A 57,416-nucleotide genomic window follows, 5' to 3' on the forward strand; every position below is an offset into this window, starting at 1 on the left:
CGGCGGATCCAAATGATCTATCAGATGGCCGATACGGCGATGAATCCGCGCCAAACGGTGCGCGACATCGTGGGCCGGCCGCTCTCCTTCTACTTCGGAATGCATGGCGCCAAGAAGACCGAGCGGGTGAAGGAACTGCTCGATCAGATCGAAATGGGCACCCGCTTCCTCGATCGTTATCCGGCCGAGCTTTCCGGCGGACAGAAGCAGCGCGTCGCGATCGCCCGGGCGCTTGCCGCCCAACCGGAACTCATCCTTTGCGACGAGCCGACCTCGGCGCTCGATCCGCTGGTGGCGGAGGGCATTCTGAACCTGCTTCTGAAGCTGCAGGAGGAAACCGCCGTTTCCTACGTCTTCATCACCCATGACATCGCGATCGTCCGGGCAATCGCCGACAGCGTCGCCGTAATGCATCGCGGCCGGCTGGTGCGCTTCGGTCCGAAGTCTAAGGTCCTTTCGCCGCCCTTCGACGACTATACCGATCTGCTTTTGAAGTCGGTTCCCGAAATGGAAATCGGCTGGCTGGAAAAGGTCCTGCAGACGCGACGGATGGAGAGCGCCGGCAATTGAATGCGCGTGGCGGCCGCCACGCGCACTCGTCAGTATTCTGCGGGAATGGTCAGCACTTCGGCCTCCGGCGTCTCCAGGAAGCGCCGGACCGCAGAAGGCAGATGCCGCGACCCGAAAGGAAGCAACCCGCAGCGCGAAAGCATCTGGCGCTTGTCCGGATCCAGCCCGATATGCCGCCAGATCATCCGCGAGGCGTAGGGCAGGTTTTCCTTGCGCCACGAGACCCCCATCGTGGTGCCGCGCAGATAGACCCGCTGGTGCACCTCGAAGGGCATCAGGATCGTCTGCGCCAGCATCGACGCCTGCCCCACGGTGCGCTCGGCTATGAAGATGCGGTTTCGCCAGAAGGTGACGAGGCCGACATATTTCGAGAACTGTTCGATCTCGTTCGCCTTGTCGCGAATGCGCTCGATCGATTTCACCCGAATCGAGCCGCCTTCCTCATAGATATGCGCGCAGGAACAGACCACGAAGCCGGGCCAGGAGAGCGAAAGGTGATAGGTCTGGTAGTAGCCGAAATGGTGGCGAAGGGCTGCGGCATCGCCCGGGAACCCTTCGAGGAGCTGACCCGCTTCCAGCCGGTGCCGCTCGGGGCGGGTCATGCGCGCCTCGAACAGCTTGGGTGAGAGCGAAAAATCCTCGGCCGCAAGTCCGAAGAACGCGGCAATCCGTTGCACGTTGTGCGCCGAGGGGTGCGCCTCACCGTTGATGTAGCGGTTGAACTGTTGCCGGTTGATGCCGATCTCGCGGCAGATCTGGGAGATCGAGCGCCGCGTTGCACAGGCAAAACGCAGGTTTGTTACGAATGTGTCGTCCGGCTGCAAGTGCTCCACCCCTCGAATTTCAGTCAGCGTAAACTAGCGAAAATTCGCGTCAAGTCGCGAAATTGTCTGGGGCCTGCCAGGCGTTAGGTTTCTCTCGAACAAGACACACAAGGGGAACTGGAAATGACCGAATTCACGAAGCGTCCCGATGGCCTCATCGTACCGGCCGGCATCAACCGGCGCAGCTTCCTCGCAGGCACGGCGGCGCTCGGCCTCGCCGCCGGCATCGGGAGCTCCATCGGCTTGGGCGAGGCACGGGCGCAGGAGCCCAAACGCGGCGGCCACCTGAAGCTCGGCCTCGACGGCGGAGCGACGACCGATTCGCTCGATCCGGCAACCTATAGCGGTTCGGTATCTTTCGTGATCGGCCATCTCTGGGGCGACACGCTGGTCGAGTCCCATCCCGAGACCGGCGCTCCGCTGCCTGCGATCGCCTCCTCCTGGGAGTCGTCGGCGGATGCTTCGGTCTGGACGTTCAAGATCCGGAACGACATTGCTTTCCACGACGGCAAGAAACTCACCGTCGCAGACGTGATCGCAACGTTGAAGCGGCATTCCGACGAAGGCTCCAAGTCGGGAGCGCTCGGGCTGATGCGGTCCGTCAAGACGATCGAGGAAAAAGCCGGCGACCTCGTCCTGACGCTGACGGAAGGCAATGCGGACCTGCCCCTCCTGCTGACCGACTATCATCTCATCATCCAGCCCGGCGGCGGCGTCGACAACCCCGCCTCGCCGATCGGCACCGGCCCCTACAAGCTGGCAAGCTACGAGGCCGGCATCCGGGCAACCTTCGAGAAGAACACCGCCGACTGGCGTTCGGACCGCGGCTATGTCGACAGCGTCGAGATCATCGTCATGAACGACAACACGGCCCGCATTGCGGCACTTTCCTCCGGGCAGGTGCATTTCATCAACGGCGTCGATCCGAAGACCGTGCCGCTGCTGAAGCGTGCGCCCCGCGTCGAGATCCTGCAGACCTCGGGCAAGGGCTTCTACAGCTTCCTCATGCATTGCGACACGGCCCCCTTCGACAACAACGACCTGAGGCTCGCGCTGAAATATGCCATAGATCGGCAGGCTATTCTCGATCGCGTGCTCGGCGGCTATGGCACGCTCGGCAACGATTATCCGGTCAACGAAAACTACGCGCTGGCACCTGAAGGCATCGAGCAGCGCGCCTACGACCCCGACAAGGCCGCCTTCCACTACAAGAAGTCCGGCCATGATCGGCCGATCCTGCTGCGCACCTCCGATGCCGCCTTCCCGGGTGCGGTCGATGCTTCCGTCCTCTTCCAGGAAAGCGCCCGCAAGGCCGGGATCGAAATCGAAGTACGCCGGGAGCCGGAAGACGGCTACTGGACCAATGTCTGGAATGTCCAGCCGTTCTGCGCTTCCTACTGGGGCGGCCGCCCGACGCAGGATTCCCGTTATTCCACGTCCTATCTGTCGAGTGCGGAATGGAACGACACGCGGTTCAAGCGGGAGGACTTCGACAAGCTTCTCCTGCAGGCGCGCTCCGAACTTGACGAAGCCAAGCGCAAGGAGCTCTACCACACCATGGCACTCATGGTGCGGGACGAAGGCGGTCTCATCCTGCCCGTCTTCAACGATTATGTGAACGCCGCCTCCGCTTCGCTGAAAGGCTTCGTGCACGACATCGGCAACGACCTTTCCAACGGCTACGTCGGAAGCCGCGTCTGGTTCGACAGCTAAAGTGCAATGAGCAGGCGCAGGTGGTTTTCCGCCTGCGCCTCGCATCTCAACAGTCACGCACCGATCGGAGGCAGCCAACATGGTCGAGCGCAATTTCACCGTCATCGAAAACGAATGGATAACCCTCAAGGACGGGACCCGGCTCGCCGCGCGCATCTGGATGCCCGAGGGCACCGAGCAGAAGCCGGTGCCGGCCGTCTTGGAATACCTGCCCTACCGCAAGCGCGACGGAACCTGTGCACGCGACGAATCCACCTACCCTGCCTTCGCTGCCGCCGGGATTGCCGGCGTTCGCGTCGACATCCGCGGCTCGGGCGAGTCCGAGGGCGTGATCGACGGCGAATATACGCCGCGTGAACTCTCCGACGGCTGCGAGATCATCGAATGGATTGCGGCACAGCCCTGGTCGAACGGCAAGGTCGGGATGATGGGCATCTCCTGGGGCGGCTTCAACTGTCTGCAGGTGGCGGCACTCAAGCCCCCGGCTCTCAAGGCGGTGATCTCGATCGCCTCGACCGTCGACCGCTACAATGACGACATCCACTACAAGAACGGCTGCCATCTCTCGGCTCAACTCTCCTGGGCGGCAACCATGCTCGCCTATCAGTCTCGATCGCCCGATCCGGAACTCGTCGGCGAGCGCTGGCGGGAGATGTGGCTGGAGCGCCTCGAGAACGAGCCCTTCTTCCTGGAGGAATGGCTGGAGCACCAGCGCCGCGACGATTTCTGGCGGCATGGCTCGATCTCGGAGGATTTCGACGGCTTTCCGATCCCGGCGCTGGTGATCGCCGGATGGGCGGACGGCTACCGCAACACGCCGATCAAGGCGGTCGAGGGGCTCGGCGGCAAGGCCAAGGCGCTCATCGGTCCCTGGGTCCACAAATATCCGCATTTCGCCTGGCCGAAGCCGCGGGCAGACTTTCTCGGAGAGGCGATCCGCTGGTGGAACCGCTGGCTTCGCGACGAAAAGAACGATGCCGAGCAATTGCCGCAGATGCGCGCCTATATGCTCGACGGCCCGAGGCCTGCGGTCAGGCGCAATGAAGACCCGGGCCGCTGGATCGCCAAGGATGTCTGGAGCACGCCGGAAATGCGGACCTTCGCGGTTTCGAGCGAGGGAGGCCTGGCGGCCGGTTCCCCGTCCCGGCGCGGGATCGGCGATGTTTACCTGCGTTCGCCGCTCGATACCGGCACCGCTGCCGGTGAGTATTTCACGCTCAAGCCCGACGCCGAGATGCCCGGCGACCAGCGCATCGACGATGCGGGCTCGCTCACTTTCGACACGCGCCCGCTGCTCGAGGCGGAGGACTATCTCGGCCAGCCGGTGCTCGACCTCGAGCTTTCCTGCAGTGCCGAAACCGCCAATCTCGTCGCGCGTATCGTCGATGTCCATCCGGACGGAACGGCAACCCGCGTCGCCTTCGGCGTCCTCAACCTGGCGCACCGCAACGGCAATGCCAGGCCGGTGCCATTGGAGAAGAACCGCAAGACGCGCGTCACGCTGGTGCTCGATGCCTGCGGCTATCGCTTCCGCGCCGGTCACCGCATACGCCTGTCGCTGTCGACCTCCTATTGGCCGATCATCCTGCCGTCGCCGACCGATCCGGGCGTCACGATCGATACGGCCAGCGTCTCGCTTTCCCTGCCGCTTCTCGGCGACCACCGCGAGATCGTCGTGCCGCAGCCGGCCAATCCCGACCCGTTGCCGCACTATATCGAGCATTCGCCGTCCGAAACGCGCCGCACCGTCGAACGCGACATGACCAAGGGCCTGACGCATTATCGGATCTACGAGAATACCGGCCTCGTCGAGCATCCCGGCACGGGCAATGCGACGCAGGACATCCGCGAAGAAACCTGGACGATCGCGCCGGACGATCCACACTCGATGACGGGCGCTTCGACCTGGACGTGTATTGCGCGGCGTGGGCAGCAATCGCTGAAGACCGTCTCGACCTCCCGCCTCGGCTGTACGCAAAGCGAGTGGATCACCTCCGCCAGGGTCGAGGCTTTCGAGGGAGAGACGAAGATCTTCGAGAAGAGCTTCGAGAAGCGGATCCGGCGGGATTTCATGTGAGGCTCGGCGCGACTGCCCCTCGTCCCGCTACCCGCGACCTGTCGGGGGGAGTGATTCCAGGGCAATTTCATCGGGCGCTCGCGTTTCCGTGGCTGAGCGCCCGCAACACTTGGACGGCTCTTTCTGCATCTGCTGCGGGCACGAAAATGTGGTCGTGGTAATAGGCCGCCACCACATTGGCGCTGATGCCTGCCTGCGTCAGGGCGCCGGAAACCGCCGCCGTCAGCCCAACGGCTTCGAGTGCGGAATGGACACCGAGCGTAATCAGCCGCAGCACCGGCCCATAGGAAAGTCCCGCCGCCTCGGCACGGGCCTGCTCGAGGATGAGCGTCATCCCCTCACTCTCGCGAAAGGTTCCGATCGGCTCAAGCGCGAACCAGGCCGCAGCACGACTTTCAACCGTGCAATAGACATATTCGCCGTCATGTAGCACCGGCTCAATTTCTGCAAGCAGCCGCTGGAGATCGGTCTCGCCGCTCATCGCCGACTCAAGCCGTGCCGGTCAATCGTGCCACAGCTTGCACGAGACGGACGAAGCCGTCCCGCGCACCGGGGCTCATGTGGCGCGCTCGAAGCCAGGAATGCACCATCTGCGGCTCTTCCTGGTAGGTGACGTCCACGCCGGCCTGGGCGAGCCGGGCTGCATAGGCGCGCGCATCATCCCGCAGCGGATCGAAATGGGCTCCAGTGATATAAGCCGGGGGAAGCCCGGACAGGTCCGCGGCCTTCAGCGGGTGCGCAAACGGCTCATCCGCCGGCGCTTTCAGCACCTCGCGGTAATAGTCGACGTCGGCGGTGGAAAGCAGCGGCGCCTCGGCCATCTCGATATAGGAGCCGCGCGTCAGATCGCCGCCGAGGCCGGGATAGATCAGAACCTGGCCGACGATGCCGGCGAGCCCCTCAGCCTTCGCTTTCAGTACGATTCCGGCTGACAGGTTGCCGCCGGCGCTGTCGCCGGCGACGACGAGCGGACGCCCATCGGCAAGAAGCGCTTCGAGCACGTCATAGCAGTCTTCGAAGGCTGCGGGCCATAGATGTTCGGGGGCAAGGCGATAGTCTACCGACACCAGCTCGACCCGTGCACCATGGGCAAGCTCGGCGCAGATCGCATCATGGCTCTCAAGCGAGCCGACGACGAAGCCGCCGCCATGGATATAGAGAACGCGCGTCTCGCTCGCGACCTCTGCCGGACGGTAGTACCGCACCGGAATTCGTCCCGCCAGTCGCCCGTCCCGCCGGGTCAGCCCTTCGGGAGACGGCGCGTCGAATTCGGCGCAGAGTGCATCGTACCATTGCCGTTGCTGCTCGACGGAGGCATTGACCGCATCGGCGGGATAGAACGCCTCGCAACGTTGGTGAAAGGCGCGAATCCCCGCTTCTGTCGGCATTGGCTTTGTCGTTTTCGAATCCATCCCATTCCCCCCTCGCCGCACCTTAGAGTCAGTTTGGCAACTTTGACAACGAGGATGTTGTAGGCGGCGGCCGGCATCCCTTCCGGCGCGATGCGAGAGCGCCGGAAGCCTTGAGCAGGCTGAAATCCCTGCGGCTGCTTGGCGTCAAGGCGGTGCCGATCCGTTCGTTCGGCTCGCTGTCAACCAGCGATGCCGGGATAGCGTGCCAGATGCTGAAAAAGCCGCGCCACCGCCTCAGCGCCGGGGTCGATGTGTCCTTCGAGCTGTCTGGCATTGATATAGGCCGCGCGACCGGCTTTCGCGCGGGTAAGCGTGGCGGTGAAGTTCGCGCCTTCGCGCGCGGCGGCGGCGGCGGCGGCAATACCCTGGCCGAGCGCGTCCAATGCGGGCGCGAGTGCGTCGACCATCGTACGATCGCCGATCCTGGCACCGCCGATCTCCTGCATTCGGGCAAGCCCCGCCCGCAGCGCCTCGCGAATCGGCAGACCGCTCGACGCGCCATCCCCGGCAGCGGCGAAGAAGATCGCGAGCAGCACACCGGAGGAGCCGCCCATCGTCTGGCTGAGTTCCTGGCCGATGGCGCGCAGGAGCTGAGTATGATCCGACAGCGGCAGGCGGTCGACGGCGTTGATCAGCGCGCGGGCCGCGCCTGCCAATGTCGAGCCGGTATCGCCGTCACCGGATTTGGCATCGAGCGCATTGAGATCCTGCTCGGCGGCGACCAGCACGTCGCAGCAGCCGATCAGGAAAGCGCGCGTCGCCGCATGGTTTGACGGGATCGGCATGATCGGCGTCAGGCCGTCCGGCAGAGCCGCGACGGCAACCGGCCGGACATCGCAAACGCCCGGCCAGGCGGGGATCGGCACGGGAGCCTTCAGGAGCTCCAGTTCGGCGGCATCAGCCGGGAAGACGGAGATGGAAAAACCCTGCATGTCGAGCGAGGTCATCAGCGGAGCCGGGCCGATGGCATGGGTAATCTTCGCGCCGACGGCCGAGCCGAGGAGATCATGCGCCAGAACCGACATTTCGAGCACCGACGTGCCGCCGAGATTGTTGATCAGCGCGACATGCGGCCCCTCAGCCATCACCGCAGCCAGCCGCTCCACCATGGTGGCGACCGAAGCGCGCGCGCCGGCGAAATCGATCTGCTCGACGCCTGCCTCGCCATGGATGCCGAGGCCGAGTTCGGCCTTGCCTTCGGGAATACGATCCTCCTTCGGGGAGCCCGGCACGCGGCAGGTATCGAGCGACATACCGATGGAGCGCGTTCCCGCGATGACACGCCTTGCTGCGGCCGTCACGGTGTCGAGGTCCGCGCCCTGCTCGGCGAGCGCCCCCGCGATCTTGTGTACGAAGAGCGTGCCGGCGACGCCGCGGGCCTGCGGCAGATCGGGAAGCGCTATATCGTCGCCGACGATCACCATCGAGACATTGAGGCCGTAGGCGCGCGCCCGCTCGGCTGCGAGGCCGAAGTTCAACCGGTCGCCGGTATAATTCTTGACGACGAGCAGACATCCGGCCGGCCCCGTCACGGCGAGGATACCGGCAAGCACGGCGTCCACGCCGGGCGAGGCGAAGACATCGCCGCAGACGGCCGCCGTCAGCATACCCTTGCCGACGAAACCGACATGGGCTGGCTCGTGGCCCGAGCCGCCGCCCGAGACGATCGCGACCCTGGACTTGTCCCAATCGCTGCGCTTGACGACCCGGATATGCGGATAGCCGTCGAGGCGGGTAAGGGCACCGCCCGAAAGAGCCAGCACGCCATCGATCGCCTCTGTGACGACGTCTTCGCGCTTGTTGATGAATTGCGCCATAAAAATCTCCTTAAGCTAAACGCATGCCCGCCGCGTCGAAATAGAGCGGCTGCGACGGTCGGATCCGAATGGTCTCGCCGCCCTTCAGCGGCGTGTGGGCGTCGGTGACGGTGATGAGGTCATGCCGCTTGAAAGTGAGGTGCAGGCGTGTCTGGTCGCCGAGATGCTCGACCCGCTTGACCAGCGCCTCCTCCCCGTCACCTTGCACAATGTGTTCCGGGCGAAGGCCGATGCTCTTTGCGCCCGCCGGAGCGCCGGCGAAGAGATCGGCCGGCAGCACGTTGATGCGCGGCTGGCCGAGACGGGTGGCGGCATAGACGCTGACGGGCTCTTCATAGACGGCCCGCGGCGAACCGAACTGCACCAGTCGCCCCTCGTTGAGCACGCCGACATGGGTCGCCATGGTCATCGCCTCGATCTGGTCATGGGTGACGTAGATGAGTGTCGCGCCTGACTTCGCCTGGATGCGCTTCAATTCGATGCGCAGGTCCGCTCTGAGCTTCGCATCGAGCGAACTCAGCGGCTCGTCCATCAGGAAGATATCCGGATTGCGGACTAGGGCGCGGCCGATGGAGACGCGCTGCATCTCGCCGCCGGAAAGCGCGGTCGCCTTGTTCTCCAGCTTGTGGGCGATCTGCAAGACCTCGGCAACCTCCTTCACCTTCCTGTCGATCTCCGCCTGTGGCGTCTTCAGGAGCGGCGACTTCAGGGGAAACTCTAGGTTCTGGCGGACCGTGAGATGTGGATAGAGCGAATATTGCTGGAAGACCATCGCGACATTGCGCTCGGCTGGCGACAGCCCCTTCATGGCGCGGCCGCCGATGAAGACCTCGCCGCTGTCGGGGGCATCGAGACCGGAGACCATGCGCAGCGTCGTTGTCTTGCCCGCGCCGCTCGGGCCAAGCAGCACGACGAAGGAGCCGTCCGGCACCCGGAGCGAGACATCGCCGAGCGCGAGCGTGCCGCCGAACCGCTTCGTCACATTTTCAAGGACGACCTCAGCCATGACCCAGCACTCCCTCATTGGCCTCGGAGACGAGCGCATTGCCTTTATCAGCATCGAAAAGCGAAAGGGTGCGCGTATCGAAATCGAGCCCGACCATCTCCTCCTCCCGCACCTTGCAGCTTGAGGAAATGCGCGCCTTCAGATCGCCATGACCGGTCGAAACTGTCACGATCTGCGTCGTGCCGAGATATTCGACGGCGCTGACGCGCCCGCGGTAGGCGGCATCGTCGCGGAATTTCACATGCTCCGGCCGCACGCCGAGCGTGAGGCGGCCGGCGCGGCCCTCCCGCGCGGCCGGCACTTTCATCTTCACGCCGCCGAGATCGACGCTGTCGCCGCCGATGCCGATCATGCCGTCGAAATCGAGGAAATTCATGGAAGGCGAGCCGATGAACTGGGCGACGAATTTCGTCGCCGGCCAGTCGTAGATCTGCTGCGGCCGACCGAACTGCTCGATGACGCCATGGTTCATGACGACGATCTTGTCGCCCATCTGCATAGCCTCGAGCTGGTCGTGCGTGACATAGACGGTGGTGGCGCCCATGCGGTCGTGCAGCGCGCGCAGTTCCTCCGCCATGTGCTCGCGGAACTCCGCGTCGAGCGCGCCGAGCGGCTCGTCCATGAAGAAGGCCTTGGGGCGGCGCACGATGGCGCGGCCGAGCGCAACGCGCTGACGATCGCCGCCTGAGAGCCCGCCGACGGGCTTGTCGAGGATATGCTCGATCTTGAGGATGCGGGCGACCTCGGCAACGCGCGTCGCTACCTCCTCGCGCTTCATGCCCTGGCTGACCAGGGGATAGGAGATGTTCTTGCGCACGTTCATATGCGGGTAGAGCGCGAACATCTGGAAGACGAAGGCGATGTCGCGCTGGCTGGCCGGCTTCATGCCGACCTCCTCTCCGTCGATGAATATCTCGCCCGAGGTCGGCAATTCGAGGCCGGCCATCATGCGCAATGTCGTCGTCTTGCCGCAGCCGGAGGGGCCGAGCAGCATGAAGAACTCGCCATCCTCGATGGTGAAGGTGGAGGAACGCACGGCGGTAAAGGCGCCGAACTCCTTGCGCACATTCTGGATCCTGATTTGCGCCATCGGCCTACTCCGGGAAATGGCTGACGATGATGAACATCACCGTGCCCAGCAGGGTTATGACGAAGGACCAGGAATAGAGCGCAAGCGCGAAGGGCTGCATCAGCATGACGACACCCGCCGCGATCAGCACCGAGGCCAGCATTTCCCAGGCGCTGCGCCTGAAATGCCGGAGGCCGTTGAGAAATCGTGTCATTTGCGGACTGCTCCGAAGGTGAGGCCGCGCAGGAGATGTTTGCGCAGGAGGATGGTGAACACCATGACCGGCACGAGGAAGAGCGTGGCTCCGGCGGCGACGGCAGGCCAATCCTGGCCGCTGACGCCGATGATGGTGGGAATGAAGGGCGGCGCCGTCTGGGCGTTGCCGGATGTCAACAGCACCGCGAAGGCATATTCGTTCCAGGCGAAGATCAGGCAGAAGATCGCGGTCGAGGCGATGCCCGTCGCTGCCTGCGGCAACACAACCTTGTAGAAGGCCTGGAAGCGGGTGTAGCCATCGATCAGCGCCGCCTCCTCGTATTCGACGGGGATCTCGTCGATGAACCCCTTCAGCAGCCAGACGGAGAGCGACAGGTTGACCGCCGTATAGAGCAGGATCATCCCGGCATGGGTATCGCTGAGGCCGAGCGAGCGGAACATCAGGAAGATCGGGATGGCGACGGCGATCGGCGGCATCATGCGCGTGGACAGGATGAAGAAGAGAAGGTCATCCTTTAGCGGCACCCTGAAGCGCGAGAAGGCATAGGCGGCGGCCGTGCCGAGCACGATGCAGAGCACCGTGGAACCGAAGCCGATGATCACCGAATTTGTGAAGCGCTCGGCAAAGCGCGAGGGGCCGGAAATGACCAGCCCATCCTTGCGTACGAGCTTGTCGTACCAGGTCGTGGGCTCGCCGAGCGCCTGGAGCTGCTCCTCTGAAAGGCGCGTACGCGTGGTGAAAACGTTGACATACCCTTCCACCGTCGGCGTGAAGAAGGTTTTCGGCGGATAGGCGATGGCGTCGGACGGGCTCTTGAAGCTCGTCGCGATGATCCAGGCGAGCGGCAGGATGGTGATCAAGGCGTAGACCACGACCAGGAAGCCCGCGAACCATTTCTGCCGGAGCGACGGCTCGGCGACGGAATAGCTACTCATCGTTGTTTCACCTTGTTCAGCGCTTTGACATAGATCGAGGCGAGACCGAAGACCGTGACGAAGAGGATGACCGCATAGGCGGAGGCATAGCCTGTGCGCCATTTCTCGAACGCTTCGCGCTTGAGGTTGATCGAGGTGAGTTCGGTGATCGAGCCCGGCCCGCCGCCGGTCAGCTGTACGACGAGGTCGAACATCTTGAAGTTTTCGATGCCGCGGAAGAGCACGGCGAGCATCAGGAAGGGCAGGACGAGCGGGATGGTGATCGTCCAGAACTGCCGCCACTTGCTGGCGCGGTCGCATTCGGCCGCCTCATAGATGCTGGGCGGAATGGAGCGCAGACCCGCAAGGCAGATCAGCATGACGAAGGGCGTCCACATCCAGGTATCCACGATGATAATGGCCCAGGGGGCGAGCGACACGTCGCCGATCATCGAGAAGCTGGAGGGGTCCGCGCTCGTCAGAAAGCCGACCGCATAGTTGAAGAGGCCGATCTGCGGCTGGTAGAGGAAGGTCCAGAAATTACCCACCACGGCCGGGCTCAGCATCATCGGCAGCACGATGATCGTGGTCCACAGATCGTTGCCGCGGAACTTCTTGTTGATGAGATAGGCAAGCGTGAAGCCGATCAGGACCTGAAGCACGATGGTCCAGATCAGAAAATGGGCCGTCGCCTGCATGGTCAGCCAGATATCCCGGTCGGACAGGATTTTCAGGTAGTTCTTGAGGCCGACGAATTCGACCTCGGCATTGGGCCGGTTGACCCGGAAATTGGTGAAGCTCAACCGGATCGTCCAGATGAGCGGAAAGATGTTGACCGCCAGAAGCAGCACGATCGACGGGGCGACGAAGAGCCAGGCGAGCGCACGGTCGGACAGACCATGCATGCGTCTGGCGATGGCGTGCGGTGTCGCCTCGGCGACCCGGTCCACGGATGATTTCAGCATTGGTATTCCCCTGTAGCACGTGGGCGGCGCAGAGCCGGGGCAGATCCCCGGCTCCGGCCGCGCCCTGGCCCGCTGGGAGGCGCGCGTCCGGCCGATGACGTCAGTACTTGCCTTCGTCGTCGAAGACCTGCGTCCAGTCCTTGACGAGACCGTCGAGCGCGTCCTGCGCGGAGCCCTGACCGGCGACGACATAGTCATGGAAGCGTTTCTGCGCCGCCTGCAGCAGCGAGGCGTAGCTCGGCTCTGCCCAGAAGTCCTGCACGATGGCCATGGAATCGAGGAAGGTCTGCGCATAGGGCTGGCTGGTCGCAAAACCCGGATCCTCGACGACTTTCCGGAGCGCCGAGTAGCCGCCCATCTGCCACCATTTCTGCTGGATTTCAGGCTGCGCGAACCACTTGATGTAGGCGAGCGCATCCTCCTGCTTCTGCGAGGATGAGACGACCGAAATGCCCTGCCCGCCGAGCTGCGCATAGGCAGCGCCATCCGGCCCTGCCGGGTTGGGGAAGTAACCGGACTTCTCGCCGCCGACATTGGCGTCGGCATTGATGCCCGGCCAGGTGAAGGCGAAGTTCATGTGCAGCGCGACCTGGCCGGACTTGTACGCGTCGATGTCCTCGGACATGTAGGCATCCGAGTGGCCGGGCGGCGTGCAGCAATCGTAGAGTTCCTTATAGAACTCCAGACCCTTCACGGCTTCCGCCGAATTGACGTAGCCTTCCAGTTCATAGGGCTTGTCCGGGTTCTCGTATTTGAAGCCGAAGCTGTAGAGCACGTCCATGACGCCCATGGTGATACCCTCGGAGCCGCGCTCCGTGTAGATCGCCGCGCCATAGACCGTCTTGCCGTCGATCTCGCGCTTCTGGAAGAACTGCGCGATGTCCTTCAGCTCGCCGAAGGTCTTCGGCACGGCCAGGTCGCGGCCATATTTCTCCTTGAATTCCGCCTGCAGCTCGGGGCGAGCGAACCAGTCCTTCCGGTAGCTCCAGCCGACAACGTCGCCGAAGGCGGGCAGCGCCCAGTAGTTCGGAGAATTCTTCGGCCATTCGGCGTAGCCGACCACGGTCGCCGGAATGAAGTCGCTCATCTTGATCCCTTCCTTGTCGAAGAAATCGTTGAGCTTGACGTATTGGCCATTCTCCGCCGCGCCGCCGATCCACTGGCTGTCGCCGATCATCAGATCGCAGAGCTTGCCGCCGGAGTTGAGTTCGTTGAGCATGCGGTCGGCGAAGTTCGGCCACGGCACGAATTCGAACTTCATCTTGATGCCGCTCTGGGCCTCGAAATCCTTGCTGAGCTCGACGAGCGCATTGGCCGGATCCCACGCGGCCCAGCACAGCGTCAGGTCCTTGGCGCTGGCCTGACCTGGATATGCGACGCCGGCAGCCAGAAGCGTACCGAAAGCGGCCAGTGATCTCGTGTTGCGAAATGTCATGGCGGGGACCTCCTCCCTCGCCTTCCGACCCCATCGGAAGGCTGAACACGCCCTTTGCGGGCACTTGGCGCGAAAAACTTCCCGGCGGGTCTGTTCTCCTCCGCGCCGCCTCTGTGGCCTGCGGCTCCTCCAGCATGCCACGGCCAGCAGAGTCATATTGACGTGCGCACCTCAATTCAAGCTATTTTTGAGGTGCGCACGTCAATTCTTGCGTTTTTTCCGATTTTGCGAGAAACGTGATCTGTGCAGATCGCGTCAGGAGCCCTCATGCGGCCAACAGCCAAAGACCTTGCAGAAGCGGCCGGCGTCAGCCTGGCGACCGTGGATCGTGTTTTGAACGACCGTCCCCATGTGAGCAAGAAGGCGATCAGAAGCGTCAACGAAGCCATTGAACGGATTGGTTTTATTAGAAACCCCGCCGCAGTGAGCCTTGCGCGGAACAAGAGCTATCGGTTCCGGTTTGTATTTCCCAGATCCGGCGACCTCTATCTCCGTGAATTGCTTGAGCGCGTCGAGGAGTCGAAGGGTGCGCTCAAGGGCGACCTGATCGACATCGATTATGTCCAGATTCCCGTCGACGACGCCCATGGGGTCGCGAAATATCTCGCCGGCATCGACGGGCATGAGGTCGATGGGGTCGCCCTGATGGCTCCGGAATCACCGCAGGTGCGAGATGCCGTCGCACGCCTTCTCGAAAGAAATATCAAGGTCGTTCAATTTCTCTCGGGCCAGGAAAAGCTGCCCGAGGCGGATTTCGTCGGGGTGGACAATTTTGCAGCCGGAGCAACGGCAGGAAAGCTGATCGGCAGGCTCACCTGTCGCACGCCCGGCAAGGTGATGGTGGTCGCGGAGACGATGCAGTCGATGGACAGCATCCAGCGTCGGCACGGCTTCGATACCGTCATCAATGAGCAATTTCCCCATCTCACGCCTCTGCCATCGATCGAAACCCATGCCGACGAGCGGCGGGGTAAGGAAGTCATCGCCCGCGTGCTCGGCAACCAAGCCAACATCGCCGCTGTTTATGTGCTCAGTTCGGAAGCGCGCATGCCCCTGACGGCGATCGGAGCGAACATCGATCTGACCAACCTTGCCGTCGTCGTCCACGAACGGACCCCTTTCACCGAGGAGGCGCTACGCGACGACCGGGTCGATGCCGTCATTGCGCAAGATCCCGGCCACGCCGTGCGAAGCGCAATACGCATTATGAGAGCACGCACCGACGCACGCGAGCCTCTCGCGGCACAGGAACGCATACGGATCGAGATCCTCCTGCGGGAAAATCTCTAACTCAACAGCGTCGCTCCGGCGTGCGAGACGAAATGCGTCACCCCTGCCGCAGTTCACGCCGTGCTTGCGTTCCCTGCGGCGCACGGTGTTAATTCGCACATGGCATTCACACTCCGGCAGTTGCAATATTTCGTCGCCGTCGCCGAGCAGGGCTCGGTCACCCGCGCGGCGCAGAACCTCTCCATCTCTCAATCATCGATCACCGAGGCAATCAAGGAGCTCGAAACCGATCTCGGGGTCGAACTCTTCGACCGGCACCCCCGCGGCCTTGCGATCACCCATAACGGGCACCAGTTTCTGCGCCACGCGACCAAGATCCTCGCCGATGTCTCCGATGCGCGGCGCAGCTTCTCCGACAGCCGCGAGGAACGCGGCGGCAAGCTCAATCTCGGGGTCACGTCCCTCGTCGCCGGCTACGTGCTCTCCGACCTGCTTGCCCGCTACCGCCGCGCCTGCCCCGGCATCGAGGTGAGCGCCATCGAGGACAACGGCTCCTATCTCGAGCACCTGCTGATCGGCGGCGAGCTCGACGTCGCCGTGATGGTCATTTCGAACCTGCGCGACCGCATGGCGCTGCAGGCGGAAATCCTGGAAACCTCCCCTTACCGACTGTGGCTGCCGATCGGCCACCCGCTCGTCAGCGCCGACATCATCTCGGTCGAGGATATCGCAAGAGAACCACTGATCATGTTGACGGTGGACGAGATCGAGGAGAATACCGGCAAACTCCTGACGGCGCTCGGCGCGCGTCCGCATGTCGCCTTCCGCACCCGCTCCGTGGAGGCGGTCAGAAGCCTGGTCGCGACCGGTGCCGGCATCGCGCTTTTGCCTGATCTCGTCTACCGCCCCTGGTCGCTCGAAGGCGACCGGATTGAAAGCCGCGACGTTTCCGGGGCGCTGCCGGTCGTGCAGGTCGGCATGGTCTGGCGCAAGGGTTCGAGCCTGCCCCAGTCCGCGCGCGATTTCGTCGGCGTGGCCGAAGCGCTGCGCAGCGCCCGCCCGCGATGAACCGCGATATCGGAAATCCCGATATCGGCATTCTGATTAATGAATTTGCGAATACGGAGAAACCAAGGCACGCTTCGATCCGGGAACAAAGCCGCTAACGGCATGAAACTGGGGAGACTTCCGATGAAGCAGATCCTGAAATCCTGCACGGCACTTACCCTGTCGCTGGGCCTCGCCGCCCCCGCGCTGGCGCAGGAGCCGCTGAAAGAGCTCGGTCAGGGCGAAGGTGCGCTCTCGATCGTCGCCTGGGCGGGCTATATCGAGCGCGGCGAGACCGACAAGAACTACGACTGGGTCACCGATTTCGAGAAGAAGACGGGTTGCAAGGTCAGCGTCAAGACGGCGGCGACCTCCGACGAAATGGTCGCGTTGATGAACGAAGGCGGTTTCGACCTGGTGACGGCCTCCGGAGACGCATCGCTGCGCCTCGTGGCTGGAAAGCGCGTCCAGCCGATCAATACAGATCTCATCCCCAGCTGGAAAACGATCGACGAACGCATGCAGAACGCCCCGTGGCACACCGCCAACGGCGTCCATTACGGCACCCCCTATGTCTGGGGCCCGAACGTGCTGATGTACAACACCGAGGCCTTCAAGGATCAGCCGCCGAAGAGCTGGAAAGTCGTCTTCGAGGAGATGACGCTGCCCGACGGCAAGTCCAACAAGGGCCGCGTCCAGGCCTATGACGGCCCGATCCATGTCGCGGACGCCGCCAACTACCTGATGGCGCACAAGCCCGATCTCGGCATCAAGGATCCTTACGAGCTCAACGAAGATCAGTACAAGGCCGCACTCGATCTGTTGCGCACCCAGCGCACCCTCGTCGGCCGCTACTGGCACGACGCGATGATCCAGATCGACGACTTCAAGAACGAGGGCGTCGTCGCCTCCGGCTCCTGGCCCTTCCAAGTCAACCTGATGCAAGCGGAGAAGCAGCCGATCGCTTCCGTCATCCCGGAAGAAGGCGTGACGGGCTGGGCCGATACGACCATGCTGCATGCCGACAGCGAGCATCCGAACTGTGCCTATATGTGGATGGAGCATTCGCTCTCGCCGAAGGTCCAGGGCGATGTATCCGCCTGGTTCGGCGCCAATCCCTCGGTCGGTGCCGCCTGCAAGGGCAACGATCTTCTGACCGACGAGGGTTGCAAGACCAACGGCTATGACGACTTCGAGAAGGTCAAGTTCTGGAAGACGCCCGTGACGAAATGTGAAAGCCAGGGCGAATGCGTGCCCTATCATCGCTGGGTCTCCGACTATATCGGCGTCATCGGCGGGCGGTAAGCCGGTCTCAACAGCGTCGCAAGCGTCGCCCCTCATCCTGGCCGTCTCCCGCTCGCGGGAAGAGGGAACGCCTCCGCAAAGCCTTCGCCCCGAAATACAGGCGAGGCACCGGCCGCGAGTCCCTTCTCCCCGCAAGCGGGGAGAAGGTGCCAGCAGGCGGATGAGGGGCAACAATTACCTGGAGCATTCCTATGACCGCCGTCCTCTTCGACAATGTTTCCCGCTATTTCGGCGCCGTCCGTGCCGTCGATCGCTTGAACCTTGCGATCGCCGAGGGCGAGTTCTTCGCGATGCTCGGTCCGTCGGGCTCTGGCAAAACCACCTGCCTGAGGCTGATGGCAGGCTTCGAGCAGCCGACCGGAGGCCATATCGAGATCTTCGGCGAGACTGCCGAAGGCGTGCCGCCGTACCGGCGAAGCGTCAATACCGTCTTCCAGGACTACGCACTCTTCCCGCATCTCTCCATTCTCGACAACGTCGCCTATGGCCTGATGGTCAAGGGCGTCGGACGCGAGGAGCGCCGCAGGGCGGCCGAGGATGCGCTCGCCATGGTGAAGCTTCCGGGCTACGGCACGCGCCGGCCCGGACAGCTTTCCGGCGGCCAGCGCCAGCGCGTGGCGCTCGCCCGCGCGCTCGTCAACAAGCCCAAGGTTCTGCTTCTCGACGAGCCGTTGGGCGCGCTCGATCTGAAGCTTCGCGAACAGATGCAGGAGGAATTGAAGACGCTGCAGAAGTCCCTCGGCATCACCTTCGTCTTCGTCACCCATGATCAGGGCGAAGCCTTGTCGATGGCCGACCGGATCGCCGTCTTCAACGAGGGCCGTATTCAGCAGCTCGGAAGCCCGGAAGAAGTCTACAACCGCCCGCAGACCCGTTTCGTCGCCGATTTCGTCGGCTCCTCCAACGTGCTTTCGGAGGACCTCTGCCGCAGATTGGGACTGAAGGCTTCCTTCGCGAGCCTCCGCCCGGAGGCCGTCACCCTCGCGCCGCCGAGCGACGGAGCGCTGAGCCTTTCCGGCACCGTCGCTTCGCAGAGCTTCCTCGGCGCCACCAACCGCATCGTGATCGACGTCGAAGGTGCCCGCATCGCCGTGGCGAGCCCGGCGGCGCGTCGCGTTCCCGCGGTCGGCAGTCCGGTCACGATCAGCTTCGCCGCGCACGACCTCCACCCGATGGAGGACGCATGACAATTGTCGCCGAAAGCATCATTCTTCCGCAGCGCCGCAGCCCGGCCGGCCGCCTTTCGGATTTTTTCTGGCGGCACCCGCATGTGCTGCTGGCGATCTTTCTCGCACCGCCGCTTCTCTGGCTCGGGATCGTCTATCTCGGTTCGCTCTTCGCGCTGCTGCTGCAGAGCTTCTTTTCGATCGACGACTTCTCCGGGCTCATAAATTACGAGTTCACGCTTGCGACCTATCGTCAGCTCTTGAGCGAAGCCAATCTCGACATCATCATCCGCACCGTCTCGATGGCCGCTCTGGTGACGCTCGTTTCGGCGCTCATTGCCTTTCCGATCGCCTATTACGCCGCCCGCTACGCGCGCGGGAAATGGAAGGCGCTCTTCTATCTCGCCGTCATGCTGCCGCTCTGGTCGAGCTATCTCGTCAAGATCTATGCCTGGAAGCTGATCCTCGCCAAGGAAGGCATCCTGACCTGGTTCTTCGCAAAGCTGAACCTTCTCTGGCTGATCGATGCCTGGTTATCTCTTCCGGTGGTCGGCGGCAACTCGCTGTCGGTCAGCTATACGGGCACCTTCATCGTCTTCGTCTATGTCTGGATGCCGTTCATGATCCTGCCTATCCAGGCGGCGCTCGAGCGCGTGCCGGCCAATCTGGTCGAAGCCTCGTCGGACCTCGGCGGAACGCCCGCCCAGACCTTCCGCCATGTGCTCTTTCCGCTCGCGCTGCCGGGCATCGTCGCCGGATCGATCTTCACCTTCTCGCTGACGCTCGGCGACTACATCATTCCGCAGATCGTCGGCTCGTCGCGGCTCTTCATCGGTCAGGCCGTCTACGCGCAGCAGGGCACCGCCGGAAACATTCCGCTCGCGGCCGCCTTCACGGTCGTGCCGATCGTCATCATGGGCGCCTATCTCTGGATGGCCAAACGCATGGGGGCCTTCGATGCGCTCTGAGAAGGCGAACTCCGCTCCATTGGGTCTGAAGATCGCTGCCGCCGCCGGGCTCGCCTTCCTGCATCTGCCGATCCTGCTGATTTTTCTCTACGCTTTCACCACCGAGGAAAAGAGCTACCAGTTTCCGCCGCCGGGGCTCACCACGCAATGGTTCGCCGTCGCCTGGAACCGGCCGGATGTCTGGGCGGCGCTGACGCTCTCCGTCAAGGTCGCCTCGATCGCGACGGCGGTCGCCCTCGTCCTCGGCACCCTGTGCGCCGCGGCCGTCAGCCAGACCCGCTTCTTCGGCCGGGAGACGATCTCGCTCCTCGTTATCCTGCCGATCGCGCTTCCCGGCATCATCACCGGCATTGCGCTGCGTTCGGCCTTCTCCATGGCCGACATCCCCTTCTCCTTCTGGACCATCGTGCTCGGCCACGCGACCTTCTGCATCGTCGTCGTCTACAACAATGCGGTCGCCCGTTTCCGCCGGATTTCCGGCTCGCTGATCGAGGCTTCCATGGATCTCGGCGCCGACGGTTTCCAGACCTTCCGCTACGTGATCCTGCCGAACATCGGCACGGCCCTGCTCGCCGGGGGCATGCTCGCCTTCGCGCTTTCCTTCGACGAGGTGATCGTGACGACCTTCACGGCCGGGCAGCAATCGACCCTGCCGATCTGGATGCTGGAAGAGCTGATCCGCCCGCGTCAGCGCCCGGTGACCAACGTCGTCGCCATGGTCGTCGTGATGGCCACCTTCCTGCCGATCCTCGGCGCGTATTACCTGACCCGCGACAGCGACCAGATCGCCGGCGCCGGCAAATGACATTTCGCACTTGAAGGGAGAACAGACATGGACACCCAGCTCTTGATCGGATCGCGCTTCGAAGCCGGAACCGAGGCCGAGGAACACATTCTCAATCCGAGGACGGGCGCCGGGATCATCGACCTCGCCGAGGCCTCCCACGCGCAGATCGACGCCGCCGTCGACGCTGCCGAGCGCGCCTTCGTCGGCTGGTCGCAGACGACGCCGGCCGAACGCTCCAACGCCCTGTTGAAGGTCGCCGAGGCTATCGAGAAAGAAGCCGACGAATTCGCCGCGCTGGAGGCGCTGAACTGCGGCAAGCCGATCAATGCGGTGAAGAACGACGAGTTGCCCGCGATCATCGACTGCTGGCGCTTCTTCGCCGGCGCGGTGCGCAATCTGCATGCGCCGACGGCGGGCGAGTATCTGCCGGGCCATACGTCGATGATCCGCCGCGACCCGATCGGGGTCGTCGGCTCGATCGCGCCGTGGAACTATCCCCTGATGATGATGGCCTGGAAGCTGGCGCCGGCAATCGGCGGCGGCAACACCGTCGTCTTCAAGCCATCCGAGCAGACGCCGCTGACGGCGCTGAAGCTCGCGCGGCTCCTCGCCGACATTCTCCCCGAAGGCGTCGTCAACGTCATCACCGGCCGCGGCGAAACCGTCGGCAATGCGCTGATCAACCATCCAAAGGTCGGCATGGTATCGATCACCGGCGACATCGCCACCGGCAAGAAGGTGCTCGCGGCCGCCGCTAAGACGGTGAAGCGCACCCATCTCGAGCTCGGCGGCAAGGCGCCGGTCATCGTCTATGACGACGCCGACCTCGAGGCGGTGGTCAACGGCATCCGCACCTTCGGCTACTACAATGCCGGACAGGACTGCACCGCCGCCTGCCGCATCTATGCCGAAGCCGGAATCTACGAGAAACTCGTCGCCGACCTCACATCGGCCGTCTCGACCATCCGCTACAATCTCGACGACGACACGGAAAACGAGATCGGTCCGCTGATCTCCAGGCGCCAGCGCGACCGCGTGGCAAGCTTCGTCGAAAGGGCCGCCGATCAGAAGCACATCGAGATCACCACCGGCGGCGGCACGGGCAGCGAGCAAGGCTTCTTCTTCCAACCGACGGTCGTCGCGGGCGCCACTCAGGAGGACGAGATCGTCCGCCGCGAAGTCTTCGGCCCGGTCGTCTCCGTCACGCGCTTCACCGGCAAGGACGATGCCGTGGCCTGGGCGAACGACAGCGATTATGGCCTCGCCTCCTCGGTCTGGACGAAGGACATCAGCAAGGCGATGCGAGCGGCATCCCGCCTGCAATATGGCTGCACCTGGATCAACACTCATTTCATGCTGACCAACGAAATGCCGCATGGCGGCATCAAGCAGTCGGGCTATGGCAAGGACATGTCGGTCTATGCGCTGGAGGACTACACCGCCGTCCGTCACATCATGATCAATCACGGCTGAATTTTCCGCGCCCCTCATCCGCCTGCCGGCGACCTTCTGCCGCCGGTCCGGCGAGGCGGCCCGCGGCAGCCTCGCCCCGGTCCCTCGCTTCCTCGAGAGAGGTAAGAGCGCTTCCAGGAAAAGGGTGTAACGGTTTCCGTCCGGAAGTGGGTTGGATCAATCGGTTAGAGCATTTCAATGTTTCCATGAAACGTTGAAATGCTCTGGGGGGGCATGCCGCGTCGCACTCCACTTGCCCATCCAAACCCTCACGGGCCGGCTGCTCCCCTGCCCGCGCATTCGCCGATGTTGCACTTTTCACACATACTTCCGGAACATGACTGAAAAAGTCATGAAAAGAGCTTGCGCCCGCAACAATCATGAGTGAATAGGTCACCTTATAGAACATAACATACATCTCTGTAAGGTTGCGTTGCATGCCCTCCAAATCCGCCTTCCTCCTGCCCCTCATTCGCGCTGCCCTCGCCGGAACGTCCGCCCTCGCCCTTGTCGCCACGGCCCAGGCGCAGCAAGCAGGGCAGGAAACCGCTTCCGGCGGCGATTCGACCGAGCTCGAAACGCTGGTGGTCAACGGCAGTGGCGGCGTGATCACGGCCGAAGGCTATGTCGGCATCAGCAGCGCCACGGGCGCCAAAGTCGACACGCCGTTCCTCGAGACTCCGCAATCGATTTCTACGGTGACCGAACAGCAATTGAAGGATCGCAACCCGCAGACGCTGCTGGAGACGCTCGCCTATACGCCGGGCACGCGCGTCGGCGCCTATGGTTTCGATCCTCGCTTCGACGCATTCTTCGTCCGCGGTTTCGACGTAACCTTTACCGGCATCTTCCGCGACAATCTCCGCCAGCCGGCGGCTGTCGACTCGGTCTTCAAGAACGAACCCTACGGGCTCGAAGGCGTTTCGATCCTGCGCGGACCCTCATCGGCCCTCTACGGTGCAACGGGCGCCGGCGGTCTTTACAACCTCATCACCAAGCGGCCGACGGAAGATGCGCTGAGAGAGGTGCAGGTCCAATACGGCAGTCACGACCGCTATCAGGGCCAGTTCGACTTCTCGGGCCCGGCGAACGAGACCGACCCGGTCTATTATCGCCTGACCGGCCTGCTGCGCGATGCCGACACCGAGCAGGTCGGCCTTGCGGACGACCGCGCCTATATCGCACCGGCATTCACCTGGAAGCCGGACGAAGACACGAAGCTGACGGTTCTCGGCGAGTATTCGCGCACCAAGACCGGAGGCACCGCGACCTATTACAACGACCCGCTGACCAGCGAAGTGACCGACATATTTGCCGGCAACCCCGACTTCAACGATTCGATACAGAAGCAGGGACGCATCGGCTACGAATTCGAGCACCGGCTCAACGACACCTTCGTCTTCCGGCAGAATGCGCGTGTATCCACGCTGAACATCGACGCCGACTGGGACTTCGCCTACGCCCCGAACGCTGACGACCCGACTTTGCTCGACAGCGCCGCCGGCACCTATGACGAGCGGCTGACGGCGTTCGTGATCGACAACCAGCTCGAAGCCAAATTCGACACCGGCGCTCTGGAGCATACGCTGCTTGCGGGGGTCGACTATACGAAACTGCGTTTCCGTGCGCTCGACGGACGCGGCGTGTCGCCGCCGCTCGATACCGACAATCCGACGCAGGGGCGTCCGGTCGACGCGATCGACTTCAACACGCGTACGGTCCAGGACCAGTGGCAGCTCGGCACATATCTGCAAGACCAGATCCGCTACGACGCCTGGACGTTGACGGTGGGCGGGCGCTACGACTGGGTATCGACCGATACGGACACTACCGACCTTGCCAGCGATTCGCTGACGTCGGTTTCGCAGAAGGACAAGGAGTTCTCCGGCCGCATAGGGCTCACCTACCAGACCGACTTCGGACTGGCGCCCTATATAAGCTACTCGACGGCCTTCACACCCAATGCCGGCACCAACCAGGAAACGCACCAGCCGTTCAAACCGACCGAGAGCGAACAACAGGAGGTCGGCGTCAAGTACCTCCTGCCGAACAGCAATACGCTGATCACCGCCGCTCTCTTCAACATCGATCAGAAGAATGGCCTTTATTTCGAGGCCGACGGCGTCACCAACATACAGGTCCAGCGCGGCAAACTGCGTTCGCGCGGTTTCGAAATCGAAGCGAACACCAGCCTTGACAACGGCCTTTCGCTTATCGCTTCTTACGCCTATACCGACGTCAAGATCATTCAGGGCCCCGAAGGCACGATCGGCAACTATGTATCTTCCGCACCACAGCATATGGCATCGATCTGGGCTCATTATACATTGCCGGAAGATGGCCCGTTTTACGGGTTCAGCCTGGGTGGAGGCGCGCGTTTCGTGGGATCGAGTTACGGTAATGACGAAAACACCTTCAAGAATAGTTCGCGCGTTCTCTTCGATGCTTCTGTCGGCTACGACTTCGCAGCGATCGACCCGAAATATGAGGGTCTGCATCTGCAGGTGAATGCCACCAATCTCTTCGACCGCCGCGAGGCCGTGTGCACTGCCGGTTACTGCCACCGCGATCAGGGCCGCATGGTCATCGGCTCGCTGCGTTACAACTGGTGAGCTCATGACAACAGCCGGGCATGGAAGCGTGGCGGTAATCGACGAGCCGAAAGGTCTGTCGGCGGCCTTTGCCGGCCCGCATGCCTGGTGCAACGAGAAGATGATGCTGTCGGCTAATCTTTCCGACGGCATTTCGCTGCCGGAATTTTTCGCTTCCGGCGCCTTCGACCGGACGCTCTCGCACTATGCCGAGGCCTCCGGCGGCACCGACCGCCGCGCCGTCGCCTCCATGTGGTCGCTCTACTATTTCTCGGCCCTGACCATCCCCTATGTCGTCGCCCGGGTGCTGGACCACCAGGCGCTGCCGGCGGATTTCGACCAAATGACGGTGGCGCTCTCGGACGACGGGCTGCCCCGCGCCTTCGGGGTCGCGACGGCAGGTCAGTGGCGCGACGATGACGGGCGTGACATCTTCGCCCTGATCGGCTCGCTCATGGACGAGCATCTTGCCAAGGTGGTCCCGCATCTCAAGGCAGCCGGCGGCATATCGCCGAGGCTCGCCTGGAACAATGCCGCCGTTTACATCGATTATGCGCTTCGAACCGCGGGGACCGACCCCATGAGCGACCAGGCCGATGCCATGGTCGGCTGCCGTCTGATGCCCAACGGCGCTCCCAATCCTTTCTTCGACTGTCTGCGTCAGGAGGAAGAGGACGGGACGCGCGTCTGTCGGCGCAAGATCTGCTGTCTGAGATATCTCCTCCCCGGCATTCCGAGCTGCGGCAGCCTCTGCGCCCTTCCAAGCCAAAGGAAACAATAGCTTGTCTCGTCCATTCCCACGCCGCCGCGGCCTCTTCCTTCAGGCCATTGCCCTCCTGTCGATCCTCTTCTTCCCGTTCGCCGCGCTGGCGCAGGCACAGTGGCCGATCACGGTCACGGACGCAGTCGGAAGACAGGTAACGATCCCCGCGCCCCCCAAGGCGGTGCTTCTCGGCAGCGGCTTCAATCTCGTCGCCCTCTCGCTCATCCATCCGGACCCGGTAAGTCTGCTCGCCGGCTGGTCCGGCGACATGAAAGGCGACAATCCGGAAATCTATGAGAGCTTCGTTCGCAAGTTTCCGAAACTCGCAGACGTGCCGCTGATCGATGACGGCAGCGGACCGGGCCTTTCCTTCGAAACGATCCTGACGCTGAAGGCCGATCTTGCGGTTCTCGCCAACTGGCAGGCGGATACGGAAGCGGGCCAGCGTGCGATGGAATACCTCGAGAGCACCGGCGTGCCCGTCATCGTCGTGGACTTCAACAACGAAGCTCTCAAAAACACGCCTGCCAACATACGTCTCCTCGGCAGGGTCTTCGAGAGAGAAGAACAGGCGGAGGAGTTCGCCCGCTTCTATGAGGAACGTCTTGCCCGCATCCGCGATCGCGTCGCCAAGAGTTCCGAGGCCGGCCCTAAAGTCCTCATGGAAGCGTTTCCCGCGCCAGACCGTTGCTGCTGGGCCTACGGCGTCGGCGGATTGGGCGAATTCATCGCCGTCACCGGCAGCCGCAACATCGCCGAGGGCGCGCTGCCGCGCCCGGGCGGCATGATGAACGCGGAAGCCGTCATGGCCGAAAACCCGGACGTCTATATCGCCACCTCGTCGCCGGGCGGGAAATATAGCGGCTTTTCGATCGGGCCCGGCGTCAAGGCCGAAGAGGCGGAGCGGACCCTGGCGCAGGCCGTGGACAAACCGGTGATGGAGAGCATCGCGGCCGTCCGCAACGGGCGGGTGCACGGCCTCTGGAATTTCTTCAACGCCGTTCCGCTGAACATCGTCGCAGCGGAAGCCTTTGCCTCCTGGCTTCGCCCCGACCTCTTCCCCGACGTCGATCCCGCGGCGACGCTTGCCGAAATCGACCGGCGCTTCGCTGCAGTTCCCTTCGAGGGCACCTACTGGATCAGTTTGAAGAAATGACCGCCGGCTGAACCTGCCCCGGATTGGCAGAAGAGTGTCGGCCGGGCGTACCCCAAAGATTGCCAGCGCCGCCTCGCCCTATATAAGGTTCTCGCAGGAGGAACTTCATGGCGTGGCTGATTGCGTTACCGTTGGGCTTGGCGATCGTGTATCTCGCGGCCCGTTACGGTCGCTTCCGCAGCTGGATCGAGCCGGTCCTGTCCATTGCGGTTGCGCTGGGGCTCAGCGTCGCTTTTCTCGTCTGGCTGAACGAAGCTGCTCCGGACAAAGCCCCGGAGCCGGCCCCGAGCCGGCCCGCCGCCGGGCTGACCGTCGCCGACATCACCCTGCGGGACATGGCGTTCGAACCGAACGAAACCGAGCGCACCTTTCGGGTCCGTGGCACCGCAGCCAATGCGTCGGACGTCACGCTCGAATATTTCCGCCTCACGGTGACGCTCGAGGACTGCCCGCAGGATGCCTGCACACGTATCGGCGAGGATACGGCTCTCATCCTGCTCCGGGTGCCGGGCGGCCAGAACCGCCCATTCGAGACGTTCCTGACCTTCCCCTACAGGCCGGATGAAGCGCCGACTGCGCCGAAATGGACCTATAGGGTAAGCGAGGTCAGAGGTGCCGGTCGACGCTGACGGCGAATCGACACGTCAACAAAAGATGCCGAACCGCTCCCGTATCGCCCGGTCGGCCTCCGCCGAGATCAGCGACGGGGCAGCGTCTGCCAGGATGCGGTTCTTCCTCTCGATCGCGCGGGCGACGAGATCCGGCCGGCCGATCTCGACCCATTCCTTCGGGCTCGTGCGGTCGGCGACGGCCGGATAGATATATTCCGTCTGCATCAGCCCGAGTGTCTGCGGATGGCCGAGATAGTGGCCGGGGCCGTCGAGGCAGACCGAACGCATGGTCTCGAGCGAAACCGAATCCTCCGTTACGTCGATGCCGCGGATGCAGCGCTGCACCTGGCCGAGCATGTCGTCTCCGAGCACCAGCGACTCCAGGCAGAAGCCGAGGAGCGATGCATGCATGCCGACCGCCTCGTAGACCATGTTGAGCCCCGAAAGCCCCGCCATCACGTTGGAAATCGCCTGTTCCCAGCCGGCCTGCATATCGGGAAGCTTCGCATCCGCGATGCCGGCGGCGGCGCCGCCGGGCAGGCGATAGAACTGGTGCATCTGCGCGCAGCCGGCGGTCAGCAGAGCCTGTTCGCCGGAGCCGCCGGACATGGCGCCCGTCCTCAGATCGGACACGAACGGCCAGGTGCCGAAGACCGCCGGATGGCCGGGCGAAAGCGCATTGACGTAGACGACGCCGGCAAGGCACTCGGCAACCGCCTGCACGATTGCGGTCGCGAGCGGCGCCGGGGCAGTCGCCCCAGCCTGTCCCGCGGATAGCAGCAGGACGGGCATGCCGCCGCGGATGCACTTCTCCATGGTAATGCAGCTTTCCTCGGCGAACTTCATCGGCGGTACGACGAAGCAGTTCGAGTTCGAAACGAAGGGCCGCGCCCGCCACTTGTCCTCGCCGCCTGCGATCATGTGAATGAGGTCGAAGCAACCCTCCACATGCGACGGATCGGAGAAGCTCGTGCCGACATGCTTCGTCGTCCCGGCGCAGCAGGCGTAGAGCGTGTTGATGTCCATCAGAAAATTGTCTGAAACGTCCCGGCAGACCATGGCTCGCTGGAAGAAATGGACATTGTCCAGGTGATGGACGAGCTGCGCCGCGTTCAGGAGATCCTTGGCGGTCGATTCGCGGTATTCGCGCTTCTCGACGTCGACCACGTGAACCGCCGCGCCCGCTGTACCGTAATAGACGCGCGTACCGCTGAGTTCGAGATCCTGTTTCGGATCACGCGCGTAAAGGGTGATGTCGCGCGCGGCGATGGCCAGCATGTCCTCGACCAGTGCACGCGGGAAGCGGAGTCGTCCATCCTCGCCGAGGATAGCCCCCGCGCCGGTCATGATCTCGACGCCGGAGCGCGGCGCGTTGGCAAGGCCGATCTGTTCCAGCGCATCGAGCGCCGCCTCGTGAATCCGTCTGACGTTGGCCTCCGTCAGCGGCTTGTACTGTCCGCCGGAAAGGCCCGGACGAACGGGGCGGATGTTTTCGGCGAGCGGCGACGAACGAAGCGCAACGCGCGCCGCCCGTCCGCCGGACCGTCTCGAAGCCGCAACTGCGCATTCCTCAGCCATCATTCATCTCCCAATGGCGCTGTCGTCGTCTGTTCTTTGCCTCTCTCCCTCGGTTTTCGCACCCGGGGGGTGGGCTGCACGGCATCTCCCTTCTCCCCCGTCAAAACGGGGAGAAGTGCCGGCAGGCGTATGGGGCAGTCTTTTCAGGCCCGCACCCGCTCCGCCTTCGGGTCGTACATCGGCTTCAGCGAAGCCTCGGCCCTGACCCGCGTTCCGGCGATTTCGATCTCGTAAGCGGAAGCCAGCACATCGGCCTCGCTTTCACCCTGGCAGGCCACATAGCCGAGCCCGATCGCACCCCCGAGATGGTGGCCGTAATTGCCCGACGTGATCGTGCCGACGATCTCTCCGTCGCGCACGATCGCTTCGTTGTGGAAGAGCAACGGCTCCGGATCTGAAAGCCGGAACTGCACCAGCCGGCGCGAAAGACCCTCGTCGCGCTTGGCGAGCACCGCCTCGCGGCCGATGAACTCGCCTTTTCCGGACTTTACCGCAAAGCCGAGCCCCGCTTCGAGCACATGATCCTCGTCGGTGATATCGTGGCCGAAATGCCGGAAGGCTTTCTCGATCCGGCAGCTATCGAGCGTATGAAGGCCACAGAGCTTCAGCCCGACATCGGCCCCCGCCAGTTCGAGCGTCTCGAACACATGCGCCGCCTGGTCGGTGGAGACGTAAAGTTCCCATCCGAGTTCGCCGACATAGGTGACACGGTGGGCGCGCGCGATGCCCATCCCGATCTCTATCTCGCGGGCGGTGGCGAAGGGGTGCGCCTCGTTGGAAAAATCATTCGGGCTCACCCTCTGCATGAGCTCGCGTGCCCTTGGCCCCATGACGCAGAGCACGCTTTCGGCAGCGGTGACGTCGGTGATCACCACGAACTCGTCGCGCACATGTTTTCGCAGCCAGGCAAGATCGCGCCGCAGCGTGGCCCCCGGCACGACGAGGAAGAAGGCGGTCTGCGAAAGCCGCGTGACGGTCAGGTCGCTCTCGATGCCGCCGCGGGCGTTCAGCATCTGGGTGTAGACGACACGGCCGAGGTCGACATTCATCTCGTTGGCGCAAAGCCGCTGCAGGAAGGCGAGCGCATCGCGGCCCTCGACGCGGATCTTGCCGAAGGAGGTCATGTCGAAAAGGCCAACCCCATTGCGGACGGCGAGATGCTCCTCCCGCTGGTTTTCGAACCAGTTCTGCCGTTTCCACGAATAGCGGTATTCGCGCTCCTGGCCGTCCCTTGCGAACCAGTTTGGCCGCTCCCATCCCGCCACTTCGCCGAAGACGGCACCGCGCGCCTTCAGATGTTCGTGGATGGGCGAGCGGCGAACGCCGCGGGCGGTCGCCATCTGGCGATAGGGGAAATGATCGGCGTAAAGCAGACCCAGCGTCTCGCTGACCCGTTCCTTGAGGTAGGAACGGTTCTTCTGGAAGGGCTGCGCCCGGCGGATATCGACCTCCCAGAGATCGAAGGGCGGCTCGCCGTCGTTCATCCACTGCGCCAGCGCCATGCCGGCGCCTCCCGAGGAGACGATCCCGATCGAATTGTAACCGGCTGCCACCCAGTAGCCCTTGAGCTCCGGCGCCTCGCCGAGATAGTAGCGGTCGTCTGGCGTGAAGCTTTCCGGGCCGTTGAAGAAGGTATGGATGCCCGCCGTTTCAAGCATCGGCATGCGGTTGACGGCCATTTCGAGGATCGGGGCGAAATGGTCGAAGTCCTCCGGCAGCTGGTCGAAACAGAAATCCTCGCGGATGCCTTCCATGCCCCAGGGCTTCGCCTTGAGCTCGAAGGCGCCGATCAGCATCTTGCCGGCATCTTCCTTGTAGTAGGTGCACTCGTCCGGCACGCGCAGCACCGGCAGGCGGCTGAGGTGAGGTATCGCCTCGGTGACGATATAGAAGTGCTCGCAGGCGTGCAGCGGCACGGTGACGCCGGATTGCCGGGCAAGCTCCCTGCCCCACATGCCGGCGCAGTTGACGACATTCTCCGTCTCGATCGTGAAGCTCTCGCCGTTCTGCTCGCAGGTGACGCCGGTTATTCGGCCGTCTTTCTTCAGCACCGAGGTGACTTTCACGCCCTCGACGATCGTCGCACCGTTCTGCCGCGCACCCTTGGCAAGCGCCATGGCGATGTTGGCCGGATCACACTGGCCGTCGAGCGGCAGGTGGACCGCCGCCTTCACGTCGGCAACGTTGAGGTGGGGGTAAAGCTCCTTGACCTCGTCGGGCGTGATCTCGCGTACATCGACGTTGAAGGCGCGCGCCAGCGAGGCCTGCCGGTAGATCTCTTCCTTGCGCTCTTCCGTCAGCGCCACGGTGATCGAGCCGTTCTGGCGCATGCCGGTAGCGATGCCGGTTTCCGCCTCGAGCTTCACGTAAAGATCGGCCGAGTATTTGGCGAGCCGTGTCATGTTCTGCGAAGCGCGCAGCTGGCCGATCAAACCGGCCGCATGCCAGGTCGTGCCGCAGGTCAACTGCTTGCGCTCGAGCAGAACCACATCGGTCCAGCCGAGCTTCGCCAGATGATAGGCGACCGAGCAGCCTGAAACGCCACCGCCGATGATGACGACACGCGCTTTTGCGGGAATGGGCTTCGTCATGCCTTCAATCTTTCATTCGAGGGATCCCAGAGCGGCTGATCCGGCTGGACGACGGCCTTGAAGCGGTCGCCGAAAATCTCTACCTCGACCTCCTGGCCGGGAACGGCCAGATCGGCGCGCAGCATGCCGAGTGCGATCGACTTGCCGGTGCGGTAGCCCCAGTTTCCGGACGTGGTCTCGCCGACGACCTCGCCGCCCGACCAGAGCGTCGACATATAGGGCGCGTCGCAATCGCCGGGCTCTACCGTCAGCGTCACGAAGCGCTTCGTAACGCCCTGCTGCTTCTCACGCTCCAGGGCGGCCTTGCCCTTGAAATCCGGCTTCGACCAGTCGACGAAGCGTTCGAGCCCGCCCTGCAAAACCGTGTAATCGGTGGAGAGATCGCCCTTCCAGGCGCGGTAACCCTTCTCGATGCGCAGACTGTCGAGCGCTTCCATTCCGAAGGGCTTGAGGCCGTGCTTCTGCCCGGCTTCCCAAACGGCATCGAAGACCGCGGCGGTATCCTCCACTTTCGTGTGGATCTCCCAGCCGAGTTCGCCCGCGAAGGAGACCCGCACGAGCTGGCAATAGCGGCCGGCGATCTGCGCCGTTTGATGCGTCAGCCACCCCTTCGCAAGGTCGGCGTCCGAGACCTCGGCCAGGATCGCGCGCGATTTCGGCCCCGTCAGGATTTGGCAGGCGAATTTCACCGTCACGTCATCCAGCGTGAAGGCGGCGTCCGCCGGGCGATGCTTCTGCAGCCACTCGAAATCATGCCACTGCGCCGTCGCCGCGGTGATCAGGAAGAAGAAATCCTCCTCGATCGCCATGACGGACATTTCGGTGAGGATGCGGCCCTTGTCGTCGGCGAAATAGGCCAGCCCGATGCGGCCGGGCTTCGGTACGCGGCCGGTGATGAGGCCGGAGAGCCAGTCGCGCGCGCCCTCCCCCTTCAGCCGGAAGCGCGAAAAGCCCGGCAGGTCGAGAATGCCGGCGGCATCGCGCACGGCCAGGCACTCCTCCTCGATCCGCTTCGCCCAGGGGCCTTCCCTTCCCCAGGTCTGCGTCGCAGCCTCTGACGTGTCGTCGCCGGGTTTCGCGTACCACATGGCGCGTTCCCAGCCGTTATAGGGCTTGAACTGCGCGCCAAGCGCCGCAACGCGATCATGGATCGGCGAGAGCTTCCTGCCGCGCCCGGCCGGCCAGTAGTGCTTCGGGAAATGCATCGCATATTCGTGGCCGTAGATCTCCATCCCCTTGGCGATGCAATAGTCCTGGTCGGTATAGTCCGTGTAACGGCGCGGGTCGCAGGACCACATGTCCCATTCGGTCCGGCCTTCGGTCACCCATTCGGCGAGCACCTTGCCGGCCCCGCCCGCCTGGCAGATGCCGAAGGTGAAGACGCAGGCCTCGAAGGCGTTCGGCACGCCGGGCATCGGCCCGATCAGCGGATTGCCGTCCGGCGCATAGGGAATAGGTCCGTTGATGACGCGCGAAAGACCTGCCGTCCCCAGGATCGGCACGCGCTCGACCGCATCGTTCAGATACCATTCCAGTCTTTCAAGGTCGTCCGGGAAGAGCTGGAAGGAAAAATCCTCCGGCATCGGGTCATCGGGCCTCACCCAGTGAGCGCGGCAGTTCTTCTCGTATGGCCCGAGATTCATGCCATATTTCTCCTGGCGGAGATAATAGGAGGAGTCGACGTCGCGAAGGAGCGGCAGCTTGTGCCCGGCTTCCTTCGACCAGGCGGCAAGTTCCGGGATCTCGTCGAAAAGAACGTATTGATGGCTCATCACCATCATCGGCACGTCGCGGCCGAACATCTTCCCGACCTCGCGGGCATAATATCCGGCGGCGTTGACGACGTATTCGCAGCGGATTTCGCCCTGCGCCGTCTCGACCACCCATTCATCCCTTTCGCGCCGGGCACCGGTCACGGGACAGAAGCGGATGATCTTCGCGCCCATGTCGCGCGCGCCCTTGGCGAGCGCCTGAGTCAGCTGCGCCGGATCGATGTCGCCGTCATAGGGATCGTAAAGCGCGCCGGTCAAGTCATGCGTTTCGAGGAAGGGATAGCGGCTGCGCATTTCCTCGGGCGTCAATATATCGAGGTCCATGCCCTGGTAGCGGCCCATGCCGACGACGCGCTTGAACTCCTGCAGCCGCTCCTTCGAATGGCCGAGGCGGATGGATCCCGTCACATGATAATTCATCGGGTAATCGACGAGCGCTCCCAGGTCGCGATAGAGCGAAGCCGAATAGCGCTGCATGTTCATGATCGACCAGGATGAGGAGAAGGTCGGCACGTTGCCGGCCGCATGCCAGGTGGAGCCGGCCGTGAGCTCGTTCTTTTCAACAAGCACGCAGTCGGTCCAACCGGCCTTGGCAAGATGGTAGAGCGAGGAGGCGCCGACGGCTCCCCCACCAATGATCACGACACGTGCGTGAGACGGCAAATTCGACATGCTGGCTCCCTCTGTTACGGCGATCTTTGACGGGGAAGCCTGACGCCATCAAGCGCGGCGATTCAGCTTTATTGATCGAAGAATTCGATTAGATTGGCGGGGAGGAGCAAGGAGCGACACAAATGCAGGTTGACCTGATCGAGACCTTTCTTGACCTGATGGAAACGCGCAGCTTCAACCGGACCGCCGAGCGCCTCAACATCACGCAATCCACGGTTTCTCATCGGGTGAAGGCCCTGGAGACGCAGTTCAACCGCAAGCTCTTCACCCGCAACAAGGGCGGAACCCTTCCGACCGCCGCGGGACTGCGCTTTCTCGATTATGCGAAAGCCTTGCAAAACCAGTGGCATGAGGCCACCCGTGCTGTCGCGAGTGCAGGCGCTCTGGAGCGTTCGATGCGGCTCGGAATCCAGCACGACCTGGCCGAGACCATTGCCGGCCGCTGGGTCGCTGCGATCCGCCGCGACCTGCCGACAACCGAGATCTATATGGAGGCGGATTATTCGAACCAGATGAACCGCGATCTTGCCGCCGGGGAGCTGGATCTCGCGATCCTCTACACACCGCATTTCCTGCCCGACCTTCACTATGAACGGATCGGCGAACTGCATTACGTGCTGGTCAGCACCGATGCTCCCGAGATGGCCGGGGTGAAGCCTGAAACCTATATCCGTTCGAGTTACTCGCCGGCCTTCGACCGGGCGCACCGCCTGGCACTTCCGCATCTTTCGGGAGCTTCGCTCGCCGCCGGCCAGAACATGGCCGTCACGGACCTGTTGCGCACGCTCGGCGGCGCCGCTTACGTGACTCAGGCGACCGCCGATCGGCTCGCCGACCGCGTTGCCGTCGTGGCCGACGCGCCGGTCATCCCGCAGACCGTCTATGCGGCAACGAGTCTCCGCACCCGCCACGCCCATCAGCATCGCAAGATCATCGGCGCAATGGAGGGGCTGCTGTCGGGGTTCGTGACCTAGACGTATCGGAAGCTTGCGGCGCCCCGGCCTCTCTCTGCGGTCGGATGGGGAGCGATGAAGGCAGCTCACCGCTTGCTGAATTGCACCTTCAATCGCGCGATATCCTCGGCCGTAATCCCTTGCGGATCGGTAACCGCCATCCAGGCGTCGATGTAGTGTTCCGGTGCATAGACATGGCCGTAGCCCATCGGCGAGGTCGTCGCCAACGCCATGTCGGCAAGCAGCTGCAGTCCGGTGACCACGGGAAACCAGCTCAGCGCCGGCGAAACGTCCGGCCCCCGCGGGGGCTTCATCCAGTCCGGCTCCCGGTAGAAGGAACGGGGATCGAAAAAGGTCACCGGATCGCTGGCATATTGCAGATAGACGATCCGCATCGCGCCCCAGCGCGCACCGGGAATGTCAAGCGCATTCTCCTGACTGGTGAAGCGGATGGCGGAGCTGTCGCGATAGCGCGGCAGCCAGGCGGTCGAGCCGGCGACGCGGTCGGCCGTCACCGAACGCCAGAGCGCGCTCGGAAACGGCGGTCCGCTCCAGAGCGCGCCCTGGAAGGGGTCGCTGATGACATCGAAGAGATCAACCGATCCTTGCGAATTCATCGCGCCAAGGCTGAGCCCGTGCAGGTAGAGCTTGGGCCGACGATCCCTGGGCAGCGTCGTCCAGTAGCCATAGACCGCGTCGAAGAGAGCGTCGGCCGCTTCGGCACCATAGCCCGGTTCGACCAGCAGGGAGAGCCAGCTGGTGAGATAGGAATATTGCACGGCCACGCTCGCGACGTCGCCGTGAAGCAGATATTCGAGCGTATCGAGCGCCGCGGGGTCGATCCAGCCGGTGCCGGTCGGCACGACGACGATCAGCGACTTGCGCTCGAAGCCTCCGGCACGCTTCAGCTCCTCCAGTGCCAGCTTCGCCCGCTCCCGCGCGGTCTCGGCGGAATTAAGCCCGACATAGACACGCACGGGATCGGGAGCTGCAGCCCCGAAGAACGCCCCGATGTCGGCGCCGGTCGGGCCGGACGCGATGAACTGCCGTCCCTGCCGCCCGAGCTCGTCCCAGTGCACGAGCGACGCGCCGCTCCCCGTCCTGGCGGGATCGGCAGGCGGTGCGATCTCGGGATCCATAAGTGCATCGAGTTGCTGGAAAGAACTGTCTGCGGCACGAAGCGCGAACTTGAAGATCACGCCGTTCGCAGCCGACCAGAACAGGGCGAGCGCCACCAGCCCGCCGAGAGCATTGGCGATCGGCCGCGTGAGGAAATATTGCAGCCATCGGGAAAGAACGCGAAAGGTCAGCCGGAACAGCCGCGCCAGGAGGACCAGGACGATGAACATGAGCACGGCTGTCAGGCCGAGCTGGAGCGGCTCGGCGCTCTCGATGGGCTCGAGGCCCATGATGTGCCGTACTGTGTTTTGCCAATGCGCCGCCTGCCACAGGAATACGGCCGCGGCCGCTATCGAAACGATCGCAGCGGCGATTTTCAAAGTTCGCGCGCGCCGCACCGTGGGCTCGGGGAGTTCGAAGAAGGACCAGAGCCAGCGCAGAAACACGCCGATCGCGTAGCCGGCTGCAAGGGAAAATCCGGAGATCACGGCCTGAATCAGATAGGGCCTGGGTATCAGACTCGGAGTCAACGAAACCGCAAAGAACAGAATGCCGACGAGGAGGCCGCTTGTGGAAAACGAACGCAGGAAGGTGGAGATGTGACGGTGCACCGGTCTCTGCAGGTCCGTCTGCTGAACGTGTTCCATGGCGGACTCCACTTCGCGCGCTGGCGGCAATGTCGCTTTCCGCCGGCGTGTAGTCAATTCCCGCTGCCTGCTGCAAAGGACAAAAACGTGCAGCAGAGGCACTGTCGAGGATTTTGCACCGGCAAGAGATGCGGGCATCAAAACGAAGTGATCGCAAATAGCAAGGATCGGACGCAGACGTTTGGTATATTTAAGCCGGTAGTAGAGTCTGCCTGCGCCAAGGAGAAAAACCCATGACCGCGCCGCACCCCTCCAAGACCCATATCGGCAACCACAAACTGCATCCCGAAACGCTGATGCTGAATTATGGTTACGACCCCGAGCTCTCGGAGGGTGCCGTCAAGCCGCCGATCTTTCTCACCTCGACTTTCGTCTTCCACTCCGCCGAGGAGGGCCGCGACTTCTTCGACTTCGTCTCCGGTCGGCGCGAACCGCCCGCTGGCGTGGGTGCCGGGCTCGTCTATTCCCGCTTCAATCACCCGAACAGCGAGATCGTCGAAGACCGGCTCGCCATTTTCGAACGAGCGGAAGCCGGCGCGCTCTTTTCCTCCGGCATGTCGGCGATCGCCACGACGCTTCTCGCTTTCGTGCGGCCGGGAGACTCCATCCTGCATTCGCAGCCGCTTTACGGCGGCACCGAAACGCTGCTCGCCAAGACCTTCCTCAATCTGGGTGTCTCCGCGGTCGGCTTTGGCGATGGTACGGACGAGGCGGCCGTCAATGCCGCGGCTGAAGAAGCGATGAGCAAGGGGCGGGTCTCCGCGATCCTGATAGAGACGCCGGCCAATCCCACCAACAGCCTCGTCGACGTCGCGTTGATCCGGCGCATTGCCGAAAGAATCGGAGAAAGACAGGCGCATCGGCCGATCGTCGCCTGCGATAACACCCTGCTCGGCCCTGTCTTTCAACACCCGATCGAACACGGGGCGGATCTTTCCCTTTATTCCCTGACCAAATATGTCGGCGGCCATTCCGACCTGATCGCCGGCGCAGTTCTCGGCTCCAAAGCGCTGATCAGGCAGGTCAAGGCCCTGCGCGGCTCGATCGGCACACAGCTCGATCCGCATTCCTGCTGGATGATCGGCCGATCGCTCGAAACCCTGTCGGTGCGTATGGAAAAGGCAAACGACAACGCCCGCATCGTCGCCGAATTCCTGCGTGACCATCCCAAGGTCGAGCGGATCCATTATCTGCCGTTCCACGACGCGGACACGCCGGTCGGCCGTGTATTCGCCACGCAATGCACCGGCGCGGGATCAACCTTCTCCTTCGACATCGCCGGCGGCCAGGAGGCGGCATTCCGTTTCCTCAACGCACTGCAGATCTTCAAGCTCGCCGTCAGCCTCGGCGGTACGGAGTCGCTCGCGAGCCACCCGGCGGCAATGACGCATTCAGGCGTGCCGATCGAGGTCCGCGCCCGGATCGGCGTGCTCGAATCCACGATCCGCCTGTCGATCGGCATCGAGCACCCGGACGATCTCGTCGCCGACGTCGCAAACGCGCTGACGATGATCTAGGCTGCTGCTGGAAATGTCGGGCCTGTTGTCGTTGACGGCGGTCAGCCGCTCGAAATCCTCCCGCACCATGCGGCGGCCGATGATGTGGGCCGGCGCGAGCGCCGCTGCATCGGTCTTGAGCAACGTCTCGCGCTCCGATCGCCCTGCGGACCGTTATTGTCGTTGGCCGGTCTGAACCGTTCCGGCCTTGGTTCTCTGTCGTCTTTGAAGCCGAGCCGCGAAAACCCGGCCCGAGGTCGTCCGGTTTGGAAGTCTGCGACAGCGTGCTCAGCGCGACCATCGCCGTCCTGTTCATTGCGGTGCCGATCCATTCGTTTTTAGGGGACGACCGGGGTCAAGCCCTCGCCCGATGCGAAAGGACGTTGACGATATTGCCGAACGGATCGCGCAGAAAGAACCGGCGCACGCCCCAGCTTTCGTCGGTGATATCGTAGACAATCTCCACACCGGCGGCCGTGGCGCGGTGATAGGTTTCGTCCACGTCATCCACCTCGATCGAGAGCGCCGGGACCGGCGTTCCGGACCCGCCTTCGGTGGCGAAACTCACCTGCGGCATTGCGGAGCGGCCAACCGCCGCAAATGTAACGATCCAGCCGTGATCCATCACCACCTCCAGGCCGAGCAGGTCCGCATAGAACCGCTGCGCCCGAAGCGGATCGGACACCTGAAGATTAGGAACGATGCGTCGTACTGTCATTCGACCCTCCCGATTGTCCGCTCCGATAGCGCCAGCTTGACGAGCGAGGCCGCGGCCGTCCCCGCCGTCTCCATATAGCTCGGATCACGGTGGAGCAGAACGACGGCGAAGCTGCCGTCGAGGAGCAACAGGACCTGCCGCGCGAGCGCTTCCGCCTCCACGATCCCTTCTGCCTCGAACACCTGCCGGAGCCAGTCCTCGAATTTTTTCTTGTGCGCGGCGCCGATACGGATCGCCGGGTGCCCCGGCATGCCGGCGAGTTCGGCGGAGGTGCGCAGGAAGCCGCAGCCCTTCCATTTCGGCTGTCGGGCGACGCAGGCAAGATTGAGGAAGATGCCCTCGACTTTCGATGCCACGTCGCCTTCGGTTTCGCTGAACCATTTCCGGAAGAGCTTGAGGTTCGGCTGATCGCGTCCCTCGAGATAGGCGGCAATCAGGTCGTCCTTGCTTTTGAAGTGATAATAGAGCGTTCGCTTCGTCACGCCGGCCGCTTCGGCGACTGCGTCCACGCCGACGGCGCGGATCCCTTCAGCATAGAACAGCTTGGAAGCGGCGGAAACGATGCGTTCGCGTGTGTTCGGTGCCGTCGTCATGGGCTATGTATACCGACTAGTGAATATACAATGCTTTGTCGCCGACTTAGCCTCCACTCGTCAATACTTGATGGGAGACAATTCATGTCCGATACGGTTCTTATCGAAATTTCGGCCGGCATCGCCCTGCTTACCCTCAACCGGCCCGAAAAGCTGAATGCCCTCAACTACGAACTGATCGATCGGCTTTTAGCCCTTCTCGACCGTGTCGAAATCGACGAGACGGTGGAGGCAGTCATCCTCACCGGCGCCGGCGATCGCGCCTTTTCCGCAGGCGGCGACATTCACGAATTCGCCGGCAGCGTGGCCAAGGGCGTGAACGCCGCCGGCCGCGATTTTGTCCGGCGGGGGCAACAGCTGACGCATCGCCTGGAGGCTTTTTCGAAGCCTGTGATCGCTGCCGTCAACGGTCTCGCCTATGGTGGCGGCTGCGAAATGACCGAAGCGGTGCATCTCGCGATAGCGAGCGAGCGGGCTCGCTTCGCCAAACCGGAAATCAAGCTTGCCATGCCGCCGACATTCGGGGGTACGCAGAGACTGCCTCGCCTGGCAGGGCGAAAGCGTGCGCTCGAGCTGCTCCTGACCGGGGACGCATTCTCGCCCCAACGCGCGCTGGACATAGGGCTCGTCAATGCCGTCGTGCCGCATGATCAACTGATCGCCTCGGCCCGAGCGCTTGCCGATCGCATCATCCGCCATTCCCCTCTTGCCACCGCCGCCATCATCACGGCCGTGACGCGTGGTCTCAACATGGCCATCGGAGAAGGTCTGCTTTGCGAAAGCGAGCAATTCGCACGATTGGTTCCGAGCCATGATCTCAAGGAAGGGCTTGCCGCCTGGAGAGAGCGGCGAGAGCCACGCTATGCCGGGCGCTGATCCGGTTCTTCAAAACGATCCGGTTCCGCACGGAGAACCGTTCGTCACTTTTCCAGGAGTGTTCTAAATTCGCGCGAAGCCGAGCACGAAAAGGGCGAGCGCGCCTGTCGAAGCGAAGGTGCGCACGTGGTTCCAGCGGACCCAGTCGGTCAGGTATCGCTGCTGCCAGAGCTCGGCGGCTGCCTGGCCGGCAGGGGCGGCCGCAAGCGCGTCGTTCAGCGGAACATTGATCGCGACCGTCACCGCGAGCGTGCCTACAAGGTAGACGAGACCGCCGGCTGCCAGCAGATAACTCCCCTGCCCGCCCCAGATGAAGGCCATGACGAGGAGGATCAGGCCAAGCAGCGCCGTACCCATGAAGGCGGAGAGAAACAGCGGGTTCTGAATGGCCACGTTGATGGCGTTCATCGCGGCGACCCCCTGATCAGGCGGGAGCCGCGACAGCGCCTGCATGATGCAGACCGAGAAGACGAAGAAGAGCCCGGCCATCAGACCGGATCCGATAGCGGCGGCAAAAGCCAGCGCAGGAACAAGGGCAACCATCGCGGCACTCCAGACGGGAACGAAGCCGCTTCGGGCCGCTTCCCTCGTTTCAGACTCGAGGCAGCGTCGACGAAAGCCAGCCGCCCGCAAAGCCGGCCCTGCTCAACCCATGGCTGAATGCCGGAATGCTGCGCGTCAGTTCCCAAATCAGGCCGCTTCTCCAGTTCTCGATCATCATGACCACGAGCCCCTGGTCAAGCCCGACGATTCTGTCGTCCACCCAACCCTCGGGGCCGTCCCCAGGCAGGCTGGGATTGAAGCCGCCGGGAAGGCAACCCTCCTTAACGAGCGCGGGATAATGCGACATCAGGTGGGAAAGGCTGCCGAGACACGCGTCCGGCTCGAACGGCAGGCCGGCGAGCGACGCCCATGGAACAAGCGTACCGTCATCGGCGCCGAATGGTGCGCCGCGTGCCTCGTAGCCGAGCAATCTCTGCCGCCGCCCGCCGCGAAGCCGCAGCCAGCCTTTCGGCGCGTGGCAGGCGCTGAAGCCCCATAGATGGCTGCAGTAACCCGCGAAGCCATGGGGATTTTCTTCGGCGTGGGCGCGCTGCAGCCTGATGGCCCGCCGGGAGTTTTCGAAATAGTCGCTATCCCTTTCACGCATCCCCCGGTCGCGAAGGCCGCGAAAATCGATCCAGGCCTGCGGAAACAGGTGGACGAAGAGCGCGCCGGCGTGGAGATGCGCCACCCCGTCGAGCGTGAGCCATTCATGCGCCGCGGTGTAGGCGTCGTAGTTCTGCGGCATGATCGGTCGTGTCGGCGATCCCAGTGCCAGGACATAAAGGAGCAGCGCCTCGCTGTAGCCCCGCCAGCGGTGTTTCAGGAAGCGCCCCGGCGGCCGCCAGCCCATTGTGACGGTATCGCCGCCATTGAGCGCCCAGTTCCAATCGGCCCGTTCATAGAGAAACGCCGTGAGGCTCCTGATCTCCCTCTCCTGCCCGCCCGAGCCGGAAAAATAGGCCGCTGCGGCCAGGGCACCGGCAAGGAGCAACGCGGTGTCGATCGTGGAGAGTTCGCTGCGCCAGGCACGCTCTCCCGACCGCATATCGAGGAAATGATAATAGAAGCCGCGATAGCCGCTTGCCCGTACGTCGCTCTGCTGCCGGCTCGCCGCGAAGAATGCGAGGGTGGCCAACACACGCCGGGCTGCCTCCGCCCGCCCGATCCAGCCGCGCTCGACCGCGACCGGATAGGCTGCCAGTCCGAAGCCGGTGGCGGCGATGCTCGACGGAGAACCCTCGCGCGAGGTGTCGGCCACCAGACCGGTTGCCGGATCGGAATGACGAAGAAAGTACCCGAACGCCGCGCGCTGCAGCCGGTCGACGCATGCGATATCCGAGTTCCAGCTCGAGTGAAACATTGTGGCCTATTCTTCGATGAGGTTGGTGACATTGCGGCGGGTGACGCAGCCATTGCCGCGATCACCGAATATTGTAGGCCCGCGTCGCGCCAGCCGTCGCGGATTTCCAATCCTGTGGTACATTCATCGGATTACATAGGCCCGGAGGCCGAGGCCGGTTTTACGGCAAATCGCGGTGCCCGGGATAGAGGGGCAGAACGCCCGACGCGTGATCCACGATGATTGGCTGATGCGATGTTAGGCACGATAGCATTGATCCTGGCTCTGAGCGGGAGCCCGATACAGTCGGCAGCCATGGCCGCCGACGTGGACGTGGAGCTATTGCTGGCTGTCGACATGTCGGGTTCGATGGACATGGAGGAGGCGCGCGTGCAGCGCTCCGGCTATCTGCAGGCGCTGCGACACCCGGATTTCATCAATGCGGTCCAGGGCGGGCTCCTCGGGCGGATCGCCATCGGCTATTTCGAATGGGCAGGGCTCGTAAACGAGGCCTCCGTCGTAAACTGGCAGGTGATCGAAAATGCTGCCGACGCCGAAGCCTTCGCCGTCAAGCTTGAGGCGCGGCCGATCGGGACGCGGCGTGGCACCTCGATCTCCAACGCGATCCTTTTCGGCACAAGTCTCATCGATTCGAACGCCTTTTCAGGTGCGCGACGGGTCCTCGACATCTCCGGTGACGGACCGAACAATACCGGGCCGCCGGTCACGCCTGCCCGCAACGATGCCGTATCGCGCGGAATCATCATTAACGGGCTTGCCATCCTCATCCGCCCGTCGGTCTCGACCGGGCCGCTCGACCAGTATTACGCCGAATGCGTCATCGGCGGCCCCGGCTCCTTCGTCCTGCCCGTCCATGAGCCCGAGGATTTCGCGATCGCAATCCGCCAGAAGCTTATACTGGAAGTAAGCGGCCTCACTCCCGCGCCGGCGCTCCGCCTGGCAGCCGGCGAAGCCGCGGCAGACTGCATGATAGGCGAGAAGCTGCGGCCCGGTTTTCTCGACAGGGTCTACCCGGAGCTGGATCGCTAGACGTGAGAGCGCGCCGCGGGTCTTCCCGCAGCGCGCTTTTTCCCCGCCCGACCATAGATCGCCTCACCGTTTCGGTGAACGGCGAAGCCGCCTTGGCTCTTTGTGACGCGACCCGCGCCCGCTGCTATTGCAACGAGTGAATTCTGGCGTCGAAGCCCGCCGCCGCGATGACGAGCTCGCTGCGATCCCGCAACTCGTTGGCAACGGCCTGCAGCGCCATCTCGACGCAATACTCGACGGCCTGAGCGTCCAATGCGCGGGCGCTATCGCGAATGTGGCTGAGCATTCTGGCGATGCTCGCAAGTTCCGTTTCAGTATCCGTCAAGGACGAAGGATGATTATTCATTTGAACCCCCATTCCGTGCGCTTCCCTGACGGCGACTATAGACGAGTTCGGATTTTTCGCGCGTTGCACGAGCGTTGCACTCGCACCGGTAGAGTACCGGAGTAGATCTCGCCAAATGCTTTGCGGGTCTGCTCCTTTATGATGCGAGCGCTTTGGAAAGCGCGCGCGGACCGAAACGGCGCGCTCTTTCACCGTCAGGGTTTTCAAGATCGGGAACGAAGATCTTGACGACCGCGAACGGCAGAGCTTCATCCGACAGGCGCACCACAATTACAGATTGCACGCCTGCATCCTTCAGATGATCGATGGTGTGCCGCAGCAGCGCATCCGGATCGGCGCCTGCATGCGGCGCCGCCGGCGCATGCAGGCACGGCGCCGCGAGGAAGGCCCGGCGGGTCGAGTCCGGCAAAGGCCGGCTGAAGGTTTCGGGAAAGACGTCGTCCCGAGCGCCGCTCATGAAGGTGAGCCGCGACTGCGCCGCTTCGGTCACCGCTCTGATCGCCGCGCGAACGGCAAAGACATGCGCCCCGCAGCCGCTTGTCACATCGACGAAACGACCATCGCCCCTGACGGCGATGTCGGAGGGGCCGAGCAGTGCCAGAAAGCAGGGAACACCGATGTCGCTGGTAATGTCGAAAAGCCGGAGATCGAGACCCGCGGCTCCTATGCGCTCGACCAGACTATTCAGCGCTGCATCGCCGAACCCCTCGGGAGCAACGCACTTTCGGTAACGGCTCTGCGGCCCTGACACGCCCCACAGGACATGGGCGTCGCGCTCGATGCGCTCCAGCAGCCCGTGCAATGTCGCTTCCTGAACGGAATTTCCCGATGCGAGCCCATCCGACGACATCCAGAAACGCGAAGGCCGGGTACGGTCCAACTGCGCCGCTGCGAGCGGTACGAACACCTCGCGGCCGGAGATCAGGTCTGAGCCGGGGGCCCAGAGCAGTTCTTCGTCCGGACCGATTTCCTCCTGCCCGGCCGCAATCAGCCCCGGAAGCGGGTTCACGGTCCGCCCGGACGCCTGCAGGGAGCGCGTCGTGGCCACAATGGTTTCGACGGCGGGTTCGCCGGCAACAGCGCGCTCCAGCGCCTCCATGACGGCGGAAACCTTCGCCTCCGCATCCGTCAGCCCTTTGCCCTGTGCAACCACGATGGATCGCGCATTCGGCGTATAGGCGCACCAGACCGGGATTCCGGTCCTGTCCAGTCCCGTGTGCCTGGCGATGCGGGTTATGCCGAAACTGGAAAGCAGAGGCCTTACACGGTCGAAGGTCTCTTCCGGACTCAGCACACGATCGGAATATTCATTGCGCAAGTCGGCCCCACCCCCATGCCGGGACCGGTCACCCGTCGAAATGGCCCGAAAACACCTTGTCGGCGGAGGACACAGCCACTGCGAGGTCGACATTCTTGACGATCGTCCCCCCTTGTGCACGGAGCTTGTCCGCCGCGGCCAGGTCGCCCGTCACCTGATCGAGCGGCCTCACGGTTCCGCTCCCCAGGTCCGCCAGCCACAGACCCGGCTCGCCGGGAATGCCTATCACAACAACCTTCGCCATATCGCTATCCCTCATCCTCAAAACCCCGCCTTTTTCAGCCCCTCACGATAGAGGTCCTTCTGCCATTGTTCCTTCATCGGAACGACGGCAAGCCACTTGTCGACGTCGAATGTCGGATTGCTCTTCAACGCCCGCATCCGGTACGCCCGTGCTTTCTTCTGGTCGCCGAGCATCGCCCAGCTTGCCGCAAGCAGCCTGTCGCCGGGCGACTTGTCCTTCATTCTCTGAACGTAGCCGATCGCGTCCTCATAGTTTTCGAGGAAATAGCTGGCACCGGCAGCGCTCCAGAAATACGTGTCGGGCGCCAGCGGATTGAGCGAAAGCGCCTTGGCCAGCTTGTCCAGCGCGTCGCGCGGACGGGAGACATGAACGAGCGTGTCGGCGTGGCTGTAAAGCACGTCGGCATAATGCGGGCTCAGATTTTCGGCGAGATCCAGCGCCGCAAGGCTCTCGTCGAGATCACCCTGATAGAGTTTGACGACACCGAACTCGCGGTGTGCTCCGGGCAGATCCTCATTGCTTTCGATCGCCCCCTTGGCGTGATGCTCCGCCACCGAAAGAAGTTCCCGATCGCCGCGGGCCGTCAGGATCCACTCGATTGCATAGGTGCGCGCCATCCCGCTCAGCGCCGGAGCGAAATCCGGCTTGTGTTTGAGCGCGGCCCTGAAATCCCGGCGTGCCCTGCGGATTTCGGGAAGCCCCACGCTGGAGAGGTTTCGCAGGCCGGCGAGGTAGGCGTAATAGGCCTCCGGATGGGCCAGATAGTCGATACGCGCGGCACGGCCGGTCTCGACCTGCTCCGTCACCGCCCGGGCGACATGAAAGGCGATTTCCTGGCGTTGCTGGAGCAGACCGACCGGAGATATCGCAAACCGCTCCGCCCAGACGATCGCGTCGGAGGGCAGAAATATGAGCTGCGTGAAAAGTCCCTGGTCCGACATGCGGCAGTCGAGCGCATAGGTGACGCCATGCTTTTCCAGGAACGCAGCCTTGTCCGCGGCATCCCGTATCCGCTCCGCCGTGTAAGGAGCAACGACCGACATCGACCGTTGCGCACATAGACCGATCGTGATGTCCTCGACCACGGCCACGCTGACCGCGTGAAGCATCGGATCGCTGCCGAAGGCCGCCGGCGGAAGCAGAGCGACACGGGGTGCCGGCGCAACCGGCGGAGCACTCGCCTCCCTTGCGAACTCCCTGCCAAACGCAGCCTGCGGCAGCCGGGCCCTTTCCGGCTTGCCGCCCCCGATGACCAGCCCCCCGCCGGTCATCCGCTCCAGGATCGCACGCACGGCCGTATCCATCGGATCGAGCTCGAGGAGGTGCATGCACGCGCTGCGCCGCAGAGACCTGTCGGCAAACCGCTCTTCGCCGCCGAGAAGCGCCGCACGCATCACCTGCGTGAACAGCCGCCGCTGTTCTCCGACCCAATCCGCATAGCGGCCCGGCGGCACATCCGCGCTTGCCAGAAACCCGTCGCGCCAGAGCGCAAGCCCGGTGCGGAACGCTTCTTCCGACCGTTCCAGCGCCTCGAAACCGTCGACGTCGCAGGTAATCTCCCCCAGCGTAACCTCGGTTTCCGTCGCCGTAATGAGCGGCCCCGACTCCGCAGCAAGGTGGCGCATGCGCCACAATGTCGACCGCAGGTTCTTGAAAGCGACGCTCTTTTCCCGCTCGGGCCAGATCAGCATTGCGAGCTTTTCACGGGAAGCCGTTTTCTCCCCGGACACGCAGAGATAGGCGAGTATCAGCGACCCCCGCTCGGGACACGCCACAACCACGCCGCCGGAATCGACCAGCCGCAACTCCCCGAATGTCTGCAGACGATAATGCGGCCCCGCCACGAAAACCTCAAATGGCTCGAATAGTGGAAGCGCCGCCGGCGACCGGCGAGACCGTCGACATCTCGTTCACCAACCCTCTCCTGCCCCTTCGGCACGAACACCAAAGCGCACGCTGCAACCAACGTCGCCCCACGGCTCATCGCTGGAGAAAGAAGGACGGACGCCGAACAGACCGGCAATCTCTGCAGGCGCAGCCACCGATCGGCACGGTTCATGCCTCCGGATGTGCGGCTGCGACGCCCGGAGCCATACCTGCCCGTCCCTTTGTTCACTTCCCAGCCCGATGCGGAAACGCATGCAGCCCAGATGGGAACATGCTCGAAAAGCCGGAACATGGCAACTCATTGCCGCTTATATCTGTTAAGGACGCAGCCCAAGACGGCGTCCGCGGAGCTTCCGCATCGTTGTTCGCCGGCCGTTTTCATGCTATGTTCAACGGGATCGATCGAGGGTGCCGTAACCCCGCTGCAGATCGTTCGCCGGAGCGCGCTTGGCCCAAACAAGCGCGCTTTTTGCTGTCGCAATGCCAGCGGTTACCAATAGGCAATCCATGACTCAACAATATGAATGGCGGACTTCGGAAGTCGTTGATCAACTCATTGCGCTCGGGGTAAAGCCTGGAGGCGTTCTGCTCGTTCACAGTTCCTTTCGCAGCGTCAGGCCTGTCGAAGGCGGGCCGCTCGGCGTGATTGCCGCTCTGCGTGCCGCCATTGGCCCGGAGGGCACACTCGTCATGCCATCATGGTCGGGTCTTGACGACGAGCCGTTCGACCCCGCGACGACACCTGCAACATCCGATCTGGGAGTACTCGCCGACACGTTCTGGCGTCTGGAGAATGTGACGCGCAGCGACCATCCGTTCGCGTTTGCGGCAGCCGGCCCGCTTGCAGCACGCATCACATCAGACACTCTGCCCCTGCCGCCGCACGCTCCCGCAAGTCCTATAGGGCGTATCCACGAACTAGACGGGCAAGTGCTCCTCCTCGGCGTCGGGCACGATTCGGACACCACGCTGCATCTCGCCGAGCTGATGGCGAAGGTCCCCTATGGAGTGCCGAAACACTGTACGGTCCTCGATGACGGAAGGCCGATCCGCATCGACTATCGCGAGAACGATCACTGCTGTCAGAACTTCAACCTGGCCGACACCTGGCTGCGGCGAAAGGGCTTGCAGCGGGAGGGCCCGGTCGGCCATGCCCATGCTCGCCTGATCCGCTCGCGAGACATCGCGAGGATCGCCACGGATCAACTGGCCCGCGATCCACTCGTCTTCCTGCATCCGGTAGAGGCAGAGTGCGACGAATGCGATGCGGCGCGCCAGTCGGCCGGCTGCGCTCGTGGCGGCAGCCTCGCCGGGTGATCAGCTCGGCCGTCTCCTACGGCAATGTCTGACGACATGGGACGGTTTTACGAAGCCGAGTATTTGACCGTTACGCCGCGCTGCCGAAAGTAGGCCTGCATCAGCTTCCTGCCAGAACGGTTGTTCTGTGCGAGCCTGCCCGGATCAAAGACGGCCTCTTTCAACCCCTCCCGCGTCAACGCTGCCTTGAGAGTCGCGATATGCGCGTCGATGTCGGCATTGTCCGCCTGGAGCGATTCATAAATGCGGTTTATCGCATCTGCGACGGTCGGTTCGCTCACCATTACACTCCTGTTGTTGTCTGGCTGGCGCTTACCATACTTTTTGGCTTGACCCTAGAGGACGCTCTGTCTCCAAGTCTCCAACAGCATGACGTCATTGACGATCCAAAGGAAGCGACCCATCTAAGCGTCATGCCGAAACACGACAACAGTCGCATCGAGCTGCTCAAGACATGGGTGCTGCCGCCAGCGGCGACATTGGGTTCATCCGTCCGCATGAAGGGCATCCTTCTGGAAATTCGCGCGCGGCTTCCGTCTGCCACGAAGAAATCGCTCAATCTCGATGGTCGCGAGCTCACGCTTATGATGTCCGCAAGCGAGAAGGCTGCGTTCCACGCCGCATCGGCCGTCGTCGCCGAGGCGTTGGTAAACATCGAGACCCTTCCGGTGATTCCGCGCGAGATCGAGGACATTCTCACGATCAAGACGAGCGAAAGACATCGCTGGCTGGCCGACGGACGCTTGCCGAGTGCTGGAACGCGAACGGTCAAGTTGCGCGGGCGCGCCAGAAAGATAACGTTTCATGTCTTCGACCCGAGGATTGTCGGAGACATTCTCGACCGAGGCGTCGTGGACGATTGGCGCGAGGAAGACGCGGCGGCTGCCGCCGAAAACCGCAGACGGGCTGCGTACAAGGCGAAGTTGACGCGATCGTTGAGAAAAACCGCCAAGGGCGGGTCGAATTCCGAACACGGAGACGTCGCCTCCAACCTGGCCGGATGGGAGGAGTTCGGGCGCGATGGACTTCTTCGGTAATCAGTAACCGACCGGATTGCGCCCGGACGCGGTCACCCCTTCTTTATAATTGCCGTCGATGATGACCGACACGAATTGGGGCGAGCGATTTTCTGATGACCGACGTAACACTAGCCTTCTACGACACGAATGCCGAGAAATATGCTGCCAACGGGGGTGCTCCCAATCCGAGGTTGTTCACCTTCCTCGACCGTTGCAGGCCAAACGGTAAAGTCCTGGAACTGGGAACCGGTGGCGGTGTCGATGCAGCCGCCATCATCGAAAGAGGCTTTGATCTTGACGCCACTGACGGCTCCCCCGAACTCGCCGCCATTGCTTCGCGCCGCATCGGACGGCCGGTCAAGACAATGCTCTTCAATGAGCTGGATGCCATCGGGATTTATGACGGCGTATATGCTTGCGCTTCCCTGACCCATGTACGTCGATCCGACCTTCGCGGTGTGATCGAGAAAGTTTACCGGGCGATGATCGAAAACGGGGTCGTTTGGGCGAGCTTCAAAACAGGAGCCGAGGAGGGTTCGGACGCACTTGGTCGTCATTATAACTATCTATCGCAAGACGAGTTGATACGGATCTGGCGTGCAGCGGCACCTTGGCGGGCGATTGAAACGGAAGCGTGGTTGGGCGGCGCTTACGACCGGAAGGCAACGGAATGGTTGGCGATTACTGCCATGAAGTAAATCCGCTGAGGCCTGTTGAGATTTATTTTGAGTTTATGATTGGGTTGCTTCGTGCGCCACTGCATGTTTCCTTTGATCGTAGCCGATCAATGGACAAAAACATGCAGCCGCTTAAAGGGCTACAGCGGAGGACTGCAACCTCTCCTCGTTCCTCATCCCTGTGCTTGTCACAGGGATCCAGCAGCGCCGCGTCTGCGGCGCGGGAGAGCCTTTCCAGCCCAAGGACTTGGCCTGGCTGGATTCCTGTGACAAGCACAGGAATGAGGGACCGGGATGTGCGGCTACTGCAACTTCCGTTGCGAATATGCGAAGGAATGGTCAACCTGTCACGCAATGAAAGGGTACGCCTACATTCTCGCATCGAAGCGAAGCGGGACGTACTATACGGGCGTGACCCGCGACCTTCCGCACCGCATCGCTATCTTCACGGTTTATAGAACCCGCCGAGGGACCGCACCCTCCCCGCTCTCATTCCTGTGCTCGTCACAGGGATGAGAGCAGCGCCGCGTCTGCGGCGCGGAAGAGTTGTTTCAGCCCAAGGACTTGGTCTGGCTGGATTCCTGTGACAAGCACAGGAATGACGAAATCAAACAAGTGGCGGCAATGCGGGTGACTTCGGCCGCACACGGTGTAGGTTGGCAGCCATCTACCACCACGAAGAGAGCGCCAATGCCCCGTTTTCTAGCCGTGTACACCATGAAGCCTGAAGACCTCGCCGCCTTCCGCAGTCTGCCCAAGGCAGAGCAGGACGCGATCGACGCGGTCGGACTGGAACGGTGGGCAGCATGGGAGGACAGAAACGCCGCATCCATCCTCGATCGTGGTGGCATGGTGGGCAAGACGACACGCGTAACCAGGGACGGTATCGCCGATGCCGTGAACCCTTTTTGCGGCTACCTTGTCGTCGAAGCGGAAAGCATCGAGGCCGCGGCGCGGCTGTTCCAGGACCACCCGCACATCACAGTCTTCCCAGGAGACGGCGTAGATATCATGCCCTTTCTGACCTGAACGCCTTCGGTCAGCTATTCAATTGTGCCCCAAACGGAAACGCGTTGCCCATTCGTGATTGGTGGCGCCGGCTTGCTTTTCGGCACCGGGTGTATGCCGCGGGCGGCCCTGCCACCGTCAATTGCTTGCGAAGCAGTAGAAGAGGCCGTCTCCGCCGGTTCCCTTGAATGCCTCGTTCGAGCAGCCGCCCTCGTCGAATGCGACGAATTCCAGGATTTCGCCGCATCGGAATCGTCCAGGCCCGTTCGGTCGCTGTGGCCGACGATCGCCGCGCCCTCCGCGCCGCCCATTGTCCAATTGCCGCAGGTTTCCGGTGCGGCAGTTCCATCTGGTTTCGAGCCAGTCAGGATGTCGTGGCGGTTGGGGCTGTCGCCACGGCCGGGAATGACTTCGCCTTTCTCGTTGAGAGCCGTCTGCTTCGTCACGTTGTTGCCGTCGCTGTGAAGGGAGGCGACATCGTCGGCGATCTTCTCGCCCTTGGCGTTGTACCAGGGACCGTTTCCGATCCGATCCCTGGCGTTCTCGGTGTCGGTGGATAGATAGGCTCTCCAGGTCTTGCCCGTCGAACCACTCGCCGTCGCCAAGGAATTGCAGTATGCGTCGGCTCCGGCCAGTCCTCCGAGGTCGCCACCCCTGCCCGGATTTGCGCTGGTGACGAAGAAGCTCATGGAGGTGTCCTGGGCGTGTGCCGACAGTGGAGAGCAGGCCAGGACGGCCACTGTGAATGCAAGCGCGCGGTTCATGGCGATTCTCCAGCATTTCGTCAGTGAAGCCTATTGCTGAAAACGGCTGGCGTAAAATCGAAATCCTGTGATTGGAAGCGGCAACCGTTAAGTGAGCCACGTTCATGCAAGCGCTGTCCAGAGCTGCATCGCTCCAACAGCTGTCCCTACCGGATCGACTGCCGCGACACTTCCAGGGCATCGCGGGAGTTGAGCGCGTTAGGCAACGTCTTGAAGCTGGGCCTCACCGTTATGTAGGAAACAGGCTTTGTTGAAGAGCCCCAAATCAACGAGATTTGGAAGACGAATGTCCCGAATGTCCGGCAGGCGCTTGCTTTCCGGATCAAACGACCGATCTACCTGCGAAATGAATCCGAGTACAACTCCAGTCTGTTTGGCGAAGTCGCGAAGAGCCCTAACTTGATTCGACAGTGCTGGCTTAGTTCGCTGCTGATCCAGTATCTGCAGATAGTCGATCACGGCAACCGTCCCGCGCTCCGACCCCGATAAATGGCGGATGATGTAGTCCGCGCTAATATCATCAGACGTCAAGATTTCCAGCTTGTCGCAAAAACCGTGGGGTCCCTCGTCCAAAGAACGAAGGTGTCGCCTCGCCTGCTGTTCGGTAAATTCCAGCGTGAAGAAGACCGCCTTTCTGCCGTCTCGCGCAGCGTCGAGCAACAGTTGAAGGCCGAGCGTGGTCTTGCCATGTCCTGGGCGCCCGGCCATCAAGAGCAAATCACCCTTATCCAGCCGAGCTAGGATTGATCTGGACAGTGATGCCGCTGCGACTTGGGACGAGAGGAGGCTCCACCTCGCGAACCCTTCCTCACGCGCAACTTGGTCCAGTGCTTCGTGCAGGGGGACACTATTATTCCGGGCCATGAGCTTGGCTCGGCGTTTCAACTGGAAAATGGGGGCAGAAAGTTTCATCGAAGAACCTCCACTCCGAGCCAGAAGCGCAATCCCTCCTTATGCGATGCTCGAACAGATGGTTCGATGATGATGTCGTTACCCTGCATGTGCGATACTTCCCCGAAAGGAGGGAGGAGGCGTGGGCCAAGCCTGTGCTGCGGAAATTAGCGGGCCTGCCGATTCGTCACAAGACTGACAATGAGTGCCGGATACCGGTGCACGTTTCGGGTGCCCCTATTGGAGGTGAAGGATGGGGGGAGATTGCCGCCACGTTCAGGTGAGCACTGTCTAGGGCTGCACCGCGCCAACAGCTGTCACTACCGGATCGACTGCCACGACACTTCTAGGACATCGCGGAGGTGGCGTCGGTAGATGCGCGGCTGTAGGAAAGTTTTCGGAGGACTGCAACGTCTCCTCGTTCCTCATCCTGTGCTCGTCACAGGGATGAGAGCAGCGCTGCGTCTGCGGCGCGGTCTTTCAGCCCAAGGACTTGGTCTGGCTGGATTCCTGTGACAAGCACAGGAATGAGGAAATGAAATAAGCCGCGGCGGGCGGCCTGAACCTCAGCAGGCCTTAAACCGGGGACTATTGCCGTCAAGTTCTCGCATTGCGATGCCGATAAACACTGGCCCCCCGGCAAACGCTCCTCTATGTTTCAATCCTGGGTCGTGAAACGATCGACGAAGCTGAAGTCGTGGAATGCTTGCACCCAGGCCGTTTGCGGTATGAAACTTCTCCGAAAAGAGGGCTGTTTCGGAATGGAAGGAATTCTCCAGCAGGTCCCGTCCCCCTGGCACCGTATCGAGATATCGCAAGTCGAAGACCTGTCCGATGCCGTGCATGGTGCCGGAATGGAAGCTACACAGATGGCGCGTGGCAAGCTGTCAGGCAGCCTCATTTTTTCCGAGCAGGATGGCGTGACATACAGCGGCGGCTTCATAGAAGGCCGTGTGGCGCTTCGCGGACCTCTCTCCCCGGACACTCTTTCTTTGGGGCTTGGCCTTTGGCTTCCCGGATCATCCTGGCACTCGTTCACCGAGGTCAAAACTGGAGACGTGGCCATATATCATGGAGGGGACGAACACGATTCTCTCTACGCGCCGGGCTCCATGTACGCCGTAGCGACGATTTCCGCCGATCAGCTCGAGCAGGAAGCCGGAAAAAACGGAATGGTTCTGGACAGGGCTGCGCTGGGCGGAACTGGGATTCACAATCGATCCATGACGCCGGAGGTGGTAACGGCGCTTGCGGCGGAATTTAGCCGCATCCACACGGGCAACCCCGCACGGCCCGGTCTCGGGAAGATGCTGCTGAGAGCGCTCATCAATCATCTTGGTCGCCCCCCTTACAACCACGGACGCCGGGCCAACACACATCTTCATGCGAGGATCGTGGCGCGTGCCAGAGCCTACATAGTCGACCACCTTTCTGAGCCGATAGCCCTTGATGACATCGCCGCTGCCGCCTTCGCCTCGCGTCGTACGCTCTACCGCGCGTTCGCGGACATCCTCGACGACACTCCCCAAACATACGTCCGGCGTCTAAGGCTGCACAGAATAAGACGGGGCCTCGCGACTGATCGGGAACGAGCGTGCACCATCGCGGTCGTGGCAAATGAGTGGGGCATCAGCGAACTCGGCAGATTGGCGGGATGGTATCGCGAATTGTTCGGGGAACTGCCGAGCGAAACATTAGCAGCGTTCAAGCAGTCCGAATCCGCACAGGAAGGCTCGACAGCCCACTAGATTGGCAAAAGGCGCATAGAGGGAACGCTTCCTTCCTGCCATCCTCGTCTTTTGGGGATGCAAATTGGAGAGCGTGGTCCATGGCCATGTCGCAGCCTTGAAGAAGCTAATCGGTGATCCATTCCCGGATGCAAAGGCCGATCATTGGCAGCGCTTCCCGTTGCAAGACATCGAAGGCCTTCGAAATGCAGTACTGGGTGCCGACCTGGACGCAGTGCAAATGGCGGGGCGCAAGATCGGCGGCAGTCTCGCCTTCAGCACATACGACGGCGTGATTCTCAGTTCGGGCTTTATCGCGGGGAATGCGATGGCGAGGGGTGTCCTGTCGGACGCAGCCGTCACCGTCGGAATTGTGCTCTCCCAGGTCGGTGGATTTCGAGTCTGTCTGCGACAGGCCCCGGAAGGAACGGTGGGTATTCTCCTTCCGGGTTGCGAAGTCGACGTCCTATGCGCACCAGGATCGATGTATGTAACGGCAACTCTTGATCTGCGCCGGCTGGAGGATGGTCTTGGCCGCAGGTTTCTGCAATCCGCGGTTCATTCCAAGCCATTGGCCCAGGAAAAACTCAAAGAGCTGAGAGAAGCGTTGCTCCGGGTGCACCTGGGAGAAGAAACAGAGGCCGGCGTCCACATAGGAAGCACGATGTTGCGGGCCGTAATTTCTCACTACGCAAACGATCGTGGGACGACCGCCGCAAGCCGGCCTTCGTCCTATGAAACCATCGTTCGACTGGCGCAACAATATATCGACCGGCATCTCGCAAGTCCTATATCGATAACCGATATCACGACGGCGTGCGGATCGTCCCGTCGCACCCTTTACCGCGCCTTTCTCGAGGTGCTGGGCGATACGCCCAACCACTATCTGCGCAGGCTTCGGCTGCATAGAATTCGCCGCGATTTGATGGCTGTCGATCAACTGGCGACCATATCGGCAAGCGCCAAAAAGTGGGGCATTGCCGAACACGGGCGCATGTCCGGCTGGTATCAGGAGCTTTTCGGAGAGAAGCCCAGCGCAACCGTAGCCGCACAATCCCTCCGCGCGATTTCACGGGCCTGGCTCTGAGATTGGCAAAAAACGCATAGCCGCATGCGGGCGCGGGGGTGCATAGTCTGCCCGAAAATCCGGCATGTCGGCATTGGAACACCAACCACAGCAGAAGGCCGAGTATCATGAAACGCACGACCGCATTTCCATCGATAGCCGCTGCATTCCTTGCGTTGGGACTGACCGGTTCGGCAGCGGCCGAAGAGGCACGCTTCGATCGACTGGCCAACCTACCGTTCGAGCAGAACCGTCCCACGGCCGAGACTGCCAGGACACTGAAGGACGAGCTTCTCTTTCAGCAGGCGACCCAAGCCTATATCTGGGCCTTACCGCTGATCAACACGCTGGGCATGAGGAGCGGAGCCGAGGACGTCTTTGGCACCGGCTACAACGTGATGCCCGTCTGGAAAGAGAGGCTTGACACCAAGACAATGGTGACGACGCCGAACTCCGACCTGATCTATGCGATGGCTTTCGTCGACATGGGCGAGACGGGTCCGATCGTATTTGAGGCACCTCCGAAACTTCAGGGCATCCTGCTTGACTTCTGGCAGCGGCCGATCCCGATGGACGGCGGCAAGTTTTTCGGCGACGTCGGCCTGCCCGGCCCCGATGCGGGCAAAGGTGGTACATTCGTCATCACGCCGCCTGGCTATGACGGACAGTTACCCAAAGATGCTTATATCTACCGCTCGGGCACCAATAACCTCTTCGTATTCCTACGCGCATTCTACGACGATCCGGACAATCTCGAGCCCACCAACAAACTGGTCGAACAGGTCAAGCTCTATCCGCTGAACCTCCCCGAGAGCGAGCGCAAGCCGATGCAATTTCCGAATGCCTCCGGCGTGAACGCGAACATGCTGCCGCGCTCGGATATCTCGGCGTTCGAGCAGTTGAAGTGGCTGATCGATCGTGAAGGCCAGAATCTGGCGGGACCGGACGGTCTTGGTCTCCTCGCCAATGTCGGCCTGATCGCGAAGGAACCCTTCTCGCCCTCTCCGCAGACGCGGGCAATCCTCAACACCGCAGCGGACGTCGGCTATAAGATGAGCCGCGCCATCGGCCTTAGCGAGGAGGTCGGCGGTAAGTCGCTCCTCGTCTGGCCAGATCGGCGCTGGACCAATCCGATAAACACCGCCGCCGAACCAGGACCGGAGAAGTCGATCGACCTATCCTGGGTGAACCGGGAACACGGCTTCACGGACATCGAGCACCGGGCATGGATGTTCACGGATTACTATTCAATCAGCCCCGGTATGGTGTCGCTGACGCCGGGCCGCGGTGCCTTCTACGCAATCGCCTTCAATGATGCGGACCGCACGCCGCTGTCGGGGGACAATCCTACAAGGTGACGCTGCCGCCTGATGTACCGGCCGAGTTGTTCTGGTCGCTGACGCTCTACGAGGCGGAGAACGCATCGGGCCTTGCGACCGAGGAGCGGCGCTACCCGTCGCTCGGCTCTCGCGACAAACCGGTCGTCAATGCAGACGGCACGATCGACCTTTACGTCGGGCCGAAGGCTCCCGAAGGCAAGGAAGCCAACTGGCTGGCGACGGCTCCCGGCCGAGGCTTCTTCGCCATCCTTCGGCTCTACGGTCCAGGCGAGCGCGCCGTCGACTATAGCTGGAAGCCGGGCGATTTCGAGAAGATCAAATGACAAACTCCCGTTCAAGGCGAGACGGCTGACACGGCCGAGAATCCTAGCGAAATGAAATTCGGCGGGCCGATCGGCCGGCCCGGACCGGAAACCAACCTGCAGGAGAACGATCATGACCGTGCTTTCCAAAATTCTGACGTCGGCTCTTTTGGGATCGGCATTGTGCAGCGCATCGGCCGCATGGGCTGAGGAGGCGAACCCCTTCGAGGGCGATGCCGCAGTCAAAACCCGCATCGGCGAGTTGAACTTCCAGAGCGGATATCCATCCGCCGAGACGGTGAAAAAGCTGTATGACGAGATGGACTTCCAGCGCGCATCGCAAGCTTATCTCTGGGGCATCCCGGCGGTCGGTATGAACGAATGGCGTCGCGCCCACTACAGCGTGTTCGGCGGCAAGAGCGGCGAGATGCTCACCTATCTGGGCTTCGCCGAAAAATTGGGAAT

Annotated in this window: 51 protein-coding genes and 2 pseudogenes (2 of these 53 cut by a window edge); 28 read left to right on the top strand and 25 right to left on the bottom strand. The window is 62.7% G+C overall.

The window, feature by feature from the left end:
• On the top strand, positions 1-570 hold the 3' portion of the coding sequence (locus BHD07_RS18890) for an ABC transporter ATP-binding protein (protein WP_018095535.1). 1,062 nt of this gene lie to the left of the window's left edge; the window shows 570 of its 1,632 coding nt (coding positions 1,063-1,632); the start codon falls outside the window, past its left edge; the stop codon is at positions 568-570.
• Between the two features lie 29 nt (positions 571-599).
• Here BHD07_RS18890 and BHD07_RS18895 read toward each other — a convergent pair whose 3' ends face one another.
• Positions 600-1,394, bottom strand: a complete 795-nt coding sequence (locus BHD07_RS18895) for a helix-turn-helix domain-containing protein (RefSeq protein WP_100671976.1) — start codon at positions 1,392-1,394, stop codon at positions 600-602.
• A 123-nt stretch (positions 1,395-1,517) separates the two neighbouring features.
• Between BHD07_RS18895 and BHD07_RS18900 the strand changes: the two genes are divergently transcribed.
• Both BHD07_RS18900 and BHD07_RS18905 read left to right on the top strand, forming a co-directional pair.
• Positions 1,518-3,107, top strand: coding sequence for an ABC transporter substrate-binding protein (locus BHD07_RS18900; protein WP_338282494.1), 1,590 nt, complete (start codon positions 1,518-1,520; stop codon positions 3,105-3,107).
• A gap of 79 nt (positions 3,108-3,186) precedes the next feature.
• Positions 3,187-5,184: a CocE/NonD family hydrolase gene (locus tag BHD07_RS18905; protein WP_338282496.1), complete on the top strand. Its 1,998-nt coding sequence runs from the start codon at positions 3,187-3,189 to the stop codon at positions 5,182-5,184.
• A gap of 67 nt (positions 5,185-5,251) precedes the next feature.
• Here BHD07_RS18905 and BHD07_RS18910 read toward each other — a convergent pair whose 3' ends face one another.
• The 9 genes from BHD07_RS18910 to BHD07_RS18950 all read right to left on the bottom strand — a co-directional run bounded on the left by BHD07_RS18910 (position 5,252) and on the right by BHD07_RS18950 (position 14,019).
• Positions 5,252-5,665, bottom strand: coding sequence for an ACT domain-containing protein (locus BHD07_RS18910; RefSeq protein WP_338282498.1), 414 nt, complete (start codon positions 5,663-5,665; stop codon positions 5,252-5,254).
• A 7-nt stretch (positions 5,666-5,672) separates the two neighbouring features.
• Entirely contained in the window at positions 5,673-6,596 is a 924-nt protein-coding gene (locus tag BHD07_RS18915) for an alpha/beta hydrolase (protein WP_338282501.1), read from the bottom strand.
• Positions 6,597-6,775: 179 nt separating this feature from the next.
• Positions 6,776-8,413, bottom strand: a complete 1,638-nt coding sequence (locus tag BHD07_RS18920; RefSeq protein WP_338282502.1) for a dihydroxyacetone kinase subunit DhaK — start codon at positions 8,411-8,413, stop codon at positions 6,776-6,778.
• 10 nt (positions 8,414-8,423) lie between these two features.
• Entirely contained in the window at positions 8,424-9,419 is a 996-nt protein-coding gene (locus tag BHD07_RS18925) for an ABC transporter ATP-binding protein (RefSeq protein WP_018095542.1), read from the bottom strand.
• On the bottom strand, positions 9,412-10,509 hold the full coding sequence (locus BHD07_RS18930; RefSeq protein ID WP_018095543.1) for an ABC transporter ATP-binding protein: 1,098 nt from the start codon (positions 10,507-10,509) through the stop codon (positions 9,412-9,414). The genes BHD07_RS18925 and BHD07_RS18930 overlap by 8 nt, the downstream gene beginning before the upstream one ends.
• Positions 10,510-10,513: 4 nt before the next feature.
• A complete protein-coding gene (locus BHD07_RS18935; protein WP_018095544.1) occupies positions 10,514-10,702 on the bottom strand; it encodes a hypothetical protein in 189 nt (62 codons plus the stop codon).
• Entirely contained in the window at positions 10,699-11,640 is a 942-nt protein-coding gene (locus tag BHD07_RS18940; protein WP_018095545.1) for a carbohydrate ABC transporter permease, read from the bottom strand. Before BHD07_RS18940 ends, BHD07_RS18935 begins: the two co-directional genes overlap by 4 nt.
• A complete protein-coding gene (locus BHD07_RS18945) occupies positions 11,637-12,584 on the bottom strand; it encodes a carbohydrate ABC transporter permease (RefSeq protein WP_018095546.1) in 948 nt (315 codons plus the stop codon). The genes BHD07_RS18940 and BHD07_RS18945 overlap by 4 nt, the downstream gene beginning before the upstream one ends.
• A gap of 100 nt (positions 12,585-12,684) precedes the next feature.
• A complete protein-coding gene (locus BHD07_RS18950; RefSeq protein WP_018095547.1) occupies positions 12,685-14,019 on the bottom strand; it encodes an ABC transporter substrate-binding protein in 1,335 nt (444 codons plus the stop codon).
• Between the two features lie 267 nt (positions 14,020-14,286).
• Here BHD07_RS18950 and BHD07_RS18955 point away from each other — a divergent pair, with 267 nt between their 5' ends.
• From BHD07_RS18955 to BHD07_RS19005, 11 genes are all read left to right on the top strand, one after another.
• Positions 14,287-15,309: a LacI family DNA-binding transcriptional regulator gene (locus BHD07_RS18955; RefSeq protein ID WP_018095548.1), complete on the top strand. Its 1,023-nt coding sequence runs from the start codon at positions 14,287-14,289 to the stop codon at positions 15,307-15,309.
• Positions 15,310-15,408: 99 nt separating this feature from the next.
• Entirely contained in the window at positions 15,409-16,317 is a 909-nt protein-coding gene (locus BHD07_RS18960) for a LysR family transcriptional regulator (RefSeq protein ID WP_018095549.1), read from the top strand.
• 123 nt (positions 16,318-16,440) lie between these two features.
• A complete protein-coding gene (locus tag BHD07_RS18965) occupies positions 16,441-17,601 on the top strand; it encodes an ABC transporter substrate-binding protein (protein ID WP_100671764.1) in 1,161 nt (386 codons plus the stop codon).
• A gap of 191 nt (positions 17,602-17,792) precedes the next feature.
• Entirely contained in the window at positions 17,793-18,788 is a 996-nt protein-coding gene (locus BHD07_RS18970; RefSeq protein ID WP_338282509.1) for an ABC transporter ATP-binding protein, read from the top strand.
• The gene (locus BHD07_RS18975) at positions 18,785-19,735 is read left to right on the top strand and encodes an ABC transporter permease (RefSeq protein WP_100671766.1); all 951 of its coding nucleotides are present in this window, start codon (positions 18,785-18,787) and stop codon (positions 19,733-19,735) included. The genes BHD07_RS18970 and BHD07_RS18975 overlap by 4 nt, the downstream gene beginning before the upstream one ends.
• Complete coding sequence (locus tag BHD07_RS18980; RefSeq protein ID WP_338282512.1) at positions 19,725-20,540, top strand: ABC transporter permease; 816 nt, start codon at positions 19,725-19,727, stop codon at positions 20,538-20,540. Before BHD07_RS18975 ends, BHD07_RS18980 begins: the two co-directional genes overlap by 11 nt.
• Before the next feature lie 27 nt (positions 20,541-20,567).
• Positions 20,568-21,995 (top strand): gamma-aminobutyraldehyde dehydrogenase, encoded by a 1,428-nt coding sequence (locus BHD07_RS18985; protein WP_338282514.1) that lies wholly within the window; start codon positions 20,568-20,570, stop codon positions 21,993-21,995.
• A gap of 416 nt (positions 21,996-22,411) precedes the next feature.
• Positions 22,412-24,586 (top strand): TonB-dependent siderophore receptor, encoded by a 2,175-nt coding sequence (locus BHD07_RS18990; RefSeq protein WP_338282516.1) that lies wholly within the window; start codon positions 22,412-22,414, stop codon positions 24,584-24,586.
• Between the two features lie 28 nt (positions 24,587-24,614).
• On the top strand, positions 24,615-25,346 hold the full coding sequence (gene fhuF / locus BHD07_RS18995) for a siderophore-iron reductase FhuF (protein ID WP_324763464.1): 732 nt from the start codon (positions 24,615-24,617) through the stop codon (positions 25,344-25,346).
• A gap of 1 nt (position 25,347) precedes the next feature.
• Complete coding sequence (locus BHD07_RS19000) at positions 25,348-26,484, top strand: ABC transporter substrate-binding protein (protein ID WP_324762078.1); 1,137 nt, start codon at positions 25,348-25,350, stop codon at positions 26,482-26,484.
• Positions 26,485-26,591: 107 nt separating this feature from the next.
• On the top strand, positions 26,592-27,113 hold the full coding sequence (locus BHD07_RS19005) for a hypothetical protein (protein WP_127711324.1): 522 nt from the start codon (positions 26,592-26,594) through the stop codon (positions 27,111-27,113).
• A 15-nt stretch (positions 27,114-27,128) separates the two neighbouring features.
• Here BHD07_RS19005 and BHD07_RS19010 read toward each other — a convergent pair whose 3' ends face one another.
• The 3 genes from BHD07_RS19010 to BHD07_RS19020 all read right to left on the bottom strand — a co-directional run bounded on the left by BHD07_RS19010 (position 27,129) and on the right by BHD07_RS19020 (position 33,708).
• Positions 27,129-28,673: a trimethylamine methyltransferase family protein gene (locus BHD07_RS19010; RefSeq protein ID WP_018095559.1), complete on the bottom strand. Its 1,545-nt coding sequence runs from the start codon at positions 28,671-28,673 to the stop codon at positions 27,129-27,131.
• 143 nt (positions 28,674-28,816) lie between these two features.
• Complete coding sequence (locus BHD07_RS19015; protein ID WP_338282521.1) at positions 28,817-31,264, bottom strand: GcvT family protein; 2,448 nt, start codon at positions 31,262-31,264, stop codon at positions 28,817-28,819.
• Complete coding sequence (locus tag BHD07_RS19020) at positions 31,261-33,708, bottom strand: GcvT family protein (RefSeq protein WP_338282523.1); 2,448 nt, start codon at positions 33,706-33,708, stop codon at positions 31,261-31,263. Before BHD07_RS19020 ends, BHD07_RS19015 begins: the two co-directional genes overlap by 4 nt.
• A 122-nt stretch (positions 33,709-33,830) precedes the next feature.
• On the opposite strand from BHD07_RS19020, the gene BHD07_RS19025 reads away from it, so the two are divergent.
• Positions 33,831-34,682: a LysR family transcriptional regulator gene (locus tag BHD07_RS19025; RefSeq protein ID WP_324762082.1), complete on the top strand. Its 852-nt coding sequence runs from the start codon at positions 33,831-33,833 to the stop codon at positions 34,680-34,682.
• Between the two features lie 65 nt (positions 34,683-34,747).
• Here the strand turns inward: BHD07_RS19025 and BHD07_RS19030 are convergent, their stop codons facing one another.
• Positions 34,748-36,427 carry an alpha/beta hydrolase gene (locus tag BHD07_RS19030; RefSeq protein WP_338282525.1) on the bottom strand — a complete coding sequence of 560 codons (1,680 nt, stop codon included), beginning with the start codon at positions 36,425-36,427 and terminating at the stop codon, positions 34,748-34,750.
• A 233-nt stretch (positions 36,428-36,660) separates the two neighbouring features.
• Between BHD07_RS19030 and BHD07_RS19035 the strand changes: the two genes are divergently transcribed.
• On the top strand, positions 36,661-37,944 hold the full coding sequence (locus BHD07_RS19035; RefSeq protein WP_100671778.1) for a cystathionine gamma-synthase family protein: 1,284 nt from the start codon (positions 36,661-36,663) through the stop codon (positions 37,942-37,944).
• A 334-nt stretch (positions 37,945-38,278) separates the two neighbouring features.
• Here BHD07_RS19035 and BHD07_RS19040 read toward each other — a convergent pair whose 3' ends face one another.
• Both BHD07_RS19040 and BHD07_RS19045 read right to left on the bottom strand, forming a co-directional pair.
• Positions 38,279-38,641, bottom strand: coding sequence for a glyoxalase superfamily protein (locus BHD07_RS19040; protein ID WP_275597596.1), 363 nt, complete (start codon positions 38,639-38,641; stop codon positions 38,279-38,281).
• Complete coding sequence (locus BHD07_RS19045) at positions 38,638-39,234, bottom strand: TetR/AcrR family transcriptional regulator (protein WP_338282528.1); 597 nt, start codon at positions 39,232-39,234, stop codon at positions 38,638-38,640. The genes BHD07_RS19040 and BHD07_RS19045 overlap by 4 nt, the downstream gene beginning before the upstream one ends.
• A gap of 84 nt (positions 39,235-39,318) precedes the next feature.
• Between BHD07_RS19045 and BHD07_RS19050 the strand changes: the two genes are divergently transcribed.
• Positions 39,319-40,110: a crotonase/enoyl-CoA hydratase family protein gene (locus BHD07_RS19050; protein ID WP_338282530.1), complete on the top strand. Its 792-nt coding sequence runs from the start codon at positions 39,319-39,321 to the stop codon at positions 40,108-40,110.
• Between the two features lie 63 nt (positions 40,111-40,173).
• Here the strand turns inward: BHD07_RS19050 and BHD07_RS19055 are convergent, their stop codons facing one another.
• Positions 40,174-40,653: an anthrone oxygenase family protein gene (locus tag BHD07_RS19055; protein ID WP_338282532.1), complete on the bottom strand. Its 480-nt coding sequence runs from the start codon at positions 40,651-40,653 to the stop codon at positions 40,174-40,176.
• A gap of 49 nt (positions 40,654-40,702) precedes the next feature.
• Positions 40,703-42,016: a glucoamylase family protein gene (locus BHD07_RS19060; RefSeq protein WP_338282534.1), complete on the bottom strand. Its 1,314-nt coding sequence runs from the start codon at positions 42,014-42,016 to the stop codon at positions 40,703-40,705.
• 234 nt (positions 42,017-42,250) lie between these two features.
• Here BHD07_RS19060 and BHD07_RS19065 point away from each other — a divergent pair, with 234 nt between their 5' ends.
• On the top strand, positions 42,251-43,045 hold the full coding sequence (locus BHD07_RS19065) for a DUF1194 domain-containing protein (RefSeq protein WP_018095570.1): 795 nt from the start codon (positions 42,251-42,253) through the stop codon (positions 43,043-43,045).
• 124 nt (positions 43,046-43,169) lie between these two features.
• Here the strand turns inward: BHD07_RS19065 and BHD07_RS19070 are convergent, their stop codons facing one another.
• The 4 genes from BHD07_RS19070 to BHD07_RS19085 form a co-directional block, all read right to left on the bottom strand.
• Entirely contained in the window at positions 43,170-43,403 is a 234-nt protein-coding gene (locus BHD07_RS19070; protein WP_018095571.1) for a hypothetical protein, read from the bottom strand.
• Between the two features lie 124 nt (positions 43,404-43,527).
• Entirely contained in the window at positions 43,528-44,709 is a 1,182-nt protein-coding gene (locus tag BHD07_RS19075) for a YcaO-like family protein (protein WP_338282537.1), read from the bottom strand.
• A 28-nt stretch (positions 44,710-44,737) separates the two neighbouring features.
• Positions 44,738-44,953: a hypothetical protein gene (locus BHD07_RS19080; RefSeq protein WP_100671978.1), complete on the bottom strand. Its 216-nt coding sequence runs from the start codon at positions 44,951-44,953 to the stop codon at positions 44,738-44,740.
• A 17-nt stretch (positions 44,954-44,970) separates the two neighbouring features.
• Positions 44,971-46,797 (bottom strand): adenylate cyclase, encoded by a 1,827-nt coding sequence (locus BHD07_RS19085; protein ID WP_379938114.1) that lies wholly within the window; start codon positions 46,795-46,797, stop codon positions 44,971-44,973.
• Positions 46,798-47,347: 550 nt separating this feature from the next.
• Here BHD07_RS19085 and aac(3)-IV point away from each other — a divergent pair.
• Positions 47,348-48,157, top strand: coding sequence for an AAC(3)-IV family aminoglycoside N-acetyltransferase (gene aac(3)-IV, locus BHD07_RS19090; protein WP_338282540.1), 810 nt, complete (start codon positions 47,348-47,350; stop codon positions 48,155-48,157).
• 47 nt (positions 48,158-48,204) lie between these two features.
• Here aac(3)-IV and BHD07_RS19095 read toward each other — a convergent pair whose 3' ends face one another.
• Positions 48,205-48,441, bottom strand: coding sequence for a hypothetical protein (locus tag BHD07_RS19095; RefSeq protein WP_100671788.1), 237 nt, complete (start codon positions 48,439-48,441; stop codon positions 48,205-48,207).
• A 129-nt stretch (positions 48,442-48,570) separates the two neighbouring features.
• Between BHD07_RS19095 and BHD07_RS19100 the strand changes: the two genes are divergently transcribed.
• The 4 genes and pseudogenes from BHD07_RS19100 (at position 48,571) to BHD07_RS19115 (ending at position 50,882) form a co-directional block, all read left to right on the top strand.
• Positions 48,571-49,194 (top strand): hypothetical protein, encoded by a 624-nt coding sequence (locus BHD07_RS19100; protein WP_338282544.1) that lies wholly within the window; start codon positions 48,571-48,573, stop codon positions 49,192-49,194.
• Between the two features lie 95 nt (positions 49,195-49,289).
• Positions 49,290-49,874, top strand: coding sequence for a class I SAM-dependent methyltransferase (locus tag BHD07_RS19105; RefSeq protein ID WP_338282545.1), 585 nt, complete (start codon positions 49,290-49,292; stop codon positions 49,872-49,874).
• 333 nt (positions 49,875-50,207) lie between these two features.
• Positions 50,208-50,291 (top strand): annotated as a pseudogene (locus BHD07_RS19110) (GIY-YIG nuclease family protein); the annotation flags it as partial.
• Positions 50,292-50,543: 252 nt separating this feature from the next.
• Positions 50,544-50,882: a hypothetical protein gene (locus BHD07_RS19115; RefSeq protein WP_338282547.1), complete on the top strand. Its 339-nt coding sequence runs from the start codon at positions 50,544-50,546 to the stop codon at positions 50,880-50,882.
• Positions 50,883-50,999: 117 nt separating this feature from the next.
• On the opposite strand, the pseudogene BHD07_RS19120 reads toward BHD07_RS19115, so the two are convergent.
• Together BHD07_RS19120 and BHD07_RS19125 are read right to left on the bottom strand one after the other, a co-directional pair.
• Positions 51,000-51,625: pseudogene (locus BHD07_RS19120) on the bottom strand (hypothetical protein).
• A gap of 198 nt (positions 51,626-51,823) precedes the next feature.
• On the bottom strand, positions 51,824-52,537 hold the full coding sequence (locus BHD07_RS19125; protein ID WP_127712825.1) for a DNA helicase: 714 nt from the start codon (positions 52,535-52,537) through the stop codon (positions 51,824-51,826).
• A 632-nt stretch (positions 52,538-53,169) separates the two neighbouring features.
• On the opposite strand from BHD07_RS19125, the gene BHD07_RS19130 reads away from it, so the two are divergent.
• The 5 genes from BHD07_RS19130 to BHD07_RS19150 all read left to right on the top strand — a co-directional run.
• Positions 53,170-54,264 carry a helix-turn-helix domain-containing protein gene (locus BHD07_RS19130; protein WP_100671794.1) on the top strand — a complete coding sequence of 365 codons (1,095 nt, stop codon included), beginning with the start codon at positions 53,170-53,172 and terminating at the stop codon, positions 54,262-54,264.
• 73 nt (positions 54,265-54,337) lie between these two features.
• Positions 54,338-55,330, top strand: a complete 993-nt coding sequence (locus tag BHD07_RS19135; protein ID WP_338282887.1) for a helix-turn-helix domain-containing protein — start codon at positions 54,338-54,340, stop codon at positions 55,328-55,330.
• Between the two features lie 107 nt (positions 55,331-55,437).
• Complete coding sequence (locus BHD07_RS19140) at positions 55,438-56,667, top strand: DUF1254 domain-containing protein (protein ID WP_338282551.1); 1,230 nt, start codon at positions 55,438-55,440, stop codon at positions 56,665-56,667.
• Entirely contained in the window at positions 56,664-56,972 is a 309-nt protein-coding gene (locus BHD07_RS19145; RefSeq protein WP_338282553.1) for a DUF1214 domain-containing protein, read from the top strand. The genes BHD07_RS19140 and BHD07_RS19145 overlap by 4 nt, the downstream gene beginning before the upstream one ends.
• A 112-nt stretch (positions 56,973-57,084) precedes the next feature.
• Positions 57,085-57,416: the start of a DUF1254 domain-containing protein gene (locus tag BHD07_RS19150; protein WP_338282555.1), read on the top strand. 1,153 nt of this gene lie beyond the right edge of the window; only the first 332 of its 1,485 coding nucleotides appear in the window; it begins with the start codon at positions 57,085-57,087; its stop codon lies beyond the right edge, outside the window.

The organism is Sinorhizobium sp. KGO-5, assembly GCF_036245905.1.
Classification (GTDB): domain Bacteria; phylum Pseudomonadota; class Alphaproteobacteria; order Rhizobiales; family Rhizobiaceae; genus Sinorhizobium; species Sinorhizobium meliloti_A.

What these genes read in the sequence shown, in the direction of transcription:
- BHD07_RS19050 (WP_338282530.1), top strand. Translation starts at nt 39,319, where the DNA reads ATGTCCGATACGGTTCTTATCGAAATTTCGGCCGGCATCGCCCTGCTT.
- BHD07_RS19045 (WP_338282528.1), bottom strand. Translation starts at nt 39,234, where the DNA reads ATGACGACGGCACCGAACACACGCGAACGCATCGTTTCCGCCGCTTCC.
- BHD07_RS19080 (WP_100671978.1), bottom strand. Translation starts at nt 44,953, where the DNA reads ATGGCGAAGGTTGTTGTGATAGGCATTCCCGGCGAGCCGGGTCTGTGG.
- BHD07_RS18955 (WP_018095548.1), top strand. Translation starts at nt 14,287, where the DNA reads ATGCGGCCAACAGCCAAAGACCTTGCAGAAGCGGCCGGCGTCAGCCTG.
- BHD07_RS19055 (WP_338282532.1), bottom strand. Translation starts at nt 40,653, where the DNA reads ATGGTTGCCCTTGTTCCTGCGCTGGCTTTTGCCGCCGCTATCGGATCC.
- BHD07_RS19020 (WP_338282523.1), bottom strand. Translation starts at nt 33,708, where the DNA reads ATGTCGAATTTGCCGTCTCACGCACGTGTCGTGATCATTGGTGGGGGA.
- BHD07_RS19115 (WP_338282547.1), top strand. Translation starts at nt 50,544, where the DNA reads ATGCCCCGTTTTCTAGCCGTGTACACCATGAAGCCTGAAGACCTCGCC.
- BHD07_RS19040 (WP_275597596.1), bottom strand. Translation starts at nt 38,641, where the DNA reads ATGACAGTACGACGCATCGTTCCTAATCTTCAGGTGTCCGATCCGCTT.
- BHD07_RS19095 (WP_100671788.1), bottom strand. Translation starts at nt 48,441, where the DNA reads ATGGTGAGCGAACCGACCGTCGCAGATGCGATAAACCGCATTTATGAA.
- BHD07_RS18985 (WP_338282514.1), top strand. Translation starts at nt 20,568, where the DNA reads ATGGACACCCAGCTCTTGATCGGATCGCGCTTCGAAGCCGGAACCGAG.
- BHD07_RS18975 (WP_100671766.1), top strand. Translation starts at nt 18,785, where the DNA reads ATGACAATTGTCGCCGAAAGCATCATTCTTCCGCAGCGCCGCAGCCCG.
- BHD07_RS18925 (WP_018095542.1), bottom strand. Translation starts at nt 9,419, where the DNA reads ATGGCTGAGGTCGTCCTTGAAAATGTGACGAAGCGGTTCGGCGGCACG.
- BHD07_RS18970 (WP_338282509.1), top strand. Translation starts at nt 17,793, where the DNA reads ATGACCGCCGTCCTCTTCGACAATGTTTCCCGCTATTTCGGCGCCGTC.
- BHD07_RS19010 (WP_018095559.1), bottom strand. Translation starts at nt 28,673, where the DNA reads ATGGCTGAGGAATGCGCAGTTGCGGCTTCGAGACGGTCCGGCGGACGG.
- BHD07_RS18990 (WP_338282516.1), top strand. Translation starts at nt 22,412, where the DNA reads ATGCCCTCCAAATCCGCCTTCCTCCTGCCCCTCATTCGCGCTGCCCTC.
- BHD07_RS18940 (WP_018095545.1), bottom strand. Translation starts at nt 11,640, where the DNA reads ATGAGTAGCTATTCCGTCGCCGAGCCGTCGCTCCGGCAGAAATGGTTC.
- BHD07_RS18960 (WP_018095549.1), top strand. Translation starts at nt 15,409, where the DNA reads ATGGCATTCACACTCCGGCAGTTGCAATATTTCGTCGCCGTCGCCGAG.
- BHD07_RS19105 (WP_338282545.1), top strand. Translation starts at nt 49,290, where the DNA reads ATGACCGACGTAACACTAGCCTTCTACGACACGAATGCCGAGAAATAT.
- BHD07_RS19130 (WP_100671794.1), top strand. Translation starts at nt 53,170, where the DNA reads ATGTTTCAATCCTGGGTCGTGAAACGATCGACGAAGCTGAAGTCGTGG.
- BHD07_RS18950 (WP_018095547.1), bottom strand. Translation starts at nt 14,019, where the DNA reads ATGACATTTCGCAACACGAGATCACTGGCCGCTTTCGGTACGCTTCTG.
- BHD07_RS19070 (WP_018095571.1), bottom strand. Translation starts at nt 43,403, where the DNA reads ATGGGGGTTCAAATGAATAATCATCCTTCGTCCTTGACGGATACTGAA.
- BHD07_RS18965 (WP_100671764.1), top strand. Translation starts at nt 16,441, where the DNA reads ATGAAGCAGATCCTGAAATCCTGCACGGCACTTACCCTGTCGCTGGGC.
- BHD07_RS18930 (WP_018095543.1), bottom strand. Translation starts at nt 10,509, where the DNA reads ATGGCGCAAATCAGGATCCAGAATGTGCGCAAGGAGTTCGGCGCCTTT.
- BHD07_RS19140 (WP_338282551.1), top strand. Translation starts at nt 55,438, where the DNA reads ATGAAACGCACGACCGCATTTCCATCGATAGCCGCTGCATTCCTTGCG.
- BHD07_RS18920 (WP_338282502.1), bottom strand. Translation starts at nt 8,413, where the DNA reads ATGGCGCAATTCATCAACAAGCGCGAAGACGTCGTCACAGAGGCGATC.
- BHD07_RS19030 (WP_338282525.1), bottom strand. Translation starts at nt 36,427, where the DNA reads ATGGAACACGTTCAGCAGACGGACCTGCAGAGACCGGTGCACCGTCAC.
- BHD07_RS19100 (WP_338282544.1), top strand. Translation starts at nt 48,571, where the DNA reads ATGCCGAAACACGACAACAGTCGCATCGAGCTGCTCAAGACATGGGTG.
- BHD07_RS19035 (WP_100671778.1), top strand. Translation starts at nt 36,661, where the DNA reads ATGACCGCGCCGCACCCCTCCAAGACCCATATCGGCAACCACAAACTG.
- BHD07_RS19065 (WP_018095570.1), top strand. Translation starts at nt 42,251, where the DNA reads ATGTTAGGCACGATAGCATTGATCCTGGCTCTGAGCGGGAGCCCGATA.
- BHD07_RS18905 (WP_338282496.1), top strand. Translation starts at nt 3,187, where the DNA reads ATGGTCGAGCGCAATTTCACCGTCATCGAAAACGAATGGATAACCCTC.
- BHD07_RS18910 (WP_338282498.1), bottom strand. Translation starts at nt 5,665, where the DNA reads ATGAGCGGCGAGACCGATCTCCAGCGGCTGCTTGCAGAAATTGAGCCG.
- BHD07_RS18980 (WP_338282512.1), top strand. Translation starts at nt 19,725, where the DNA reads ATGCGCTCTGAGAAGGCGAACTCCGCTCCATTGGGTCTGAAGATCGCT.
- BHD07_RS18945 (WP_018095546.1), bottom strand. Translation starts at nt 12,584, where the DNA reads ATGCTGAAATCATCCGTGGACCGGGTCGCCGAGGCGACACCGCACGCC.
- BHD07_RS19015 (WP_338282521.1), bottom strand. Translation starts at nt 31,264, where the DNA reads ATGACGAAGCCCATTCCCGCAAAAGCGCGTGTCGTCATCATCGGCGGT.
- BHD07_RS19125 (WP_127712825.1), bottom strand. Translation starts at nt 52,537, where the DNA reads ATGAAACTTTCTGCCCCCATTTTCCAGTTGAAACGCCGAGCCAAGCTC.
- BHD07_RS19005 (WP_127711324.1), top strand. Translation starts at nt 26,592, where the DNA reads ATGGCGTGGCTGATTGCGTTACCGTTGGGCTTGGCGATCGTGTATCTC.
- BHD07_RS18915 (WP_338282501.1), bottom strand. Translation starts at nt 6,596, where the DNA reads ATGGATTCGAAAACGACAAAGCCAATGCCGACAGAAGCGGGGATTCGC.
- BHD07_RS19025 (WP_324762082.1), top strand. Translation starts at nt 33,831, where the DNA reads ATGCAGGTTGACCTGATCGAGACCTTTCTTGACCTGATGGAAACGCGC.
- BHD07_RS19060 (WP_338282534.1), bottom strand. Translation starts at nt 42,016, where the DNA reads ATGTTTCACTCGAGCTGGAACTCGGATATCGCATGCGTCGACCGGCTG.
- BHD07_RS18935 (WP_018095544.1), bottom strand. Translation starts at nt 10,702, where the DNA reads ATGACACGATTTCTCAACGGCCTCCGGCATTTCAGGCGCAGCGCCTGG.
- BHD07_RS18900 (WP_338282494.1), top strand. Translation starts at nt 1,518, where the DNA reads ATGACCGAATTCACGAAGCGTCCCGATGGCCTCATCGTACCGGCCGGC.